The 46,671-nt window shown below is 40.1% G+C and carries 48 protein-coding genes (1 of these 48 only partly in view); 32 read left to right on the top strand and 16 right to left on the bottom strand.

Annotated features, from left to right (window positions below; genetic code table 11):
- Positions 1 to 189: 189 nt before the first annotated feature.
- On the bottom strand, positions 190 to 675 hold the full coding sequence (locus tag H9631_RS01405; protein ID WP_191809453.1) for a GNAT family N-acetyltransferase: 486 nt from the start codon (positions 673 to 675) through the stop codon (positions 190 to 192).
- A 563-nt stretch (positions 676 to 1,238) separates the two neighbouring features.
- On the opposite strand from H9631_RS01405, the gene H9631_RS01400 reads away from it, so the two are divergent.
- The 9 genes from H9631_RS01400 (at position 1,239) to H9631_RS01355 (ending at position 11,452) form a co-directional block, all read left to right on the top strand.
- Positions 1,239 to 1,382, top strand: coding sequence for a hypothetical protein (locus H9631_RS01400; RefSeq protein ID WP_191809452.1), 144 nt, complete (start codon positions 1,239 to 1,241; stop codon positions 1,380 to 1,382).
- Positions 1,383 to 2,276: 894 nt separating this feature from the next.
- On the top strand, positions 2,277 to 4,022 hold the full coding sequence (locus H9631_RS01395) for an ABC transporter ATP-binding protein (RefSeq protein ID WP_191809451.1): 1,746 nt from the start codon (positions 2,277 to 2,279) through the stop codon (positions 4,020 to 4,022).
- Complete coding sequence (locus H9631_RS01390; RefSeq protein WP_191809450.1) at positions 4,019 to 5,770, top strand: ABC transporter ATP-binding protein; 1,752 nt, start codon at positions 4,019 to 4,021, stop codon at positions 5,768 to 5,770. Before H9631_RS01395 ends, H9631_RS01390 begins: the two co-directional genes overlap by 4 nt.
- A 245-nt stretch (positions 5,771 to 6,015) precedes the next feature.
- A complete protein-coding gene (locus H9631_RS01385; RefSeq protein WP_191809449.1) occupies positions 6,016 to 6,333 on the top strand; it encodes a PadR family transcriptional regulator in 318 nt (105 codons plus the stop codon).
- A complete protein-coding gene (locus H9631_RS01380) occupies positions 6,333 to 6,866 on the top strand; it encodes a DUF2812 domain-containing protein (RefSeq protein ID WP_191809448.1) in 534 nt (177 codons plus the stop codon). Before H9631_RS01385 ends, H9631_RS01380 begins: the two co-directional genes overlap by 1 nt.
- Before the next feature lie 46 nt (positions 6,867 to 6,912).
- Entirely contained in the window at positions 6,913 to 7,845 is a 933-nt protein-coding gene (locus H9631_RS01375; RefSeq protein WP_191809447.1) for an ABC transporter ATP-binding protein, read from the top strand.
- Positions 7,838 to 9,064, top strand: coding sequence for an ABC transporter permease (locus H9631_RS01370; RefSeq protein ID WP_191809446.1), 1,227 nt, complete (start codon positions 7,838 to 7,840; stop codon positions 9,062 to 9,064). The genes H9631_RS01375 and H9631_RS01370 overlap by 8 nt, the downstream gene beginning before the upstream one ends.
- Before the next feature lie 631 nt (positions 9,065 to 9,695).
- Positions 9,696 to 10,613, top strand: a complete 918-nt coding sequence (locus H9631_RS01360) for an ABC transporter ATP-binding protein (protein ID WP_191809445.1) — start codon at positions 9,696 to 9,698, stop codon at positions 10,611 to 10,613.
- Positions 10,614 to 10,615: 2 nt separating this feature from the next.
- Positions 10,616 to 11,452, top strand: a complete 837-nt coding sequence (locus tag H9631_RS01355; RefSeq protein WP_191809444.1) for an ABC transporter permease — start codon at positions 10,616 to 10,618, stop codon at positions 11,450 to 11,452.
- A 233-nt stretch (positions 11,453 to 11,685) separates the two neighbouring features.
- Here H9631_RS01355 and H9631_RS01350 read toward each other — a convergent pair whose 3' ends face one another.
- The 7 genes from H9631_RS01350 to H9631_RS01320 form a co-directional block, all read right to left on the bottom strand.
- Positions 11,686 to 13,002: a nucleobase:cation symporter-2 family protein gene (locus H9631_RS01350; RefSeq protein WP_191809443.1), complete on the bottom strand. Its 1,317-nt coding sequence runs from the start codon at positions 13,000 to 13,002 to the stop codon at positions 11,686 to 11,688.
- A 560-nt stretch (positions 13,003 to 13,562) separates the two neighbouring features.
- Complete coding sequence (gene qoxD, locus H9631_RS01345; protein WP_191809442.1) at positions 13,563 to 13,853, bottom strand: cytochrome aa3 quinol oxidase subunit IV; 291 nt, start codon at positions 13,851 to 13,853, stop codon at positions 13,563 to 13,565.
- Position 13,854: 1 nt separating this feature from the next.
- On the bottom strand, positions 13,855 to 14,451 hold the full coding sequence (qoxC, locus tag H9631_RS01340) for a cytochrome aa3 quinol oxidase subunit III (protein WP_191809441.1): 597 nt from the start codon (positions 14,449 to 14,451) through the stop codon (positions 13,855 to 13,857).
- On the bottom strand, positions 14,448 to 16,391 hold the full coding sequence (qoxB, locus tag H9631_RS01335) for a cytochrome aa3 quinol oxidase subunit I (protein ID WP_191809440.1): 1,944 nt from the start codon (positions 16,389 to 16,391) through the stop codon (positions 14,448 to 14,450). Before qoxB ends, qoxC begins: the two co-directional genes overlap by 4 nt.
- A gap of 42 nt (positions 16,392 to 16,433) precedes the next feature.
- Positions 16,434 to 17,357 (bottom strand): cytochrome aa3 quinol oxidase subunit II, encoded by a 924-nt coding sequence (gene qoxA, locus H9631_RS01330; RefSeq protein WP_404801699.1) that lies wholly within the window; start codon positions 17,355 to 17,357, stop codon positions 16,434 to 16,436.
- 375 nt (positions 17,358 to 17,732) lie between these two features.
- Positions 17,733 to 18,620 carry a GNAT family N-acetyltransferase gene (locus H9631_RS01325; protein WP_191809439.1) on the bottom strand — a complete coding sequence of 296 codons (888 nt, stop codon included), beginning with the start codon at positions 18,618 to 18,620 and terminating at the stop codon, positions 17,733 to 17,735.
- Positions 18,621 to 18,666: 46 nt separating this feature from the next.
- A complete protein-coding gene (locus tag H9631_RS01320; protein WP_191809471.1) occupies positions 18,667 to 19,248 on the bottom strand; it encodes an LOG family protein in 582 nt (193 codons plus the stop codon).
- A 166-nt stretch (positions 19,249 to 19,414) separates the two neighbouring features.
- Here H9631_RS01320 and H9631_RS01315 point away from each other — a divergent pair, with 166 nt between their 5' ends.
- The 8 genes from H9631_RS01315 to H9631_RS01280 all read left to right on the top strand — a co-directional run bounded on the left by H9631_RS01315 (position 19,415) and on the right by H9631_RS01280 (position 25,839).
- On the top strand, positions 19,415 to 20,347 hold the full coding sequence (locus tag H9631_RS01315; protein WP_191809438.1) for a DMT family transporter: 933 nt from the start codon (positions 19,415 to 19,417) through the stop codon (positions 20,345 to 20,347).
- Between the two features lie 31 nt (positions 20,348 to 20,378).
- Positions 20,379 to 20,588: a hypothetical protein gene (locus H9631_RS01310; RefSeq protein WP_191809437.1), complete on the top strand. Its 210-nt coding sequence runs from the start codon at positions 20,379 to 20,381 to the stop codon at positions 20,586 to 20,588.
- A gap of 67 nt (positions 20,589 to 20,655) precedes the next feature.
- Positions 20,656 to 20,871 (top strand): hypothetical protein, encoded by a 216-nt coding sequence (locus H9631_RS01305; RefSeq protein ID WP_191809436.1) that lies wholly within the window; start codon positions 20,656 to 20,658, stop codon positions 20,869 to 20,871.
- Positions 20,872 to 20,889: 18 nt separating this feature from the next.
- Positions 20,890 to 21,558: an RluA family pseudouridine synthase gene (locus H9631_RS01300; RefSeq protein WP_191809435.1), complete on the top strand. Its 669-nt coding sequence runs from the start codon at positions 20,890 to 20,892 to the stop codon at positions 21,556 to 21,558.
- 378 nt (positions 21,559 to 21,936) lie between these two features.
- Entirely contained in the window at positions 21,937 to 23,271 is a 1,335-nt protein-coding gene (locus H9631_RS01295; RefSeq protein WP_191809434.1) for a c-type cytochrome, read from the top strand.
- Between the two features lies 1 nt (position 23,272).
- The gene (locus tag H9631_RS01290; RefSeq protein ID WP_191809433.1) at positions 23,273 to 24,340 is read left to right on the top strand and encodes a cytochrome c class I; all 1,068 of its coding nucleotides are present in this window, start codon (positions 23,273 to 23,275) and stop codon (positions 24,338 to 24,340) included.
- Positions 24,341 to 24,427: 87 nt separating this feature from the next.
- Positions 24,428 to 25,276, top strand: coding sequence for an SDR family oxidoreductase (locus H9631_RS01285; RefSeq protein ID WP_191809432.1), 849 nt, complete (start codon positions 24,428 to 24,430; stop codon positions 25,274 to 25,276).
- Positions 25,277 to 25,407: 131 nt separating this feature from the next.
- Positions 25,408 to 25,839, top strand: a complete 432-nt coding sequence (locus tag H9631_RS01280; protein WP_191809431.1) for an acyl-CoA thioesterase — start codon at positions 25,408 to 25,410, stop codon at positions 25,837 to 25,839.
- 198 nt (positions 25,840 to 26,037) lie between these two features.
- On the opposite strand, the gene H9631_RS01275 is transcribed toward H9631_RS01280, so the two are convergent.
- Positions 26,038 to 26,457 (bottom strand): hypothetical protein, encoded by a 420-nt coding sequence (locus H9631_RS01275; RefSeq protein ID WP_191809430.1) that lies wholly within the window; start codon positions 26,455 to 26,457, stop codon positions 26,038 to 26,040.
- Positions 26,458 to 26,672: 215 nt separating this feature from the next.
- Between H9631_RS01275 and H9631_RS01270 the strand changes: the two genes are divergently transcribed.
- Positions 26,673 to 27,743 (top strand): NCS2 family permease, encoded by a 1,071-nt coding sequence (locus H9631_RS01270; protein WP_191809429.1) that lies wholly within the window; start codon positions 26,673 to 26,675, stop codon positions 27,741 to 27,743.
- Between the two features lie 15 nt (positions 27,744 to 27,758).
- On the top strand, positions 27,759 to 28,310 hold the full coding sequence (locus H9631_RS01265; protein ID WP_191809428.1) for a phosphoribosyltransferase family protein: 552 nt from the start codon (positions 27,759 to 27,761) through the stop codon (positions 28,308 to 28,310).
- Positions 28,311 to 28,501: 191 nt separating this feature from the next.
- On the opposite strand, the gene H9631_RS01260 is transcribed toward H9631_RS01265, so the two are convergent.
- Positions 28,502 to 28,726: a hypothetical protein gene (locus H9631_RS01260; RefSeq protein ID WP_191809427.1), complete on the bottom strand. Its 225-nt coding sequence runs from the start codon at positions 28,724 to 28,726 to the stop codon at positions 28,502 to 28,504.
- 4 nt (positions 28,727 to 28,730) lie between these two features.
- Positions 28,731 to 29,051 (bottom strand): YbjQ family protein, encoded by a 321-nt coding sequence (locus H9631_RS01255; protein WP_120118876.1) that lies wholly within the window; start codon positions 29,049 to 29,051, stop codon positions 28,731 to 28,733.
- Positions 29,052 to 29,181: 130 nt separating this feature from the next.
- On the opposite strand from H9631_RS01255, the gene H9631_RS01250 reads away from it, so the two are divergent.
- Together H9631_RS01250 and H9631_RS01245 are read left to right on the top strand one after the other, a co-directional pair.
- Positions 29,182 to 31,386: a YhgE/Pip domain-containing protein gene (locus H9631_RS01250; RefSeq protein ID WP_191809426.1), complete on the top strand. Its 2,205-nt coding sequence runs from the start codon at positions 29,182 to 29,184 to the stop codon at positions 31,384 to 31,386.
- 142 nt (positions 31,387 to 31,528) lie between these two features.
- Positions 31,529 to 31,696 carry a hypothetical protein gene (locus H9631_RS01245; RefSeq protein WP_191809425.1) on the top strand — a complete coding sequence of 56 codons (168 nt, stop codon included), beginning with the start codon at positions 31,529 to 31,531 and terminating at the stop codon, positions 31,694 to 31,696.
- A 91-nt stretch (positions 31,697 to 31,787) separates the two neighbouring features.
- Here H9631_RS01245 and H9631_RS01240 read toward each other — a convergent pair whose 3' ends face one another.
- Positions 31,788 to 31,898, bottom strand: a complete 111-nt coding sequence (locus H9631_RS01240) for a YjcZ family sporulation protein (protein WP_160707056.1) — start codon at positions 31,896 to 31,898, stop codon at positions 31,788 to 31,790.
- Positions 31,899 to 32,507: 609 nt separating this feature from the next.
- On the opposite strand from H9631_RS01240, the gene H9631_RS01235 reads away from it, so the two are divergent.
- Entirely contained in the window at positions 32,508 to 33,308 is an 801-nt protein-coding gene (locus H9631_RS01235; RefSeq protein ID WP_191809424.1) for an ABC transporter ATP-binding protein, read from the top strand.
- A 39-nt stretch (positions 33,309 to 33,347) separates the two neighbouring features.
- On the opposite strand, the gene H9631_RS01230 is transcribed toward H9631_RS01235, so the two are convergent.
- Both H9631_RS01230 and H9631_RS01225 read right to left on the bottom strand, forming a co-directional pair.
- A complete protein-coding gene (locus H9631_RS01230) occupies positions 33,348 to 33,965 on the bottom strand; it encodes a YktB family protein (protein WP_191809423.1) in 618 nt (205 codons plus the stop codon).
- A 229-nt stretch (positions 33,966 to 34,194) separates the two neighbouring features.
- Positions 34,195 to 35,313, bottom strand: a complete 1,119-nt coding sequence (locus H9631_RS01225) for a M50 family metallopeptidase (RefSeq protein ID WP_191809422.1) — start codon at positions 35,311 to 35,313, stop codon at positions 34,195 to 34,197.
- Between the two features lie 233 nt (positions 35,314 to 35,546).
- Between H9631_RS01225 and ruvA the strand changes: the two genes are divergently transcribed.
- The 6 genes from ruvA (at position 35,547) to yajC (ending at position 40,059) form a co-directional block, all read left to right on the top strand.
- Positions 35,547 to 36,167, top strand: a complete 621-nt coding sequence (ruvA, locus tag H9631_RS01220; RefSeq protein WP_191809421.1) for a Holliday junction branch migration protein RuvA — start codon at positions 35,547 to 35,549, stop codon at positions 36,165 to 36,167.
- Positions 36,168 to 36,187: 20 nt separating this feature from the next.
- Entirely contained in the window at positions 36,188 to 37,189 is a 1,002-nt protein-coding gene (gene ruvB, locus H9631_RS01215) for a Holliday junction branch migration DNA helicase RuvB (protein ID WP_191809420.1), read from the top strand.
- Positions 37,186 to 37,392, top strand: coding sequence for a DUF2905 domain-containing protein (locus H9631_RS01210; RefSeq protein WP_191809419.1), 207 nt, complete (start codon positions 37,186 to 37,188; stop codon positions 37,390 to 37,392). The genes ruvB and H9631_RS01210 overlap by 4 nt, the downstream gene beginning before the upstream one ends.
- A gap of 3 nt (positions 37,393 to 37,395) precedes the next feature.
- The gene (gene queA / locus H9631_RS01205; protein WP_191809418.1) at positions 37,396 to 38,424 is read left to right on the top strand and encodes a tRNA preQ1(34) S-adenosylmethionine ribosyltransferase-isomerase QueA; all 1,029 of its coding nucleotides are present in this window, start codon (positions 37,396 to 37,398) and stop codon (positions 38,422 to 38,424) included.
- Positions 38,425 to 38,628: 204 nt separating this feature from the next.
- The gene (tgt, locus tag H9631_RS01200) at positions 38,629 to 39,768 is read left to right on the top strand and encodes a tRNA guanosine(34) transglycosylase Tgt (protein ID WP_191809417.1); all 1,140 of its coding nucleotides are present in this window, start codon (positions 38,629 to 38,631) and stop codon (positions 39,766 to 39,768) included.
- Positions 39,769 to 39,798: 30 nt separating this feature from the next.
- The gene (yajC, locus tag H9631_RS01195) at positions 39,799 to 40,059 is read left to right on the top strand and encodes a preprotein translocase subunit YajC (protein WP_191809416.1); all 261 of its coding nucleotides are present in this window, start codon (positions 39,799 to 39,801) and stop codon (positions 40,057 to 40,059) included.
- A 359-nt stretch (positions 40,060 to 40,418) separates the two neighbouring features.
- On the opposite strand, the gene H9631_RS01190 is transcribed toward yajC, so the two are convergent.
- Positions 40,419 to 40,817 carry a TIGR04086 family membrane protein gene (locus H9631_RS01190; RefSeq protein WP_191809415.1) on the bottom strand — a complete coding sequence of 133 codons (399 nt, stop codon included), beginning with the start codon at positions 40,815 to 40,817 and terminating at the stop codon, positions 40,419 to 40,421.
- Between the two features lie 151 nt (positions 40,818 to 40,968).
- On the opposite strand from H9631_RS01190, the gene H9631_RS01185 reads away from it, so the two are divergent.
- Positions 40,969 to 41,628: a DUF421 domain-containing protein gene (locus tag H9631_RS01185; RefSeq protein WP_191809414.1), complete on the top strand. Its 660-nt coding sequence runs from the start codon at positions 40,969 to 40,971 to the stop codon at positions 41,626 to 41,628.
- 75 nt (positions 41,629 to 41,703) lie between these two features.
- On the opposite strand, the gene spoVB is transcribed toward H9631_RS01185, so the two are convergent.
- Positions 41,704 to 43,248 carry a stage V sporulation protein B gene (gene spoVB / locus H9631_RS01180; protein WP_191809413.1) on the bottom strand — a complete coding sequence of 515 codons (1,545 nt, stop codon included), beginning with the start codon at positions 43,246 to 43,248 and terminating at the stop codon, positions 41,704 to 41,706.
- Between the two features lie 118 nt (positions 43,249 to 43,366).
- Between spoVB and H9631_RS01175 the strand changes: the two genes are divergently transcribed.
- The 3 genes from H9631_RS01175 to H9631_RS01165 form a co-directional block, all read left to right on the top strand.
- Entirely contained in the window at positions 43,367 to 43,684 is a 318-nt protein-coding gene (locus H9631_RS01175; RefSeq protein WP_191809412.1) for a post-transcriptional regulator, read from the top strand.
- A 73-nt stretch (positions 43,685 to 43,757) separates the two neighbouring features.
- Positions 43,758 to 46,025 (top strand): protein translocase subunit SecDF, encoded by a 2,268-nt coding sequence (gene secDF / locus H9631_RS01170; RefSeq protein ID WP_191809411.1) that lies wholly within the window; start codon positions 43,758 to 43,760, stop codon positions 46,023 to 46,025.
- Positions 46,026 to 46,531: 506 nt separating this feature from the next.
- Positions 46,532 to 46,671 carry the 5' portion of a hypothetical protein gene (locus H9631_RS01165; RefSeq protein WP_191809410.1) on the top strand. 139 nt of this gene lie beyond the right edge of the window, so the window shows 140 of its 279 coding nt (coding positions 1–140); its start codon is at positions 46,532 to 46,534; its stop codon lies beyond the right edge, outside the window.

Raw genomic sequence — 46,671 nt, 5'->3', positions numbered from 1 at the left:
TATTCCATAAAAGAAAAAACAGATAAAGCCCTTTTTAAAAAATAGGAATAGAGGGCTTACTTAAGTATTGCTTTCTAACGGAAATAATTTTCATACAAATGTATCGAGCGCAAATACGTTAAGGCGCAATTGATCAGTTTATGCATTTAAATTTGACCTCTCATCTAGTGAAGAATACAAATCAGGTTTTTACACCACCAAGACCATTCTGATCGTTTTTAAAATATGTCCATCAAAATCATCCTCAAATTCCGAGCAAGCTGTAAACCCTTTGGCTGTGTAAAAAGCCACCCCTCTTCGATTTTCCTTTTCAACATTCACAAATAGTTTTCTGATACCTTTTAGACTTTTAATTCCAGTTTCAAGTAAAGCTGTGCCTAGCCCTTTGCCTTGGTAAGAAGGGTCAATATAAATTGCTGCAAGTTCAGCTTCTCCATTTTTCTTTACAGCAGAAAAGTCAGCAAAGCCGGTAACGGTATGATCCATTGCTGAAATAAAAATGTTGGACCTTTCCAATCGTTTTCTCATCATCTCATCACTGTATGCTATATCTAGAAAGCTCTCCTGGATTTTCAACGGGATAATCTCTTCGTATGCGTTATTCCAGCTTATTCTTGCGACATGTTGGACTTGAGAAATGTCATCAGGCAACATTTTTCGTATAAGATATTTCAAAATAATCCCTTCCTTTTGTTTCGGTTACTATACCATCGATAATCGAATGATAGAAACGATATATGATATTATAAGTGGAAAGAGTGGTGGCTGGTATTTGATAGGGGAGTGGTTGAGATTCATGTATGAGCGTTTGGCAGATAAACTGAAGACAACTTTCCGCTTTAAAATGGTTTCCTGATCGAAGGGCGGAAGAGGAATTGTGATTCAGTTTACCACCGGCATATCGCTGGTAGGGAATCCATTACGGAAATGCCCGATTGAATGGTGGGTATTTTTTATCAATCGCTTTCCCAGAACACAGAGAATGTGACAACACAGACATTCTGTATATACATAGATTAAATAATCCAATTTCCTCACAGACTTGACTTGTTTCATTCCGGATAGTGATGGGCTTTATTTTTTGATACGTCTTCAATCGCGGCTTGAACATCCATAGTCCCGTTTATCTTGTGCTATTCCTCTTAAGAAGAATAACCCCCCTTCATGTTATTTTTTTTTAAAAAAAACTTTATTATGATACTTCGTTCTTATATAAAATGTGAGGAGTGATTCAAATCATGGAACTGATCATAGGAGCGGCGGTCGTTTTAATTGTATTTTGTTCTTCGAGTATCATCGAAAGGAGAATAAAGAAAATCGAGAAACAAAATGAACGTATGATTGAAATTCTTGAAGAGATCAAGAAAAATGATAAGAGATGACATACCTATTAAGTAGATTTAAAAACGCGATCAGTATTTGAATACATTATTTAGAGCTTTGATCACAGAACTAGTCGCAAACACTGAGCATGGACCGATTAAGGAAGAAGCTGACCAACAAAATGGTATTGTCACGTAATTTCTAGCTGATTCGGAAATGGTTTTTGCTGCAGAATAGATGAACGAATTATTGGGACGATAACGTGGAAGAAAACAAATCAGCACATCTTTGAAAATATAGAAATGGTGCCAAATGTATATGAGATTGCCAGTGTTTATATACATCCTCATATCAACGTCAGTGAATAGAAAAAGCGTTGTTTAACCATGCCTGAAAAAGGGATACAAGAAATTTACTTGGATGCTGAATTTTCAAACTCACAGCTGTTTTGGGAGCATTTATTAGAAAAGTCCTCATGGAAATTAAGAGATTATTGGGGAAAGACGAACATCGTCTCATCTGGGTAGAAAGTATCTAAAATCTAAAAAATTGGAAGTAAAGGGCTTCTAATTGTTGACAATTATTTGAAAAGGATGATAATATTCAAGAACACTGAATACTTTTGCAGTAAAATAATTTCTATTCAAGATTTTCCAAGGAGGTATGGATAATGAGAACTCATACAGTAAACAATCCGTTAAATTTTATACATTATCCAAACCTATTCACTGAATAATTTTACAACTAAGTAAAAGGGATGGATGAAACTTCTATACCCATTTTAAGGTGCATACTCTTTTAGGGTATGCATTTTTTGTGCTTGGTAATTTCTTGAAAAAATAACAAAAAGGAGTAGATGATTATGAGCAAAAACAAAAAAAGGATGTCAAGGAAAGAAAAAATACTTGAGAGCGGGTAGTCATATTTAAAACCCATGAAAGAAGGTTTAATTCATGTTTGATGTTTTGGGAAAGTTAGGGTGGTTTTTCGGACGTTATTGGATGCAATATACTATAGCGATTGCTTTGCTCATTAGTGCGAGCGCATTGGAAGTGGTACCCCCATATTTGCTGGGCAGTATGATTGACATTTTAACTACCGGTGCAATGACGAAAAGCATATTGGCACAATATATGCTGATTTTCGGTGTAATCATTGTCGGAGGCTATTTATTGAACTTTGTTTGGCAGTATCGCTTATTTGAAGGGGCGATCAATCTGGAAAAGATAATGCGTCGTAGATTGATGCTTCAATTTTTGAAAATGACGCCGACTTTTTATGAAAAAAATCGTACCGGTGACTTGATGGCACGTGCCACAAACGATTTGAATGCTGTTTCCTTAACGGCTGGATTCGGCATTTTGACTCTTATTGATTCCACTATATATCTAGGTGCGATAGTTTGTGCCATGGGCTTTATGATCTCATGGAAATTGACTTTATTTGCGATGCTGCCTGTTCCAATTATGGCGGTATTGATTCAATATTATGGAAGGCTTGTACATGAACGGTATGTGAAGGCGCAGGATGCATTTGGTGAATTGAATGACAATGTTTTAGAATCAGTAGCAGGAGTTCGGGTGGTTCGGGCGTACGTTCAGGAAAAGAAGGATGAAGCTAAGTTTGCTGAAATGAGTGAAAAGGTATATGAAAAAAATATTCAGACTGCCAGAATCAATGCTCTTTTTGGACCGATCACCAAATTAGGTACGGGAATCAGCTATGTTATTGCGCTGGGTTATGGAGCATTTTTGGTATCCACCGAGGCAATGACAGTCGGGCAGCTTGTCACCTTTAATGTTTATTTAGGACTTGCCGTATGGCCAATTTTTGCAATTGGTGAATTAATTAACGTGATGCAGCAGGGGAATGCGTCACTTGATCGGGTTCAGGAAATGCTTGATTATCAAGCGGACGTACAGAATGAAGCGAACCTTAAAGTGGTAAAGAATCCAAATATGATTGGGTTTCATGATTTGGAGTTTCAATATCCAACAAGCCAGGCGAAAAATTTGCAGAAGATCTCTTTATCTCTAGCGAGAGGAGAGACTCTTGGTATTGTTGGAAAAACGGGTTCTGGGAAAACGACTTTCTTAAGACAACTGTTGCGGGAATACCCCCTTGATAAAGGCCGATTGACGATTGATGGAATAGAAATAACCTCACAATCTAAGGAACAAGTTCTGGATTGGATCGGTTATGTACCTCAGGACCACGTCCTTTTTTCGCGAACCATTCGGGAGAATATCCTTTTCGGAAAAGAAGATGCTACCGAGGCCGATATTAGAAAAGCTGTTCGCCTTGCCTTCTTTGAAAAAGATTTGGAAAATCTTCCAATGGGGCTGGAAACACTTGTAGGAGAAAAAGGTGTCTCTTTATCGGGTGGTCAAAAACAGCGCGTATCCATTGCGCGTGCACTTATCAAAGACCCAGAAATACTAGTATTGGATGATTCACTATCGGCTGTTGATGCCAATACCGAGGCGAATATTATAAAGAATATTCAACATGAAAGAAAAGGAAAAACGACGATCATTACGACGCATCGTTTATCAAGTGTTCAACATGCGAATCAAATTATCGTACTAGATGAAGGACGGATAATCGAGCGGGGAACACATGAAGAGCTTATTCAGCAAAACGGCTGGTATAAAGAACAATTTGACCGCCAGCAGTTGGAAGGAGGGAGCTCATCATGAGTACAAGTAAGCGTTTGGTAAGGTATGCCTTGTATGTTAAACAGCCTATTTTCCTTGGGTTACTTCTCCTGACCGGGGCTGTGATAGCTGAGCTTACAGGTCCGTTTATTGCCAAGCATATTATCGACGAACATATGACGTTAGGACAGATTCAAGTGGAGCCAATTGCCTGGCTGCTCTGTATCTATTTAATTTTAGCGATCATTACTGCTGTGTTGCGCTATTTTATGTTTATTTACTTGCAAATAGGTGCAAACCGTGTTGTACAAAAGCTGAGACAAGATGTATTTGCGCATATCCAAACTTTGCCTATCCAATATTTTGATCATCTCCCCGCGGGAAAAATTGTTGCACGTATCACAAATGATACGGAGGCAGTCAGAAATCTTTACGTCCAGGTCCTTTCCAACTTTGCAACAAGTGTTATTTCAATCGGTGGTGTGTACGTCGCGCTGTTTATTTTAAATTGGAAAATGGCAATGATTGCGTTGGCCCTAGTACCTGGTGTCTATCTTTGGATGATTTTATATAGACGGTATGCATCGGAATATAACAAGGTGATTCGTACAAAAATCGCAGATCTTAATGCCATGATAAACGAGTCGATCCAGGGCATGTCCATTATACAAGCCTTCCGTCGTGAAAAGCAGATGACAAAAGAGTTTGATGCAATGAATGAAGAGCATTATGCTTATCAGCGAAAATTATTGTTTCTGGATTCTGCGACCTCCTTTAACTTAGTAGATGCAATCCGCCTGATTATGTTTGCGATTTTCATTCTCTACTTTAGCACGAGATCCATGACAACAGGAGCATTTGTAACTGCTGGGACCTTGTATGCATTTGTAGATTATTTAACGAAGTTATTCAACCCGATTACGAATATCGTCAATCAGTTTTCCCAGCTTGAGCGTTCCCTTGTTGCTGGAAACCGGGTGTTCGAAGTATTGGATTTGGATGGAGAAAAAGTATCAACGAAAGCAATCCCTAAATATAAGGGAAATGTTGTCTTCAAAGATGTCTTTTTCGCTTATAAAAATGACGAATATGTGTTGAAAAACATATCTTTTACAGCTAAGCAAGGAGAAACTGTCGCGCTTGTTGGACATACGGGCTCCGGAAAAAGCTCTATCATGAATCTATTGTTTCGATTCTATGATCCGCAAAAAGGAAAAATTCACATTGATGGAGTAGACATAACATCGATGCCTAGGCAAACGATTCGTCAGCATATGGGGATTGTGTTACAGGATCCATATTTGTTTACGGGTACCGTTCTGTCAAACATAAGCTTAAATGAACCGCAAATTACACGAGCAAAGGCCGAAGCAGCATTGCAAGCGGTGGGTGCAGAACATGTACTTGGAAATTTGGAGAAAGGTATTGATGAGCCTGTTGTCGAGAAAGGCAGTACACTTTCTTCTGGTCAGCGACAGCTCATTTCATTTGCAAGAGCACTTGCTTTTGATCCAGCAATATTGATTTTGGATGAGGCGACTTCCAACATAGATACTGAAACAGAGGAAATCATTCAACATGCAATGAACGTCTTGAAGAAAGGACGAACGACGTTCATTATTGCGCATCGACTCTCCACTATAAAAAATGCGGATCGGATTCTTGTTTTAGACCGTGGAATCATACAAGAACAGGGAGCACATGATGAATTATTGAAGCTAAACGGTATTTACGCCAAAATGTATCAGATGCAGGCTAAATCACTTGAAAAAAAAGTGAGTGCGCAATAGAGACGAAGGGGCAAGGAAATGGATGGCCTTGCCCCTTCTATTTTTATCTATCTTTTAAAAAGAGAGATGGGAGTAATGGCGCCTTATACCTTCAAAAAATTTTTTCGCTTAATAATCAACAAAATGAAAGTGAATGACAACAAATTACATTTAAAAGATTGCAAACTTTGCATTGACCAGTATATCACTTTCTGATATATTGTTTTTTAGATATATCAGAAAGTGATATAGGGGGAGGGCAAGGATTGAAGTCCATTAAGCAACTTACAGACTCTGTATTTTATATTATGGCTGCATTTACCGAACCAAGGCATGGATATGCAGTGATGAGTTTAGTGGAAGAAACCACAAAGGGTTCATTTGTTATTGGCCCTGCTTCTCTTTATACGATTATTAAGAAACTATTAAAAGAAGAACTTATCGTGCTGCAGGATGACTCAGATTCGCGTAGAAAAATATATATATTAACCCAAAAAGGCCGCGAGGTGTTACATAGAGATATCTTACGCCGAAAAGCCATGATTGAATTGGCGGAAAAAGGTCTAGATAGGGGGATTCAGTAATGGCAAGTACAAAATATATGATGTCGAACGGTCTTGCGTTTTTTGAAGAGAAAGATATGGATAAGTTGCGACAAAAAGCATTAAAGGGCTGGCATTTGAAAAGGTTCCGCTGTGCAGGTTATGAATTAGAAAAAGGTGAATGTGAAGACGTAATTTTCAACATTGATTATCGTACATTGCAGCCAAATGAAGAAAAGGAGTATTTTGAAATGTTTTCGTATGCAGGTTGGACACATGTTTGTTCTAGCCATGATATGCATATTTTTAAAGCAAAGAAAGGAACAGTTCCGATATACAGTGATGTAGAATCTTCTAGAGATAAAATGGTACGCTTGGCAAAATCACTTAGAATAGCAGTGGCATTTTTTGTTGGATTGACAGTCATTTCATGGCTAATGATGGCATTGACTTCGGGATTAGTTCAAAATATCAGCAGCTGGGCATTTCTTATTACATTTGTATTTACAATACCAGCAATCATGACATATACGGCAACTTATTATCATAAGTGGAAACAAGGAATAGAAAAATAAATTATTTATTTAAATTTCAAGAATGATGAAGAGGTGAAAAGGTGCGATGGAAACAATTTTGTCGGTCGAAGAACTAGGAAAGTCTTTCAAGCAAACTCAAATAATCCAGAACATCTCCTTTAACGTAAAAAAAGGGGAGATCATGGCTATTCTTGGTCCGAATGGAGCGGGAAAGTCAACGACCATCAGAAACATAATGGGAATTATGTATCCAGACGAAGGGACCATAAACTTTCATAATCATGCAGCCGGTGAAATACCTCGTGATAAAATTGGCTATTTGCCGGAGGAACGCGGGTTATATAAAAATGTCAAAGTGATGGATATGATTTTATATTTAGCGGAACTAAAGGATTACCCGATTAAAAAGGCAAAGAAGCGAGCACTTGAGTATTTAGCCAAACTCGGGCTTGAAGGGAAAGAAAAAGTCTCTGTTGAAGAATTATCTAAAGGGATGGGGCAGAAGGTACAATTTATTGGATCGATTATTCATGAACCGGAATTATTGATTTTAGATGAACCGTTTTCAGGTCTTGACCCAGTTAGTCAGGAAGTTTTTAAAAATGAAATTAAAGATCTAGCGAATAAGGGAACGGCGATATTATTATCTTCCCATCAAATGAATATGGTCGAGGAAGTATGTGATCGCTTGTTTATGATCCATCGTGGTCAAAAAGTTATTTATGGTACGTTGGAGGATGTCAAAAATCAATATGCCAATTTTAAATGTACCATTCGTGGTAAAAATGACATTTCAGTGTTGGAGGGGCTTACTCAAGTAAATCGTGTTGAGCAAAAAGGGGATGTCTCCGTGGTTTATTTAACTCAGGATGTGGTTTTGCCATATTGGCTCAGACAGTTACCTGAGACATTGGATATTCAGGAGCTTTCTATTGATCGGATATCACTCCATGAAATTTTTATCGATGTAGCGACGGATAAACATATCGAGAACGAAGGGGGTGTTGTTAATGCGTAATAGTTTAAAAGTGGCAAAATGGGAGATTAAAAGAAATATGATGAATAAATCGTTCATTATTTCTCTGTTAATCACTCCCGTTCTGTTCATGTTCTTCTTTTTCGTTCCTCAATTATTTAGTGGTGGGGAAGATTCCAAAGATATTGACGTTTTTATTTCAGATGAGTTAGGGGTTTTGGATGAAGTAAAGGCCATTATTGAGTCGCAGGATTTAAACTGGAAGTTACATTCAACAGATACAAGAGAGTCTGAGATGAAGAAACAAGTTGCCGATACTGACAAAACAGTGTATATTCCACTTTCAGAAAAAACGTTGGATCAAGGGACCATTCAAATATATATGAGTGAAGATGTCGGAGAAGATTTTATAAATGAAGCATACGTACTTGAAGCTCCTATACGGAATCTGCAAATTGATAGACTCGAATTATCAGAGGAACAGAAAAATATGATTGCGAAAGGCATCGCGGTTAAGCAAGCGGAATTTGATAATCCTGTTGAAAATAAAGAAGCCGTTCCGGCCGAAGCTGATTCGCTTAAAAGAGTGATTCCAGGGGCGTTTGCAGGAATCGTATTGTTTTCGATTGTCATGACTGGCATGATGATTTTCACATCTGCTTCACAGGAAAAGAAAGAGAAAGTAGCAGAAATCATCTTGTCTTCCGTAACTCCTGGTGAATTAATGCAAGGAAAGATCATCGGATATTTCGTATTAGGTATTACCCAAGTTGTCGTGTGGCTTGCAGTTGGATTGCCTTTAGTAGCCTGGAAGCTTGAGCTGCCGTTGATGGAGTACTTATTGGTTCCAGAAACAATGTTGTTATTAGTGTTGGCTGTTTCCGGATACCTATTGTTTTCCGCAATCTTCGTTGCAATTGGTGCGACGGTAGAGGACATGACAGCGACTAGTAATTTCCAAGGTATGGTCATGATGCTTCCATTTTTACCACTTATTTTTATTGGGCCTATTATAGCAGATCCAAGCGGAGTTATTGCTAAAATTGGCTCGTTTTTCCCGATTACATCACCCGCTGTTTGGATCATCCGCCTCTCTATGTTGGATGAATGGCCTTGGGTTGAAATTGTCATCGCGTTAGTCATTCTTTTTGCAACGATTTGGCTGATGATGAAAGCAGCAGGAAAAGTGTTTAAAATTGGAATTCTCATGTATGGAAAAAATGCCACAGTGAAAGAAATTTGGAAATGGCTGTGGGCATAGGATGATAAAAGAAGAACCGCCATTTGTTGTTTGCGTATGAATGGCGGTTTTTGCTATGGCGACAGAGTACGGCTGCTTTTTATCCAAGAATGCTTGAACCTGATTTTCACCTACCTGTTCGAAATTTACCAGAAGTCGTGTTTTTATAAAAATGAGTATTGACTTTCCAATTTATCTCATGTTAACTTCATTATAGACCGTCAGTCGGTCTTTTGTGAGGGCATTTTCATTTGCGAGAATACCAAAGACATAGCTGGATCTATTTTCACAAAAGGTTATTCGTCAACCACTATTAGTGACATTCTCCAGGTATTTTTCAATGGGAAATCATGCAAAAGGCCACGGCATTAACTCACATCATTAAGGCCACTTGGGTACTGGAAAAGACAGCTTTGCCTACATCCTTGGAATGTATGACAACCAAAAGGAGAGAAAACCAAATGAATCATTCGGAAATGATTGCCAAAGTATCAAAGAAATCAGGTGTTAATGCCGAGGATTATCAAAAAGTATTGGATGCATTTGAAGATGTTTTAGGAAATGAATGATCAAGTTCAAAAGATATAGGCAACGCTTTTGATAAAGTTTATAACGTATTGGGATTTCTAAAAAACAAATGAAGGTGATATGGATGGAGAATATGATTGTCGTCAAAGACTTTGTGAAAAAATATGGGAATTATACAGCGGTTGACCATGTTTCATTTGAAGTGGAAAGCGGCAGCATTTTCGCTTTTTTGGGGCCAAACGGAGCCGGAAAAAGCACAACCATCAATACACTTTGCACAATTTTTGAAAAGACTTCTGGGGATCTTCTAATAGATGGGAAAGATGTCAGCGGTCAAAAGGATGCTGTTAGAAGTACGATCGGTGTTGTCTTTCAGGAGTGTACGCTTGACCCAAAAATGACAGTTGAAGAGAATTTGAAAATGCATTGCCATTTTTACGATTTGCCAAAATCACAGATTTCTGATCGGATTGATCTTGCCTTGAAAATTGTCGATCTGTTAGATTGGAAAAAGGAAATGGTTAACAGTTTGTCGGGTGGCATGAAAAGACGCGTAGAAATTGCGAGAAGTCTTCTTCATTTTCCGAAAGTATTGTTTTTAGATGAGCCAACCGCAGGGCTTGATCCACAAACTAGAGCGAAGATTTGGGAATACATCATCAAGCTCCAAAAGGAAAAGAAGATAACAATCTTTTTGACAACTCATTATATGGATGAGGCAGAAATTTGCCAAAAAGTGGCGGTAATGGACAATGGTAAAATTATTGCTCTTGATACTCCGGATGCATTGAAGCGGCAGTATATAAAAGACAAAGCTCACATAGAAAGCGCTGATCCACAAGCACTGGAAACAGTGTTGAAACAGCAGCAATTGACTTTTAAAAGAAAGGAAAATCACTTTACTGTTGAATTTGATGAGCTTACGAATCTTTTAATGACTTTGAGGGCCCATCAGCCCTTTATCACAGATTTGGAGATTAAGAAAGGAACATTAAACGATGTATTTTTAGAGATTACAGGAAGGGATATAAGGGGGAATTAGCGATGCGTATTGTTTTGGCGTTATGGTTAAGAAATGTGAAATTGTTTTTCAGGAATCGCACGCAACTGGTATTGATTCTGATCATGCCATTTTTCTATTTGTATTTGCTAAGTACCATTTTCAAAAGTGCTTTCATCAGCAATCCGGTTCATTATGTTTTGGCAGGAATCGTGATCATCGTTGTTTTTCAAACATCATTGAATATTGCCACGTCCACGATTGAAGATATTGTTTCAGGCTATATGAAAGAAGTGCTTGTCAGCCCGGTAAAAAGAATTCAGATCGCTGCCGGTCAAATATTGTCTTCCACAACTGTCGCCGCAATTCAAGGATTTTTAATACTCATCGTCGGTTATTTTATTGGCCTGAAATATAACTCCATTTTAACTCCCATCGCGGTCGTTGCTTCTATGATATTTGTAGGGTTCGTATTTTCTTCCTTCGGTTTACTTTTAGCTGCATTAGTGAAAAATTCCCAGACGTTTCAAATAGTCACAATGGCTGTTACAACACCTATCACTTTTTTATGCGGAGTCTATGTGCCGCTTAGCTTGCTCCCCAACGCTCTTCAATATATCGCTCTATTAAATCCGATGACGTATGCAGCTGCATTTTTCAGAACATTGACTTTGGAAAAGATGTCATTGACAACGGATGAACTGATTGGGGAACAGCTTGCGTTTAAATTCAGCGGCTTTGTTATCACTCCTCAAATCAGCTTTCTCATTGTACTTTCGTTCGGAATCTTGTGTTTTATGCTTTCTAGTGTAGTTTTTACAAAAATTGATTTTTCAAAAATGAACCGTTCAGGGGTCCAAAAGGACATATTCCAACAGTAGCTCTTGATAAGAAAATAGAGGAAACAAGAACCATCCGCATTTTAGTTTAACTTTGTCTCTCCATTTAGTGGGGGTTCGAACCACAGCTGAATAAAGTTAAAGCCTCCGGCGGATGCCACAGATTTTCAGAGGAAATGTATTAAGCAAAGCTCTATACAATCTGGGCGTAAATATGCCAAGGCCATTTGATAGAAATGTCGACAATGACATGCTCATCATTGCCGACATTTTATTTAAGCAATATCAGATGTATGATCCAGTTTAATGTCCCTTCCATCACCTTTACTAACACCATTTAATATAAGGTTTAACAAGACAGCGGCGAATCCGCCTGTCACAATCCCGTTTTCAAAAAGGATCCGAATATTTTGCGGTACATTCGCAAATACATCGGGAGCAATGGATACGCCTAAGCCAAGACCAACCGATAATGCAATGACGAGTTGATTTTCTGTTCTTCGGAAGTCAACAGATGAAAGTTGACGGATTCCGGAAGCCATGACCATTCCAAACATGGCAATCATTGCTCCTCCAAGTACAGGATTTGGAATAATCAGAGTCAGGGCTGCTACTTTTGGCAAAAGGCCAAGAATGACTAGAATACAGCCAGATGCTACAACTACTCTTCTTTGTTTGACCCCTGTTAAAGCAATGAGACCGACATTTTGTGAAAATGTCGTATAAGGAAAAGCTTGAAAAATACCGCCAATTATTTGTGCAAGTCCTTCTGCACGCAATCCTTTCTTTATATCATCTCCAGTTAACTTTTTATCAATTACTTCTGCCAGAGCAAAATAGACTCCTGTTGCTTCCATCATACTGACAATTCCAACTAGAACCATGCTGAGGATCGCACTTAAATGGAATTCCGGGGGACCGAAACGAAACGGAGTGACCATATGGAACCAAGAAGCTTCACCAACACTTGAAAAGTCAACAAGTCCCATAAAAGCGGCGACGATGGTACCGATAACTAAAGATGCTAAAATTGAAATAGCTCTCATGAAACCTTGGAAGAAGCGGTTTAGCAAGACGATGACTACGAGTGTAAGCCCGGCTAATAATAAATTTGTCAGGCTTCCGTAATCGGATGAATCGGGTTGTCCAGTAATGTTGCCCATTGCAGCGCCTATCAGGGAGGTGCCGATTATGATAACTACTGTGCCTGTTACTACTGGAGGAAAAAAAGGGATGATCTTGTCCATAAATTGAGCTAAAAAAATTACAATGGCACCCGCGGCAATAATCGCACCGAAAATAGCTGGAACACCTTGCATTGTACCAATGGCAATCATAGGTCCAACTGCCTGAAAGGCAACTCCCATTACGATTGGCATTCGGATGCCGAAAAATTTATTTCCGATCACCTGCAAGAATGTCGCTAGTCCGCATGTGAATAAATCAATGGAGATTAAATAGGCAACTTCTGCTTCGTTTAAACCAATTGCAGGACCGACGATCAATGGGACCACGACTGCCCCGCCATACATGGCAAGAACATGCTGCATGCCAAATGTTCCCAGCTTCCAGAAACCTAATTGCTTATTCATTTGAATATTCCTCCTTTGGTATTGTGATTGAGACATTACAATAGGGTGGAGAGCCTCGCAAATAAAGATTGGGCAGGTAGACCTGGGGGTAGTAATCTTTTTCCTGAGATGCTTTTGGTTTCAATTTGTTCCATCACCTCTTCAAGTTCGATACTTTGAATTTGTTGCGATTGTTTTGGAAATGAAAAAAGCCGCAATTAAAAAAGAGGCGACACGCATCTTTTTAATTGCGGCTTCCTTAACCTCGGTCAACAAGGTTTAATGAAGGGCAATAACTGCTTCGGAACCTTATTGATTTAACAATAAAGTCTCCGATTTTCAGTCATTCATTCGATTGCTTTTATTAAAATGATAGAATTTCTTTAATATGTCACATTTATGTAAGCGCTTTATAAAAACTATCATACATGAATAATTTAGAAAAGACAATATTTTTAGAATATTCTAAAAAAATTTTGGTGGATTCTGACATTCAGGGGAGCTCAATTTTTTTTAGTAAAAGTAATCTCGTCATTCGGAGAAGAATGTAAAAAGCCCGGACAATGCCGGGCTAGTACTGCTTAAATCATATTGTAACCCCAAAGCATGGCGAACAAAGTTCCAAAAATCGTCACGACTCCAACAAATAGCGCATAACCGATATTTGTGTAAAGTGTTTTGCTGTCGCCGTTTTCCTTCACATGCATGAACAGGAATAGCTGAAGGCTTGCCTGTATCAATGCGGTTATAACAAGTATAGCCATTCCGGCTTTGAAGGGGATATCAAATAAGACAACAACCAGGGCAACAAGTGAAAGGATGAGTGAGAAGACGAATCCCATCACATGCGGCAAGGGAAATAATCGCTTCATCTTACATCATTCCTTTCAAGTAGACGAAGCTGAAGATGAAGATCCAGACAACGTCAAGAAAATGCCAATAGAGTGAGAAAATAAATGATTTGTTGGCTGTTTCAGGTGTAAATCCCTGCTTTTTTACCTGGATTAAAATGGCTATTCCCCATAGCAAGCCGAATGTAACGTGAGCACCATGCGTTCCCAGTAGAGTAAAGAGACTGGAAAGGAAGGCGCTTGTTTGCATTGTTGCACCTTCGTGCACGTACGTGACAAACTCGGTGATCTCCACTCCAAGGAATACAAGACCTAACAATAATGTGATCGAAAAGAATATCAACATCGCTTTTTTTAAGCCGAGCCGCATGGCATGAATACCGAGTCCAATTGTAAAGCTGCTCGATAACAGGACAATCGTTTCTACCATGACTGGTGTTAATTCGAAAATATGGCTGCCGCTGGGGCCGTTTCCTACATTGTTTTGCAAGGTGAAATAGACGGCGAACAGTGTAGAGAACAAGACGATTTCTGCTCCAAGAAAAACCCAAAAACCGATAACCTTCAATTGATTTTCTTCTGTACTGTATTCAAGAGGTACTGAGTGATCGATCTTCACATTGATTCACCTCGCGTCGTGTTTTCAGTCTTTTCGATTTCTTCAACTGATATATAATAGCCGTGATCACGTTCGAATGAGCGATAGGCCATAATGCCAAGCAGGACAATTCCTGAAATGATTGCCGGGACCCACCAGCTGAACACCATAAAGAATCCAAGGAAAAAGAAGATCACGCCCATAATGAATGGCTGTCCATTATTGCTTGGCATGTGGATCGGCTCAAATGCTCCTTCTGCTAATGAGCGCTTTTCTTTTTTGGCAAACCAAAATTCATCCAATCTATGAATCTCAGGGACTTTTGCAAAATTATAAACTGGAACTGGACTATGTGTGCTCCATTCCAAAGATCTGGCATCCCAAGGGTCACCTGTTTCATCTCTTGGACTATGGCGGACACTGTAGTAAATGTTATAAACAAGCAGGATAAATCCGATTGCCAGACCGCACGCGCCGATAGCGGACAGCATATTCAGTGGTCCAAAGCCGGTGCTAGCAGAATAGGTATACATTCTTCTTGTCATTCCGTTCAATCCCAGTATAAAGAGAGGGAAGAACGTAACATTAAAGCTGATTGCAATAAACCAGAAAGCAAGCTTTCCAATCCTTTCATTCAAACGGAATCCGAACACTTTCGGGAACCAGTAATGGTATCCTGCAATTACCGCGAACACAGTACCCGGAATCAAAACGTAATGGAAATGGGCTACAAGAAACATCGTGTTGTGGTATTGATAGTCAGCACTTGCCATAGCTAGCATAACTCCGGTGACACCGCCGATTGTAAAGATCGGAATGAAGGCGAGTGCATACAGCATTGGTGTCGTAAAGCTGATTTTTCCTTTTCGCAGTGTAAAGAGCCAGTTGAATATTTTTACCCCGGTCGGCACTGCAATGGCCATCGTTGTGATGGAGAATACGCTATTAACCATGACTCCGTGACCCATCGTATAGAAATGGTGAACCCATACGAGAAAAGAAAGAACGGAGATGGCAATCATACTGAATACCATAGATTTGTATCCATATAGATTTTTACGAGCAAAGGTAGAAATGACTTCGCTGTAAATACCAAACGCAGGCAAAATGACAATATATACTTCAGGATGTCCCCAAACCCAGAATAGGTTAGCCCAAAGCATGTCCATTCCGCCATTTTGCATAGCAAAAAATTGAGTTCCGAATTGACGGTCAAGCATCATTAATGCAAGTGCAACGGTCAAGACAGGGAATGCAAAAACGACGATGACATTTGTGATTAAAATAGACCAGCTAAACATTGGCATTTTCATCAATGTCATGCCTGGTGCACGCATTTTAATAATGGTGACAATAAAGTTGATTCCTGTCATTAAAGTACCGATACCGGAAATTTGGAGCGCTAAGGAATAATAGTTGTTTCCAACAGTTGGGCTGAACTCAAGGCTGGAAAGAGGGAAATACGCTGTCCAACCAGCGTCAGGAGATCCCCCGATAATAAAAGAAATATTGAACAGCATGGCTCCGGCAAAGAAGAGCCAAAAGCTGACTGCATTCAAGCGCGGGAAAGCAACGTCGCGGGCTCCGATTTGAAGCGGAACGACAACGTTCATCAATCCGATTACAAATGGCATCGCCATAAACAGGATCATAATGACCCCATGTGTTGTGAATATTTCATTGTAATGCTGTGCATCTAGAAGGCCGTTTTCAGGGATGGCCGTCTGGGCTCTCATTAATAGGGCATCAACCCCTCCGCGGAAAAGCATCAATAAAGCAGAAATAATATACATGACGCCGATTTTTTTATGATCGACGGTGGTCAGCCACTCCCGCCAAAGGTATCCCCACTTTTTAAAATAGGTGAGAGCAACGGGAATTGCGATGGAAACAAGTGCGATGGCTACCATTGAAGCGTAGATCATCGGTTCGCCAGTAACGAAAAATTCATCCCATTTCATTATTTTTTCCCCTTTCAAGATTGGGTTTCATGGCTGAGGTTCTTATGATTCATGTGCAGCATGTCCATGTTGCATATGATCATGTACATCTGAAGAGTCCGTTTTCTTTTCAGCATCGTTATGATGGTGGCCTGCATTTTTCCCCTCAGGTGCTGGTCTGAAATCCAGATGTGTTGACTTATAGGTTTTTCTCCCCACATGTGGTGTTTCTAACAGATTATCAAATTCTTTTTCTGTCAATTTTGGTGCAGTATCTTTCACATCGCTAATCCAGTCTTGATACTCTTTTTTAGTCATTGCCTGAGCTTCAAATTCCATATGAGCAAATCCTTCACCGCTGAAGTTTGAGTTTTTTCCCACATATGAACCTGGAGTTTCTGCAACGAGATGAACTCTTGTCACCATATCGCTCATCGCATATTTTTGACCTGCAAGCTGAGGAATCCAAAAGCTTGTAATTGGACCGTATGAATATAGGCGAAATTCAACTGGTCTATTTACCGGAAGATTCACATAGTTTACCGTTTCGATTTGTTCTTCAGGATAGCTGAAATGCCATTTCCAGTTAGATGATGATGCATATATAACCAGTGGCTTATCATCAGCGTAAGCCTTCGGTGCTTTCTCAACATCCCCCGTTGTACGGACAGTAACAACAGACAGTACGATTACAATGATAATTGGAATGACTGTCCAAGTGATTTCAAGCCATTTGCTGCCTTCTTCGTGGGGAGGCTCATAGTCCTCGTCCAGTTTGGATGAACGATATTTTAAAAGCATATAAGAATACAAAATATAGACGACTAATAAAATACCAACCATCATGAAGATCGAGAATAGGATGGTGTCAGATAAGGTTTTCGCTTGCGGACCTTTCGGATCAAAAATCATTAATGAATTTTCACACCCCGAAAGGACGGAAGAAATAAAGACGGTAAGTGACATAAGCAACCATTTAGTCTTCACAGAATACTCCCCTCATTTCATTCGGAATTGCTTGGAATTGTATTGGAGAATAGTAATAAACTTCAAATTTTTGTAAAACTCTTCAAGAAAATCCCACGCGAAAAAATAATATTCCTATCGACTAAAAAAGACAATAATTATAACTTTGTTGTCACAAAAGGTTCTTAGTATTGTATTTTTTGTGACGGTAATTTTGGGGAATATTGGAATCATATCCAAATAGTTATACATTTGTTATACTGAAATATCTAATTTGATGAAAAATTGAAAGTAGAAGAAAAAATAAATTACTGGTAGGGGGCAGTAAAAGAAGTGTATTGCTTGGGAAAGACAAAAAGAAACTGCCCTCGTCTTCACCAGGCAGTTTCTTTATAGTTAGCAGGATGTCATTTCTTTCTTCATCCACACTTGTTTTAGTGGAACTTTGTGTTCCGTAAATTCTTGTTTAAATCCGGCTTTTTCTAAAATGTTTATGAGGAGCTGATTCTTTTCTGGCAGATTATAAGTTGATATAATGCGTGACTCTGCTTGTAGCAAATAATCTATTAAATACTGTAAAAGGTCCGGTTTGTTTGGTCTTCTTTCATCTGCGGCACATTGATAAAGAATGATGTTACCATTCTTTTTTTGAAACAAGGCGTACGCCACGGCCTTCTCATTTTTATCTTTCATAACAATTGATTCACCATTGCGGATGAAATTGCATTGGGTCTTCCATGGGGCATCATGCTGATAGAACGATAGTTCACGAATTTCATGCGCGAGTCCGTGATGGATTGAATAGCCTGGCATCGCTGACATACTAACTGAGTTTTCCTCCTCAGATTTTGTGTTCTTCAAAAATACCAATTCATCTGAAGTTTGGTATCCAAAACTTTCATATAGGCGAATGGCGTGCTCATTGACAGTGAAAGCTTCTAAGCTTGCAGTATCGACATTCTCCTGTCTGTATAGCGCGACTGTCGATTTCATTAATTTTTTTGCAATCCCTTTGCCCCGGAAAGAAATGGACACTGCTGTACCTCCGTTCCAGGCCAGCCTTCTTTCGTTCAATTCATTGATTCCATTTAAAATAATTCCAGCGGGAAGGCCATTATAATAAGCGATAAAAGAAAAATCGGGCGAGAGCTCGTCCCACCCTAATCTGAAAGTGAATTGGCTGACGGTCATTTGCATGTTTACATAATAATCAACAAATCCTTGATTCCAGACATCGCAGGCATCTCTAATGGGAATGTCACTCAATTTTTTAATTTTTAACATCATCAATACCCCTGAATGTGTATTTTCAAAAAACAAGAACGGATATTTATGTGCGGTCTTCTGTCAAATATGTTTTTACATTTGGCGGCTCATAGGAATCAAATTGGTCCAGTAAATTGGCGATTTCTACATCAACCAGCGCCATGTCCCGGAACTTTTCGTCCAAAAATTTTTCTTTTAGCATGTGCTGGTATAGGGTGATGAGAGGGTCATAATATTGATTGATGTTTAATATGCCGCATGGTTTTTGATGGAGTCCGAGCTGTGACCATGTATAAATTTCAAAGAATTCTTCGAGTGTTCCGGGGCCTCCTGGGAGAGCGATGAATCCATTCGCAAGGTCAGCCATCTTTGCTTTTCTTTCATGCATGGAATCAACAATGATAAGCTCAGAGAGGCGGGGATGGACAATTTCTTTTCTTTTTAAAAACTCAGGCATAACGCCGATGGCCTGTCCGCCATTTTCAAGCACTGAGTCTGCAACAGCCCCCATAATACCAACACTGGCTGCTCCATAAACAAGGGTTATATTTCGTTTGGCCAATTCTTTTCCAACAGCTTTGGCTCCTTCTATATATGCGTCGGAAGCACCGGGTCTAGATCCGCAAAAGACTGCAACTGATTTTATCAATAGATAAAGCCTCCTTTTAATGGAATTATATAAAATAACCAATATTTTGTTAAACTTAAGGTATTCTTATATCTATAAATTTATTCAAAAGCTTTGATGGACATGACGATATTCATTTGGTATGACTGAACTGTTTTGTTGGTCAGTAATGGGGAGTGAAATAATGCAACAGGAGAACAAACAAACGACCAGTATATATTTTTTATTATTATTAGTTCCTTTATTTTGGGGTGGAGCTTTCGGTGCGGCTAAGCATATCATCACAGAAGTACCGCCGATTACAACCGCCGCATTTCGCTTTGGACTGGCAGGCCTATTTTTATTTGCAATAGCTTGGTTCAGGTCAGAATGGAACAGTAAAAAAATAAAGGAGCAATGGCTGGCCCTGCTTTTGATGGCATTGACAGGGATTTTTGGATATAATGTTTTTTTCTTTATGGGGCTGGAGTACACATCTGCCGTGAATGGATCATTAATCGTTGCTACGACACCCGTTTTTGTTACGCTCGGTGCTGTTCTGTTTTTGGGGGAAACATGGAGTGTCCGTTTAGGGTGTGGGCTTATTATATCATTAACAGGGGTCTTCCTTGTCATTATTAATGGGTCTTTTCAAACATTAAAGGAATTACAATTTAATGCGGGAGATTTGCTGTTTATTGCTGCTCTTTTTTGTTGGGTCATCCATGGTTTGATTGGAAAAGTCGTCTTGGCAAAAGTCTCTCCTTTTTTGACAACAACCGTAACAACGATTGTTGGCTCCATTTTTCTTGTATTGCTCTCTTTATTGGAAAAAGGATGGGGGAAGGTTTTTAGCATGTCATACCAAGCATGGGGTGAGATGGCATTCATGGTTTTTTGTGCCTCTATTGTTGGCTTCTTCTTATGGAATAAAGGGATTCAGAAAATCGGAGCCAGTAAAGCAAGTATGTATATGAATCTTGTACCAATAAATGCTGCGTGGATCGCCTTTTTCCTCTACGATGCCTCCATCGGCTGGCAGCAAATCGTTGGAATGCTGATGGTCATATTTGGAGTCTATGTGTCCACAGCGAATCAACATAGGAGAAAGAAAATAAGAATAAAAAAAGCAATATGAGGGCGGAGTAGATCTTATAGATCAATTACTAATGAAATTTAGAGCATTTGTTCAAAGGAAAAAGACGGAAAAGCTTACAGTTGTACCAATTGAATACGAAGACGATACATATCAGCTTCTTGTTGCGGGAAGCGGGGAAGAGGCTGGAAAGATCGTTATTGATGAAAACGGACTGTTAAAGAGATTTGTGGAATTCGGTGAGAAAAGGTTATTTATGGTCAAGTCAAAAGAAGAGAATTAGAATAGTTGAGAGATTTCTTAACGAGATTTTTCCGGCTCCTGTTCAGAAACTCCACCTGTCATATATAATGGATGCTGATGATTTTTACATAGTCGATTATGTACAAAAAGATGATAAATTAGGTCTTTCTTTTTCTATAGGTGAAAATAGAATTGTTTTGGATATGACAAATGAATTGGGGAATGTAAAGGTAGTTCAACCGGAGGAACTTTTTAGCTTGCAGAAACGCTTGAGCCTAGGATTGTTGATTCTTCAGACTTGGAAGAATTCAAATAAGCATTGAAAGGATTTTGTTGTGCAAATGAAGATTCAAATTTTGTATGAGGACAATCATCTGCTCGTGGTAGAAAAACCAGTAAATCTACCGGTGCAGGAGGATAATAGTGGTGATAAGGATTTGCTTTCGGCGTTAAAAGAAGATATTAAGATTCGCTATCAAAAGCCAGGAAATGTATTTCTCGGACTCGTACATCGTCTGGACCGACCGGTGGGAGGTGTGATGGTTTTTGCAAAAACCTCTAAAGCAGCTTCCAGATTGTCTGATGCAATCAGGAGGCAAAAATTCGAAAGGACATATCTTGCTGTTGTGAGGGGGATTCCACAGAAAGAAGCCCGGCTCGAGCATTACTTATATAAAGATCAGCGAAATAATATTGTTAAGGTGGTTCCTGCTACTCATAAGCAGGGAAAAAAGTCGATTTTGGAATATAGAGTTCTAGCCAGCTCTGAAAACCTCAGTCTGTTGTCTGTAAGACTGCTTACAGGGCGCTCCCACCAAATACGGGTACAGCTTTCAACTATTGGTCATCCTTTGTATGGGGATCAAAAATACGGACAGAATGTTAATCGTCCTGGACAGCAAATAGCACTGTGGGCGAATACGCTTGAATTTGAGCACCCAACGAAAAAAGATACGGTCAGATTCGAATCAAAGCCACCAAAAGAGTATCCTTGGGAATTGTGGCAATGATTAAAGTAAATGTAAGATGTTAACTTGATTCAATAGAAGTCTCCGACTTTTGTAAGTGGTGAGATACAAGCATATCGGTATCCCATTCAGCGGGGGCAACCCCGGCTGAATAAAGTTAAAGCCTCCGGCGGATGTCACAGATTTTCAGCAAATGTATCGAGCATAAACTTGATACAATCTGGGTTCAAACATGCCAAGGAGCATTTGATCTGATGCTGTCTACGGAGCATACTGCTCCATAGGCGGCATTTCTTTTTCGCTGATCATGTTATTCACACTTACATCAAAGAATAGCCCAATAACAGTCAATCCAATTTAACAGATACCACACAATGCTCTCTTATGATGAAATGGAGAACATCAAAGGGAGGGACCTGCATGAACTTTCCAGTTGTAGAGTTCCCGTGGCTGGGAAATGGAACTGTCATTGCCATCATCGCTATTATTCATGTCATTATTAGTCATGGAGTGGCTATAGGGATCACAACGCTTATGGTAACTGCGGAATATCGTGCAATACAAACAAATAACGAGCCATTAAGGAATTTGGCAAGAAAGCTTAGTAAATGGGTATTGATCTTAACTACAACAATTGGAGCCATTACAGGTGTTGGAATTTGGTTTTCAACGACAGTGATTCAGCCTGACTCTATCGGCTCATTGCTGAGGATCTTTTTTTGGGCGTGGTTTGTTGAATGGCTTGTCTTTGTTACTGAAGTTGTGCTGCTCATTATTTACTATTACACATGGGATAAGTGGGAAGGTGCTAAAAGGATTATCCATAACCGAATCGGTGTTGCACTGGCAATATTCTCATGGATCACTGCTGCCATCATTACAGGTATTTTATCAGCAAAACTTACACCAGGCAGATGGACGGAAACCTTATCTTTTTGGAATGCTTTCTTTAATCCTACCTATTTGCCGTCTTTAGCTTTCAGGACATTTCTTGCTGTAATGCTGGCGGTTGCACTTCTATCTTTTCCAATAAAGATTTTTGTCAAGAACAAGTCGCTTCAAGAAGATGTATTCAAGGTTTTGGGCTTTTGGACAGCCATTTGTTTGCCAGGAATATTAATCAGTGGACTTTGGTATTTACAGAGCATTCCCTCGGAAGCATATGACATGATTGTCTGGTCAACAGGAATGACTGATCAAGTGTTTAAGGTTATGAACCTTTTGGGACTATTTGCTTTTGTAATTTTTGCCTTCTGGATGGTCATGAAGCCGAAGAAGCTGCCGCTTATTTTATCCATCGCCATATTTGGCACCTCAATGGCATTTATCGCAGAATTTGAAGCAGTACGCGAGTCAGTTCGAAAACCATATATTATTTATGACTATATGTATGCCAACGGTGTTTTGGCAAAAAATGAGGAACTGTATAAAAAAGAAGGGTATCTTAAGCATTCTACTTTTTCAACAGTCACAGAGATAACGGAGGATAATCGGGCTGAGGCTGGGATGGAGCTATATAGGGGGCAATGCATGTCTTGCCATACAGTGGACGGTTGGAGAGAGAAGCGGGCATTTAAACAAAGGCTTGACGGATGGGATGAAGAAAGCATTGCCTCGTATATCCAAACTCTCCATGAAACAAGACCATTTATGCCGCCATTCGTAGGTACTGAAGATGAATTGGATGCATTGGCACATTATTTGGCTGAAGTAACTAAAAAAGAAGCGGCATCCACAGCATTGGAGGGAAAATGATATGTTGCAATTATTCTCCATCATACCGAAGGATATAGAACTAGTTATTCCAGGAAACATTGGTTTTTTCGAAGTGTTAATTGTAGTAAGCTTTCTGATGCACATTTTGTTTGTCAACATTACGGTGGGCTCTTCAACCCTTGCAGTATATCAAGAAGTAAAAGGAATATGGAAAAAAGAGAAGGTATTTGATGAGTTTGCTTTTCAATTGGCGAATCATACATCTATCCTAAAAAGTATTGCCGTCGTATTAGGAGTAGCGCCTCTTTTACTTATCAGTGTCATCTATACGCAATATTTCTACCCCTCAACGCTGTTGATTGGTAAGGCTTGGCTCTCACTTCTTATTATTTTAATTGTCGCTTTCTTGATTCTGTATATGTATAAATTCCTATGGAGAAAAATGGACAAAGGTGGAAAGAAAACTCTGCATGTTTTGTTAGGAGCAAGCGGGAGCCTGCTATTGCTATTTGTTCCATTGATTTTCATTGTGAATGTTGTATCTATGCTATACCCGGAAATGTGGGCAGGGTCAAAAGGATTTTTTCATGGATTATTCTATTATCCTCAAATCTGGCAGCGGTATTTTCATTTTATTTTGTCTAGTTTTGCAGTTACGGGAATTTACCTCTATTTTTGGAATAACAGACTGCAGAAAAAACTGAAAAACCAATCCATGGAAATAAATGAAAGACAGGAAAAGTTCATAGTCTATGCACATGGGAAAAGGTTGGGTCTGCAAGTCGCGATTTGGACAACCTTACTGCAGCTTATTTTCGGCACCCTCCTATTAATTAGTTTTGAACGGCCAATTATGATGCTGTATATGGGAGAGGATCTTCTACTAACAACACTGTTACTAGTTTCGATTCTTTTGACCTTGGTCTTGGTCTTTTTCCTCTATCAATTGCAGCGGCATGATGTAAAACGATATCTCATGCTTTCATTGACGACCTTTCTTGTTGTGCTATGCTTGATGGGTTGGATGCGTCATGAGTTAAGAGAAACCTACTTGCAGCCGTATATTGACGAGAATCCACGAACTGCAAATGACATTGAGAGCAACTAACCACTTTTAGACAGAAGGGGAATTTCCCCTTCTTTTTTCATTTATAATGATAGGGGAGGTTCAAATAAGTTAAGCGAGGGAATAGAAATGAACAGTCAAACAGTATTGATCACTGGTGCATCCAGTGGTTTTGGACTGCTAACCGCAATTGAATTGGCAAAGCAAGGCTTCTTTGTCATTGCAACAATGAGACATATGGAAAAGTCAGCCTATATTAAACAACTGAGCAAGGAGGGTCAGGTAGAAGAAAGACTGGAATATTTACAGCTAGATGTAGCAAGCACAAAATCTGTAGAGAATTTCTCGCGGTTATTGCAGGACCTTCCTCCAATTGATATTTTAATAAACAATGCTGGCTTTGCGCTTGGCGGCTTTTGCGAAGAAGTCAGTTTGATAGAATATAAAGAACAATTTGAAACGAATTTCTTTGGAGTGATTTCTGTTACGCAAGCTGTTCTTCCGTATATGAGACAACGCAAAAAAGGGAAAATCATTAATATGAGCAGTATTTCGGGGAAAGTAGGATTTCCGGGACTATCTCCATATGTTGCTTCAAAAAATGCTTTAGAAGGCTGGAGTGAATGTTTGCGGCTAGAATTAAAGCCACTTGGAATAGATGTTGCTTTAATTGAACCGGGGTCGTTTAAAACTTCGATTTGGTCAACTGGTAAGAAAATAGCCGAGAAATCCAAAGCTGATGATTCTCCTTATGGCCAATATATGAATGCCATAGAAAGCGAACTGGAACAAGGGCAAAACAAACTAGGAGATCCTGAAGAAGTTGTCCGGCTGGTAGTAGAATTATGCAAGAAAAAAGATATAAGAAAACTCCGCTATCCTATCGGCAGTGGGATGAAAACAACATTGTTTCTAAAAAATATATTACCTTGGACAGTTTGGGAAAAAGTGTTTTTTAAGAAATTAAAAATAAAATAATGCTATTTTGAGATTCAACTCGAATGATGATTGAGTAGTAACGGTCAATTCTGGGTTGTTTATTATTGGATCGTATAATAATATGAATGAATGTTGGAAAAGGTAAATATTAGAAAAAAAGAGGAGATTATATGGAGAAAGTCATTTCGTCAAACGTTTCAAGAACTATTCAGACAAAGCTTGTATTGCCGCCAGATACAAATCATTTAGGCACTATCTTTGGTGGAACTGTTTTATCCTACATAGATGAAATTGCTGTGATTGCGGCGATGAAGCATTCGAAGAAAACTGTTGTGACTGCCGCAATAGATACTGTTAACTTTGTATCCTCTGCGAAAAGTGGTGATATTCTATCATTGGAGGCGTTTGTTCTGTCCACAGGCAACACATCCATGAAAGTGTATGTCAAAGTCGAAAGTAAAGATCTGGAAACTGATCAGAAAAAACTTACAACGACCTCTACAGTTACTTTAGTTGCACTTGATGCAAATGAAAAGCCTACCCCAGTGCCGAAAGTAAGCTTGGAATCCGACTGGGAAAAGGAACTGCTGTTAAAGCTCTAAAAAAGCATTTGAAATAGATCAGTCGAAGAAAACGAGTTTATTCGTTTTTCTCCGGCTGATTTTGTGCTTTCAGTGACCTTCGCAATCGTGCTTGTTTTTAGATGGGGCATAAGAAGGGCACCTTTCCCATCGTGCTCATTTGAATGGAGTAAAATAAAGAACGGGCATACTAAACCCGTCCTCTGTCTGGACGCTTTTTTAAAGTACCTCATTGAAGATTAGTTGATCGTTTGTCAAATCAATTATTTTCAGACGTTTGTCATGTTTTATGTAAATACTTTTAAATTTTTTATTATTGGTTTGATCTCCCAAAAAAATCACTCTTTTATTTGGATTGTCAGTTTGAACAATCTGTTCAAACTCATCGCTTCCAATTTCTTCGAAAACGACCGGAAGCTCCATATAATTATTTTCATTTTCAACAGCAGAGTTATCATCAGATTCTTTATCTGATAATTCAGTACTATTATCCTCGGTTTGTTGTTGCTTGTTTTCCGGTTCTACTGATTGTACGGCTTCACTTTCTTCAGCGTTCGTCGCATCCTTTGCCGGATCATTCTTTTCGGTACATCCTGCTAATAAAAGGACACTTAAACCTAAGATGAGTAAGTTTTTCATAATACAACACTCCAATCTAGCCGAAAAAATTTTTGAGCACCGAACTATTATAGTTGCACTTTTTTAATAAAGCCAAAATAAAGGCTTATATTGGACGAAAAAAAAATATTGGAAATTTTATCAAAGGGCTTGAAAAAAATGTCGAAACCGTACAATGTTTATTGTTATTGTATTAACGTTCGTATTTTATCTTGAATAAAGGAATGGAGTGTATTATGGATATTTTCAAAGACATATTGGCAGCATTAAGTGTAGTACTGAATGGACTTCCACAGGGGCTCCTAGCATTAACCTTCGGTTTTGCTTCGGTACCAACAGCTCTTGCATTTATAATAGGTGCAGGAGGAAATGCAATCATGGGCTCTGTTCCGGTTATTTCCTATCAGGCGGAAACAATCACGCTGGCTGGAACAATGGGTAAAAACATGCGTGAACGGCTTTCTATGATCTTTTTTGGTGCCTTGATTATGGTGCCGATCGGCTTATTCGGGTTATTGGAGAAGATTGTTGACTGGATTGGACCTGTCATCACAAGCGGGATGATGGCGGGTGTTGGTATTATGTTAACTAAAGTGGCCTGGGATATGGCGAAAAACAATCAGCTGATTGGGATTACGTCTTTTGCCAGTGCTCTGATTGTATATATGGCAACAAAGGATCTTGTTTATACGATAACCGTTTCAGTTATTCTTTCAAGCATCGTCTATTATTTTCTTACAAAAAACAATAAAGCTGAGTTGAAAAAACCGGAGAAGGAAAGACTTGTCCGTCAAAAATTAGTTCTTAATCCAATGGTAATCCGCGGAGCGTTGGCAATGGTATGTTTGAACATAGGGGCAAATATCGCTTTTGGTAAAATAAATGGTGAAATTGCGCAAACCAATGTCAATGTTGATGTACTGACTGTGATCAGCAGCTTGGCAGACATGGTATCGTCATTTTTTGGCGGCGCACCGGTTGAGGTAGTCATTTCAGCAACTGCTAGTGCTCCACATCCTGTTTGGTCAGGTGTTCTGATGATGGTGATTATGGCTGTTATTTTATTTGCCGGGCTACTTCCTAAAATCGGGCGATTTGTACCAAGTGCTTCTATAGCAGGATTTTTATTTGTCTTAGGTGCCATTGTTACATTGCCTGGAAATGCTACTGCTGCATTTTCTACTGGCGAGGCGGCTTCTGGTCTTGTCGGTGGAATCACAATGGTTGTCACGGCGATTACCGATCCATTTCTTGGCATGCTGGCAGGATTAATTATACAATTTTTAATAGGACTATTTGGTTTTTAAGGAGATGGTTAAAAAATGGAGACTTATACATTAACGATTGGGGATATAAAAAGGGAGTTGCCGATAGTTGCTGTATCGGATGAACTGAGTATTGCAAGCTTCGTTATTTTGGGAGATACAGAGCTGGTCTCATACACTGCACCAATTCTCGCAAGTAAATTGCCAGAAGTAGATGTTTTGGTTACAGCAGAAGCGAAGGGAATCCCACTTATATATGAATTGTCAAAGCAGCTTGGCATGAAGCAGTATGTTGTTGCACGAAAAAGCATCAAACCTTATATGGAAGCCCCTCTGATCAACGAAGTGGAGTCCATTACTACTCAGAAAAAACAGATACTATGCTTGGACAGTGACGATGTTCAGCAGATCAAAGGAAAAAGGGTGGCTATTATCGATGATGTAATCAGCACAGGGCAGTCCGTACGTGGATTGGAAGAGCTGGTTGTTCAGGCAGGCGGTACAGTTGCTGCAAAAGCTGCTATTTTAGCTGAAGGAAATGCAGCGGGAAGAGAAGACATCATCTACTTGGAAAAATTACCGCTATTCAGAAACAAGGCTTTAAAATAATGTAAGGAAAAGGCGTCAGCTGAACAATTTGCTCAGAGGCGCCTTTTTTATTTGAAAAGCTGGGAGTCTACAGTATTACCAAGCAACAGGAGGGTGGCGTCTTGAGTCTGCTGACGTCACAAAGGTCCCCTAGGCAGTATGATCACTGAGCTAAGGAACCTCTTTATCCAAATTTGCTTTTTGCTGAATCGCTATTCTTCTTTGTAAAATCGCTCACCGGTTTCAGGGTTATAGTAAACGGTCAATTTTTTATTTGTTGTGGGGTCGATGGAGATTTCATTCGTCCGCTCGAAACCATCCGGGACTTTACGCCCGTGTTTCTTTTTAAAGCGTTTGTCCCATATGAACCATGAAATGATGATTAAAAAAATGAATATTAATATCTGGAGCCCATAAAAGCTGATGATCCACTTCAACTAATTAGACCTCTTCCACAATTACCGCTGTTCCATACGCGATGATTTCACTCATATTTTGCCCGATTTCCCCTGAATCGAATCGCATCATTGTTACTGCGTTGGCTCCCATCGCTCTTGCATTTTCCACCATCCGGTCAATGGCTTGTTTCCTGGCATCCTCAAGCATTTCCGTATATTGGCTGATTTCTCCTCCCAACAACCCCTTGAAAGATGCTACAATATCCTTTCCAACTCCTCTGGCCCTTACTGTGATTCCGAACACTGGGCCTTTTGTTTCAACGATTTTGTGATTGGCAATATTTTCAGTTGTTACGATAAGCATATTTTCTCGCATCCTCTCGATATGATATATTATCTTTGTTACGGATGAAAAACATTTAGGTTTCAAATAATTTTATGCAGTTAATTGGTCAGAATATTAACCAACATCATCCAAATAGAAAGGGTATCTTATGAATCGAATTTTTACGAGAGATCTTAAGAACATCAGTACAAATTGGGCGGCTGTCATTATTATTGGCGGTCTTATCTTTCTTCCCTCCTTATATGCATGGTTGAATATTGCGGCGATGTGGAATCCTTATTCCCATACCGATCAAATCCCTGTGGGCCTTGTTAATGAAGATAAAGGGGCGGTCGTAAGAGATCAGTCTATTGATGCCGGAAAAGAACTGGTGAATGAGCTGAAAGGAAACAAAGACCTGGACTGGCATTTTACCAATCGAAAAAAAGCGATGGAGGAATTGCGAAATGGGGATTATTTTGCTGTTATCATCGTTCCAGAGAATTTCTCCGAGAGCTTGGGTACTGTCATTTCGGATCATCCTAAAAAAGCGAAGATAGAATACTATGTCAATGAAAAAATGAACTCTATCTCCCCGAAAATCACTCAAAAAGGGGCATCCATGATTGTCGAACAAGTTAGCAGCAAATTCGTTGGTACTGTGAATGGAGTTATTTTTGAATTGTTTAATGAAATTGGGATTGAATTGCAGAAAGACTTGCCAGACATCAAACAATTTGAACAATACGTGTTCACTTTGGAAGAAGACCTTCCGGAAATTAATAAATTAATCAACGACTCACTGAAAGATGCTTCTTCCGCAGGAGAAATGATTAATAAAGCGCAGGGAATGATACCTGAAGCAAGGCAATTAACAAGTGACGGCCTAGATACAATTAATAAAACATCCGCTTTTTTATCAGATGCAGAAAAAAGGCTTCAGGAAATGGCGCCAAAAATTAATGCAGATATACAAAAGGTTCAAAAAGTCACTGCAGATATCAAAGATTTTCTTGGCAAGGTTCAAGGACAGGAGATTGATTTAAGTAAAGGCGACCAAATCAACGATCAGCTTCAGTCACAGCTGACGGAGGCAATAGGGACTCTTGGTACGATACAGTCTGCTTTGAGCGAGGCAAAAAAACTGAACAGCACCCAACAAAATCAAGATGTTGACCAAAATGAAGGTGAAAGCCAGAATAATATGCCTCAAATTGATCAAACCCAAATTGATTTGGCGATTGAAAAGACAGCTCAATTAAAAAATGACCTTCAGCAGGTCCAGACTAAAGCCGCTGAAATTAACGCGGTGCTTGAAGAGAAGAAGAAGGAATTTAATGAAACGATGGGGAGTCTTCAACAGCTGGCTGGAGATACTTCTGTGAAAATTGATGCTTTTGCAAAAGAATATAAAGAAAACATTGAACCAACTGTTATGAACGAAATTTCAAAGGCAATGAGAACTTTATCCGGTGCAAGAGAGATGCTGACGGAAATCCAGACTTCACTGCCTGAGGTTGAAAAAATATTGCAGAGGACGGATAAAAATCTAGGCAAAGGAACGGATGCTCTTGAATACGCGCATGGGGAATTTCCTTATGTAAATGAGAAGGTTCGTGAGCTTGCAGATAAAATCAGGAAATTACAAGGCGAAACGAATCTTAATGAGATCATACAACTGCTTTTGAATGATCCAAATGCAGAAAGAAGTTTCTTTGAAGAACCTGTGCAATTAAATGAAAACAAGGTTTTTCCTATTAAAAACTATGGAACGGGAATGACCCCATTTTATACTGTTTTATCAATATGGGTTGGAGCGCTTCTTTTAATATCGCTATTGTCAACTGATTTGAAAAAACATGAAGATTTTACTGGTAAACAAATATACTTTGGCAGGCTCTTCTCTTTTTGGAGCATAGGGCTTTTACAGACGTTGATTGTGGTATGTGGAGACTTGCTCGTTCTTGGGGTTCCTGTCCGTCATCCTTTTTGGATGATTCTGTTCGGTCTTTTTATCAGCCTTGTGTTTGTGGGAATCGTGTACACACTTGTGTCGGTCTTCGGGAATATTGGAAAGGCATTGGCGATTGTGATGCTTGTTTTGCAAATTGCCGGTTCAGGCGGAACGTATCCTGTCGTCTTGTTACCGGAATTCTTCCAAATCATCAGTCCGTTATTGCCGTTTACCTATGCGGTTGACCTGATGAGAGAAGCAACTGGAGGCATCGTTTGGCAATCGGTTATAAGGGATTTAATCGTCTTGGCTTTGTTCGGGCTGGCAGCCATATTGTTTGGAACATTCCTTAAAGAACCAGTCAACAGAAAAACGAGGGCTTTCCTCGACAAATCAAAAGAGGTTGACATTCTTCATTAAAAGGGGTCTGACCCCCGGTGCGTTAAAGTGCTAAAGTGGGGTCTGACCCCATTGTTAAGAAATGGTTGTTTTTTATGAAGTGAATCGGAAAACCTATAGATGCTCAAGTGAGCAAAAAAATTAAGTGGGCGGGTGACATAAGATGCGAAACAAAAAAGTTCAAATCTTGCCTATTATTGCTTCTGTTGGAATCGGAGCGGCTGCTTACAGTATGATGACAGGAAGGGGCGGGCAGCTCTCAAATATGATTCCGCAACTGTCTACCATGGGACAGGACAGAGGAAGAAATCAAACCCGTTCAATGGGATAAATGTCAGAAGCCAAGAAACGTCTTGCACATTCGTTTCTTGGCTTCAAAAATGTCCTGCCAGGACAAAATATCTGTTGTTTTTGTGTGCCGATTAGTACCCTCCATAACCACCGTAAAAAGTTCCAACAATGATTAAGAGGATAAATAGTACGACAATTAAAGCAAAGCCTGAACCATAGCCTCCTCCTGCAAAGCCCCCCATAGATAGCACCCCCTTACCTTTAGCCTTCATTATAGAATATGGGAATTCCTAACTCTGGTTAAGACAAGTAACCCGTTATGATAAAAAATATACGAATAAACTATGATGGTCCTTTAAAATTTCGGAAGATACAAAGTCAGCGACAATGATATACGTGAAAAAGGGCAACTGGTGATTTTCCAAAATTTAAAATCTGGTCATTTCCTATATTCATCACACTAGTGAGAGCAATTCTCAGGCCGATCGCATGTCCTCGTTTTTTTAGATCACTCTTTCCATAAGATTAATAAGGAAAAAATCCCCAAATAAATCAATGAAGATTTCGCTTCTTACTTGCATAAAATAGCCGGTAAAGGGGGATTACTCAATGGACAAAAAACAGGAATTCTTGATTATTTTTATAACATGTATCTTATTGGTTTTCACTTTGTATATATTTAGAGGATTCATCCCCATGGTGAGCAACAGCAATGACATAGGTATGATCGATATTAAAAAAATAAAATTTAGCCATATATAAAGATACCGTGGTATTAATTCATTTACACTTGTATCAAACTCTGCTACTGTAAAAATAACTTTTTATTCTGTAAAGTGGGGATGACAGGTATGGACACGATTTTATCTCTTGAAGGAGTTTCTTGGAAAAGAGAAGGAAGAGAAATCCTAAGCGGCATTGATTGGAGAATGCAGAAAGGGGAGCATTGGGGCATTCTTGGGCTGAATGGATCGGGTAAAACCTCTATTCTAAATATCATATCGGGCTACCAATTTCCTTCGGAAGGAAATGTAACGGTGCTTGATCATCAATTCGGAAAATCGTATTTGCCGGATCTTCGCAAGGAGATTGGCTTTGTCAGTAGTTCGTTAAACCGGTTTTCTCACATTATTGAGTACGAATCGATTGAAGAGATCATTGTAAGCGGAAAATTTGCTTCATTTGGCATTTATGAGGAGGTAGAAAAAGCTGATTGGGAAAAGGCAGATGAACTAATCAAAAGGTTCAGATTGGGACATTTGAAAGGGAAACCTTATCAGCTGCTGTCACAGGGAGAGAGAAGAAGGGTGCTAATAGCGCGCTCTTTAATGAATGATCCCAAATTATTGATATTGGACGAGCCATGTACAGGGTTGGATATTTTATCAAGAGAGCAAGTTCTGGCCTTGACGAAAGAAATTGACAGAAGCAACTGCAGCATCATTTATGTCACTCATCATATTGAGGAGTTAGTCGAGGGAATTACACATGTATTGCTGCTTAGTGATGGGAAAATAGTGGCGGCTGGACCGAAGGCAGAAGTATTAAAAGATACATTATTATCTGAGACGTTTCATCTTCCGGTTAATGTACGCTGGGAAGAGAACAGGCCGTGGCTTTCAGTCGCCCAAATTGCAAAAGTCAATATGTAAAAAAAACGAAAAGCCGGCTGCGTGTCCGGCTTTTCGTTTTTAAGCATAACCTAGCTTATAGATAGGGATAAGTGTTTCAAAAGTATCCCTTGCCAATGAAATGAATTTGTCACCATCTTGGACTATCGGATCATCAGCCGCGATATGCCTTCCGATGAGAAATTCCGCTTTTTTTACATCGCGGAAACGTTCAAGTGTCTTTTTTAGATCTATTTCTTTGAGTGTAACAGCATCCTTTTTCATATGATCCATGGAGATAACAAAATCGCCAGGGACTTTCTCCTGGATTTCAGCCATATGGTTCAGGAATTTTTCGGCAATCTCACTCTTGCCAGGCAGCTCATATATATAAGCAAGCCAGAGAAAAGCATGGTCATCAAAAAGCCCAACTTGAAAGTGAGGGTGCTTCTTATATCCCCGTTTGTTATTTGCAATGGCCAGCCAAGTGTCTTGAGGTGGATTCACTGTTCTTCTGGCATGCTTAGCAATATGTAAAAACATTTCAGTTCCAATCATAGAACTTAAATCAGAAGTTAAAGCTTCTCCAATCATTTTAAACTTCGGCTGAATTCTACTTTGGATGGCTGCCATTCTTTCATCCAGGCCGTCAATGTGAAAGGTCTGAAAGTCATTTTCTGTAAAACCGTCAAACTGCATTCGATAACCCCTCTTTCATTAGATATTGTATAGTTTACCAAATTTTTCACTATGTATAATATATTTGCGTTTAAAATAAAAAACGAGTGTTTTGTCAGGGGCATGATCAAGAGTGTTGACTGTCATTTTTGATCGGGGCAATTAAACTTCTGTTGCTATTCATCAGCCTGCTTGATGAGAGGCTTGTCCTAAAAAAGCAAACGGGACAACCCTAGTAAAATCATTAAACTTACAACTTTGAAGCTCGTATCTCTTCAATTCGCTTCTTTTCATAATGTCCTTCTAAATAAAGTGAATGCCATTTGCCAAGAATTTTTTCCACCACATCTAGTTCCTTCATCATTGTATTGCGATTATTATCAAGATACGCTGTATAGGCATCCCTAAAATGCCGGGTGACTTTCTCGGTGGTGCCAATCACGGCCAACTTTTCACGAATCCCAGGTTCTTCTTTTAAATTATCGGACTGATGAAGAATATGGATCATGGCAATATCCGCCATATCCTGAAGGGGATCCACCTTCTGACTGCGTGTTCGGAATGCTACTATCCGTCCAATTGCTTCGGCATTTGCGGCTTTTTCCATCATCAAGTAATGGGAAGCCAGCGAATAGAAAAGAGCTCCGGCAATGGGATGATCCGAATGATTTCGGACAGCTTCCTCAGCAGCTTGAACCGTTTCAGGCCGCCAATCCGTTCCTTCAGGATCTTCCTGCATCATTCGATAACTTAATAAGACGAGCTCCTTTCCAGGTTGCTTCCCTGAGAGCATTGCGAGCAGGCGCCCATCTGTCTGCATGCCATTGTTCTCTGTTGGAATCAGGTTAATGGAGCCAAATAGCAGGTTAATCATACCGAATGTAAGCAAGATTCCTGATGGCAGCTTTGTATAGACAAGGAGGATGGCGATAACTGCAGTGAGTAAGTTCACTAATGGACCACCGAGAATGTAAAGCTTCAATTTTGGAATTAAATCCTTATCTGTAAGTCTATCAGGAAAACGAAGCATCGCCCGCCCCATATACCCTAATGCAGGCATTTGGAATAAAATTAACGTCCTGTCCCCAGAACGGACATAGACAAATGGACCGATACTTATGTTCATAAAAACCATGCCGGCCGCTTTTCCGGCGACTGCATGGCCGCATTCATGGATAATAAGGGCAATGAATATACTCACAAACATGGCCGCGCTGATTACCAACATGTTTTTTGCATCAATGACAACATCATATTTGTATAAGTATGGGAGGAAGACCGGCCAGAGTCCGATTCCAATAGTCAGACCTAAAACTAGCTGTTTCCAGTTTCTTTTTTTCGGATTCGTTGAAGGTTCTTCCTGTTTCATGTCTGCTAGACTCCTCCTTTTTATTAAATCAATCCACGACCCTGATTCCATATATACGGCTTGAAGTACTTCCAGGTTTCATCTACTAATTATATTCATGGATGGATTCGGATAAAGTTGGCTTTTTAAAAAACTTTGATGTTAAATAGGTTAAGAACATATGTTGTTTTTTGTATAATGATAAATGAATTATATGTTACAATGATGGTTAGTATGAAAGAGGAGAGAAACCATTGTACGAATACATCAAAGGGACTGTAGAACATATTGGTCCTGAATATATTGTGATAGAAAATAATGGAATCGGCTATCAGATTTTGACGCCGAATCCTTTCCTTTTTTCAGTGAAAAAAGGTGTGGAGACCGTCATCTATACATATCAGCATGTGCGGGAGGATATTCTTGCACTTTATGGCTTTGGAACGAATACTGAAAGGGAGATGTTCAAGAAGCTAATCAGTGTTTCCGGAATTGGTCCTAAAGGTGCCTTGGCCATCTTGGCATTCGGGGAGCCAGAACAAGTTATTCAAGCAATTGAAATGGAAGATGAGAAGTTTTTGACCAAGTTTCCCGGAGTGGGTAAGAAAACGGCCAGACAGATGATTCTTGATTTGAAAGGGAAACTGCATGATGTGCTGCCGGAAGGAATGCTGGAAGCTGCCGCAGATGTTAGCCAGAAAGCAGAGGGGGCGGTTTCAGACGGTTTGGTTGAACTGGATGAAGCGATGCTTGCACTTGCAGCATTAGGATACTCTGACCGGGAGTTGAAAAAAGTACGTCCTAAACTGGCAAAGGATGTTCTGACTACAGATCAATATATTAAAAGTGCACTTCAAATGCTTCTGAAACAATAACATGGAAGGAGTGATCATGGATGGAGGAAAGGGTGCTTTCTGGAGAAGCGTCTATGAATGAGGTATCTTTTGAACAAAGTCTCCGTCCGCAGTCGCTTTCCCAGTATATCGGCCAGGACAAGGTGAAAAGTAATCTGTCCATCTTTATTGAAGCGGCAAAAATGAGAAAAGAAGCACTTGACCATGTGTTGCTGTATGGTCCGCCAGGTCTTGGAAAAACAACGCTGGCAGTGGTAATTGCCAACGAAATGGGCGTGAATGTAAGAACTACGTCCGGTCCTGCAATTGAGCGGCCGGGGGATCTCGCAGCTATCCTAACTTCACTTGAACCTGGTGAGGTTCTGTTTATAGATGAAATTCACCGATTGCCGCGTGCAATTGAAGAGGTTTTGTATCCGGCAATGGAGGACTATTGCCTGGATATTGTGATTGGAAAAGGGCCGGAAGCACGGTCTGTCAGGCTTGACTTACCCCCATTTACCTTAGTCGGTGCGACCACTCGCGCTGGAGCTGTTTCTGCTCCTTTGCGCGATCGTTTCGGAGTGTTAAGCCGATTAGAATATTATAATGATAAACAGCTCACCGACATTGTTGTCAGGACTGCTGAAATACTAGACACCCAGATTGAATGGGACGGAGCTGTTGAGATTGCGAGGCGTTCAAGGGGAACGCCCCGAATAGCCAATCGTCTCCTCAGGAGAGTGCGTGACTTTGCACAGGTACGTGCAAATGGTATCATTACACTTCAATTGGCTGATCAAGCACTTGAGCTGCTCCAGGTAGACAAGCTTGGACTTGATCACATTGATCATAAGCTTCTGAGAGGGATTATTGAGAAGTTCAGGGGCGGTCCTGTTGGAATTGATACAATTGCTGCTAGTATAGGGGAGGAATCGACCACGATTGAAGATGTTTATGAACCCTATCTTCTTCAAATCGGATTCTTGCAGCGGACTCCGAGGGGACGGATGGTAACGCAGCAAGTATATGAACATTTCAAATTGGAGGTGCCGCATCCTTGAATGGGATGGCGAAGCTTTTAATGATTGCCGGTGCAGTGATTTTTATTGCTGGGTTTTTAATACATTTTCTTAATCTTGGAAGGCTTCCCGGCGATATTGTAATCAAGAAAGGGAATGCAACTTTCTTTTTCCCTGTTATGACATCTATCATCATCAGCATCATTTTATCGGCAATCTTTTTTCTAGTTGGGAGGCTTAAATGAATTTTGAAAGTAGACATGTTTGATTTCAACCTGCCTGAGGCGTTGATTGCGCAGACACCGCTGGAAGATCGATCCTCAAGTAGGTTGATGGTATTAAATAAACAAACGGGTGAGGTAAGACACGAAACTTTTAGCAATCTGATCGATTATTTGAATCCTGGGGACTGCCTTGTTTTGAACGATACAAAGGTGCTGCCTGCCCGTCTGTTTGGAATAAAAACGGACACAGGAGCAAAAGTTGAAGTGCTTTTGCTTAAACAAATAAATGAAGATCGTTGGGAGACACTTGTCAAGCCGGCAAAGCGGGTTAAAAAGGGAACTGAAATCTCTTTTGGTGATGGCCGACTGAAAGCAGTTTGCACAGGAACCGAGGATCATGGTGGCAGGCAGTTTGAGTTTCAATATGAAGGTATCTTTTATGAAATTTTGGATTCGCTTGGGAAGATGCCGCTTCCTCCATACATAAAAGAACAGCTTGAAGATCAAGACAGATACCAGACAGTATACGCTCGGGAAAGGGGATCAGCTGCTGCTCCGACGGCCGGTCTCCATTTTACAAATGAAATTCTTGAATCTTTGAAAGTAAAAGGGGTTCATGTGGCATTTATTACCCTTCATGTAGGACTCGGAACATTTAGGCCTGTGAGTGTAGATAGTGTTGAAGATCATGACATGCATGTTGAGTTTTACCGCATGTCGGAGGAAACGGCTGCCCTTTTGAACCAAGTAAAAAAGGACGGTGGCAGAATTATTTCAGTAGGAACTACTTCTACGAGGACACTTGAAACGATCGCAAGGGCTAACGGAGGGGCATTTTTAGCTGGGAACGGCTGGACTGATATTTTCATTTACCCGGGATATGAATTCCAGGCCATTGACGGGCTAGTTACGAATTTTCATTTGCCGATGTCTACACTGATCATGCTTGTCAGTGCATTAGCTGGACGTGAATACATCTTGCATGCATACGAAACGGCTGTTCAAGAGAAGTACAGATTTTTCAGTTTCGGGGATGCTATGTTGATTATTTAACCTCATTTAGCAGAAGTCTCCGACTTCTGTAAGTGGTGAGATGAAAGCTTTTAGTATTCCATTCAGCGGGGTTCAAACCCGGCTGAAATAAAGTTAGAGCCTTCGGCGGCTGCCACAGATTTTACCGAGCTGTGCTAGAAAAAATTTGGGCGCAAATACGCCAAGGCGCATTTGATTAAGATAAAGAGGAAAGGGGGATGCTCATTGTCAGCAATTACATATGAGTTAATTAAGACATGCAAACAGACAGGTGCCAGGCTGGGAATGGTTCATACTCCACATGGATCGTATGAGACACCTATGTTTATGCCGGTTGGTACGCTAGCAACTGTCAAAACGATGAGCCCCGAAGAATTAAAAGAAATGGGAGCGGGGATTATCCTCAGCAATACCTATCATTTATGGCTGCGTCCTGGAGAAGATATTGTTGAAGAGGCTGGAGGGCTTCACAAATTTATGAACTGGGATCAGGGAATTCTTACCGATTCAGGCGGATTTCAGGTTTTCAGTTTAAGTGAATTTAGACAGATTGAAGAAGAAGGAGTGCATTTCAGAAACCATCTGAATGGAGATAAATTATTTCTATCACCTGAAAAGGCAATGTCCATTCAAAATTCCTTAGGGGCTGACATCATGATGGCATTTGATGAATGTCCACCATATCCGGCATCTCAAGAGTATATGAAAAACTCAGTGGAACGGACATCCCGTTGGGCTGAAAGATGCCTTGCCGCCCACAAGCGTCCCGAAGACCAAGGGCTTTTTGGAATTGTTCAGGGTGGTGAATATGAACACCTACGCAAACAGAGCGCAAGGGATCTCGTTTCACTTGATTTTCCGGGTTATGCGATTGGCGGTTTGTCTGTAGGTGAACCAAAAGATGTAATGAACCGGGTACTGGAATACACAACACCACTTTTACCGTCTAACAAACCTCGTTATTTGATGGGAGTGGGTTCTCCAGATTCTCTTGTTGATGGCGCGATAAGAGGAGTAGACATGTTTGATTGCGTCCTTCCAACACGCATTGCGAGAAATGGTACTTTAATGACAAGTAAAGGACGTCTCGTTGTGAAAAATGCAGCTTATGCAAGAGATTTTGGGCCGTTGGATGAAAATTGTGATTGTTATGCCTGCCGAAATTATTCGCGTGCCTACGTTCGCCATTTAATAAAATGCAATGAAACTTCCGGAATTAGGCTTACGACTTACCATAATTTATATTTTCTGTTAAAATTGATGAAGCAAGTCAGAGATGCAATCAAAGAAGATCGTCTCGGTGACTTCAGGAAAGAATTTTTTGAGCGCTATGGATTCAATCGTCCTGACGCAAAAAATTTCTAAATAAATGCAATCGAGAAAGGAGGAAAAACTTTGGGTACACTCGCCAATTTAACACCGTTCCTATTAATGATCGTCTTGTTTTATTTTCTGCTAATCAGACCGAACCAAAAGCGGCAAAAAGCAGTCCAAACGATGCAGAGTAATTTGCAAAAAGGGGACAAGATCGTCACAATCGGAGGCCTTCATGGTACGATTGATGCTATTGATGAAGGGACAATCGTCATTCTTTGCGGTGATGGAAGCAGACTTACATATGATCGCAATGCAATAAGGGAAGTTGTTCAATCTTAATACATAAAAAAGAAGCGCATTCGTTTGACGCTTCTTTTTTATATTGAAAATACTAAAGTTTACTACGACTTGCAGGCCCAATTAAGCTGGTGCGCCGCTCACACGGACACAAGAATGGCTAGCGTTAGCGAAGTGGCTAGTGCTATTGACGTAAGGATTTGGCCGGGTATTTTTTAAGCACAACTTCACCTTTTTCAGTGTTCGTCTAACTTTGTATCAATAAGCGACTATTCAATACGTTTCCCTTTATCTCGTCAGGCTTCGTTTAGTCTGTACATTGCTAAACGAGCGCTACCTTTTTCCAATGGTGAGGTATTTTTGAGCGTGTTTTCTTATGCTTATCAGGATAGTTGTTTTCTTCAATGATGCTGTTGTTGCGTTGGACCACCCGCGATATTCACCCCAAGTACGCCCCCCATCATGGCAGTCAATGTATAACATGTGTAGTAAACGAGCTGTTCCAATGTGAAAAGGGAACCATGGCCTAAATATTGATATGACAAAATGATCAAGCTGTATAAAAGACCTGTTGCTCCGCCCAGTACCCATCCTTTTTGCCTGCCTTTGCCACCACAAATGAAGCCTCCGGCAAATACACTGAAAAAGGAGATGATCGTGATAAGTAAACGGATAGATTTTTCTTGAGTATTGGTGAAAGATAAAATGAATGAGAAAACTAAACTCGTAATTGCGGCGAGAAGGAATATTGTAATGACCCCATATAAGACGGATACCCCGAAATTCTTTGCTTCGATCATCTTTCACTCCTTTCTTTAAACATTTGGGCTAAAAATACGCCTGTCCTTCTACAACATATTCACGAATTCCGTTATTAGAAGCCTTTTTCCTCATGTTTATCAAATTGTTGTTCATACTAAGTCATGAGTTTTGAACAGGAGGGAAATATTTGTGAATGATTTTTGGATTATTATTTTCCGGACCATTCTTCTCTATGGAGTTATACTTGTTATTTTCCGTCTGATGGGAAAAAGGGAAATCGGGGAACTTAGCGTTCTGGACCTTGTAGTTTTCATTATGATCGGGGAAATGGCAGTGATTGCTATTGAACAGCATAAAGATCCTATTTTGCATACAATTGTTCCAATGGCTGTGTTGCTGCTCATTCAGGTAGGAATGGCGTACGTATCCTTAAAAAACAGGAAATTTCGTAGTCTAATCGATGGAAAATCTTCTGTAATCATCGACAAAGGAAAGATCAATGAAAAGGAAATGAAAAAACATCGATATAATTTTGATGATTTGCTCATGCAGCTACGACAGAAGGATATTAGCAACATTTCAGATGTGGAGTTTGCAATTTTGGAAACATCGGGTGAACTGTCTGTATTTAAAAAAGGAAACAAAAAGAAGGCAGGTTCCGTCACAGTACCTCTTGTGGTTGATGGTGAAATCCAGCAGGATGGACTGAAAGAATCAAATAAAAGCGAACAATGGCTTAGACGAGAACTGGAGAACAGGGGACACAAAGAAATCGAAAACATCTCATTTTGCAGCTTCCAAGACGGAAAATTTTATGTGGATTACATCGATAAACAGAATAAAAACTAAAGGAGTCACTAAAGGGGTCAGACCCCCACCGCGTTAATGTGTTACCACTTTAATGGGATGGGGGTCTGACCCCTCTCATTTTATCAGATTTCCGATGACAGGGATTTTGGTCATGTCGCTTTTGTTCACGAGTTTAAGGCCGAATAACAAAGCGAGGTAAATTATTGTTGTGAAGATGATTCCTACAGAGAGCTCTATAAAGTTTGAATCGAAAAACAATGAGTCATATATTATTTTTCCGCTCCAGCCCGCCAGTATGGCTGCAACAAAAAATTTAAAGTATTCTTTAATATACACAGTAAATTGGACTTTTCTTAAAACAGTGGCATAGTGGAGTGCTGTGATCAATAAAGTTCCTGCTGCAATTCCAAGTGCGGCCCCAGTAATCCCGATGTGTGGTTGGGAGGCCAGTATAAAGATAACCCCAAGCTTGACAGCATTTCCAATGAGACTGTTGATCATGGCGGCCCTAGCAAGGTCAAGAGCCTGCAAAATGGCTTGAAGAGGGCCTTGATAATAATGAAAGATGAAGAATGGTGCCATCAGCTTAATAAAATAAGCCCCATTTTCCGATCCGTATATGAGCTTCATCAATGGCTCAGCGAATGTAAACAAAACGATGACAGACAACCCACCGGAAAGCAGCGCGAAGCGAAGTGCTTGTTGCAGTCTGTGTTCCACCAGCTTATGGTTACGGACAGCATTTGCCTCACTTATAGCCGGTACAAGGGAGGTTGCAAGGGAAAAGGTGATAAAGGAAGGCAGAGTCAGTAAGGGCAGGGCATATCCGGTCAAAAGTCCATACTGTTTCGTAGCAATCCCAGCAGCTACTCCTGCCAATAAAAGACTTTGCGATACGATAATCGGCTCAAAAAACCACGACAAAGATCCAATCATTCTGCTGCCTGTAGTAGGCAATGCCACATTCATCAATTCCTTGAACGTCGCTTTTCCACCTTTTAAAGCATCTAAAAAGTTTCTTCTAACGGGGAATCTTTTCTTCACTTTAAACATTGCAAACAAGTATAAAAGCGAAGCAAGCTCTCCTATCACTGATGCAACCATTGCTGCTGCCGCCGCATATTCTATTCCCATTGGAAGAAAGGTCTTCGTTAGTACGGCTATTAGTGTGATGCGCACTGCCTGCTCCAAGACTTGGGATATAGCAGATGGCTTCATATTTTGCTTACCTTGGAAATAGCCTCTGATAACTGAAGAAATGGCTATGATCGGTATGATTGGTGCAATGGCTGTGAGTGGATAATAAATTCTCGGATCAGTAAAAAGTGTTTTGGAAAGCAATGGGCCAAGCAAAATAAGCGCAGGTGTAAAGAGAAGCGAGAGTGTACCTGTTACCGTCAACGAAACGACAAGTATCTTTTTTACTTTCCGCTGATCTCCTTTGATATCTGCTTCAGCCACGGCTTTGGAAATGGCCACTGGCAGGCCAAGTTGCGTAATGGTCACTACAAGGACCAGCGTCGGATAAGCCATCATGTACAAGCCTACCCCTTCTTCACCAATCAGACGTGCAATGACGATTCTATTGATAAAACCTAGCAGTCTTGTGACGAGGCCTGCAGCCATTAATATCATTGTGCCCTTCAAAAACTTTGACATCTATTTCCCTGCCTTCTCAAATTTGCTCAATTCGATTACAATTATGTATATGCACAGTGTTGGACAAAGCATGACAAGTTCAGGCTTTGTACTGGAAAAATGAAGGGCGGGTATGCGGATGTCAGAATCTAAGCATGAATACGACGGCTACTTCCATAGGCTCAAACCTGCATTATTGAGTAAAGCGGAGGAGTTCGTCATTCTTGGGTATGAGGATATTTCCATTGAGGATTTATGGAGGTTTTTAACTGAAAAAGCTTGGAAGAAGCCCAAAGAAGGGATAAGGGTCCATGAATTGGTTTCCGATGTCCTCTCCTTAAAGGCAGGGGATTTTATGAACTTTGCGACTGTGGAAGCATTTCGCTCACAAGTAGATTCATTAGAGGATCTCGAAAATGAAGGTATTCAACAATTATTGAAAACAGATGAAGATTGACACTCCTTTTTATCTGTTTCATAATCAAAACAGATAAAGAAGATGCTTGTCATCCGAGGAGGACTTATATTTAATGGTAAAAAGAAGCCGGATCATAGCCTTTTTCCTCATATTAATTTTTATTGCTGGAATTATGGGCTCGACAACAAACAATATTATAAACAATATAAAGCTCGGTCTTGATTTGCAGGGCGGTTTTGAAGTTTTATATGATGTAAAACCGGCAAAAGAAGGACAAAAAATAACTAGGGACACTTTGGTACATACGACGGATGCGCTTAATCGAAGGGTTAACGTACTCGGTGTAAGCGAACCGAATATCCAGATTGAAGGCTCAAACAGAATTAGGGTTCAACTTGCGGGGGTTGAAGATCAGAATCAGGCGAGGGAGATTCTTGGAACCCAGGCTACACTTACTTTCAGGGATGTCAATGACAATGTGATGCTGGATGGAACGGATCTTGTTGAAGGAGCGGCCAAACAAAGCTTTTCATCAGATACAAACCAGCCTATTGTCCTCGTCAAATTAAAGGATAAAAAGAAATTCAAAGAAGTGACAGAAAAGATTGTCAGCATGAAGCCTAACAATCAACTCGCCATTTGGATGGATTTCGAAGAGGGCGTTGACTCTTACAAAAAGGCAGCTGCGGGCGATAGCACAAAACTACTTTCTGCACCAAATGTCAACCAAGTATTTAATCAGACTGATGTTTCCATTGAAGGGAATTTTACACCTGAAGAGGCAGAGAACTTGGCTAACCTGCTCAATGCCGGTGCCCTGCCTGTTAAACTGACTGAAGTATATTCAACTTCAGTAGGGGCTAAATTTGGTGAGCAGGCCATGGATAAAACTGTCACAGCAGGAATCATTGGGATCGCGATTATATTCTTGTTTATGATCTTTTATTACCGTTTCCCAGGATTCATTGCGACAATCACTTTGTCTATCTACATTTATTTAATTTTACTCATCTTTACACTAATGAACGGGGTTCTTACTTTACCGGGTATCGCTGCCTTGATTTTGGGTGTAGGGATGGCGGTTGATGCCAACATCCTTACATACGAAAGGCTGAAGGAAGAGATCAAGCTTGGGCGGTCGCTGCGCTCAGCCTTCCAAGCAGGTAACAAGTCTTCATTTGTTGCCATTCTTGATGCCAATATAACAACCTTGTTGGCTGGAGCGGTTCTTTTTTACTTTGGTACAAGCTCTGTCAAAGGGTTTGCAACGATGCTCATATTAAGTATATTGATGAGCTTCATCACAGCGGTTTATGGATCGAGATTTCTTTTGGGTCTATGGATCAACAGTCGCTTCTTCAAGGAAAAGCCGGGATGGTTTGGCATTAAGAAGTCGGAAATCCATGACCTGTCGGAAAATATTGCTGCACATGAATTGAAAACTCCATTTGACAGGTTTGACTTTGTAAAAAACAGGAAGAAGTTTTATGCTTTTTCTGTTATTCTGCTTATGGCTGGGGCAATCGTTCTTGGCATGTTCAGATTGAATCTTGGAATTGATTTTTCAAGCGGAACTCGTGTCGAAATCGATGCGGGTAAGACTTTAACAACCGAAGAACTGAACGGGGAGTTGGATGCAGCAGGAGTGCCATCCGATGATATTGTCCTTTCCGGAACCGATCAGGAAATCGGTGTAGCTCGTTATAAAGGGGCTATGTCTAAAAATGAGATTGCTAAGCTGAAGGATCATTTTGAAGAAAAATATGGAGCAGAACCTAATGTCAGTACCGTGTCATCTACAGTAGGTAAAGAGCTGGCTAGAAACGCCTTATTTGCTCTGGCAGTAGCGGCATTGGGCATCGTCATTTATGTATCATTCCGATTTGAATATAGGATGGGACTTTCTGCTATCCTTGGCCTTGTCCATGATGCCTTTTTCATTGTAGCGTTTTTCAGTCTGACGAGGCTTGAGGTAGACCTCACATTTATTGCGGCCGTCTTGACAATTGTCGGTTATTCCATCAATGACACAATTGTCACATTTGACCGGATTCGTGAAAATATGAGAGCGAAAAAACGACTGAAAACGAAAGAGGATATTGCTGAGATCGTCAACAAGGGACTGCGCCAGACATTAACTCGATCCATCAATACCGTATTGACCGTCATCGTGACTGTAGTGGCGCTGTTGATTTTCGGCAGTGAGTCGATTCAGAATTTCTCTCTTGCGCTATTGGTCGGCCTGTTGGCAGGAACCTATTCATCCATCTTCATTTCGGCCCAGCTTTGGTATGATTTAAAGGTAAAAGAATTGGAGAAAAATGGTCCTATCAATACAGTAAAACAAAAGAAAAAGTGGTCGGATGAACCACAAGTATAGAAAAAGTAAAAGCCAAAAAAGCCGCGAATTGCGGCTTTTTTGCTTGGGATGAGAAGGGGAGTAAAATGAGACTTCCACCCGAGAACGGGCAAGCTGACTACGCCAGTGAGATTCCTGAATGACTAAGCGTTCCGAGTCTATTTTCTGTTTTGAACAGCCTTCAGGATTGGAGTATCCCATCACCCCTTATCCGGTGCATATAGCAGAAATGGCTACACTACTGTTACTATAGCGTATAGCTGAATCATCCTTCACATCTTTGGAAGCACCAAGTTCAATAGCAATTTTTGCCGTGGTGTTTTCCATTATCGTCATGGCATGGAAGGATTATTCCATTATAAATTTATCGCTTAGGAAAAACTCAATAGCGAAGCACTGATCGTAGATGCCTATGAACACCGTTCTGATGTTTGCTCATCTATCGCAGCACTAATTGGAATTGGTGCATCGAATATTAGCTGGCTTGTGCGAATAGGGGCTATATATAATAAATTGGATCATGGATGATGATCAGACAGAGAGTTACGAAAAAATCGTCTTTTCTGTTCCAAAAATTCGGCGGGTTGATGAGCTTTTACTCCCGACAGAATGGGTATTACTTAAGTCACCGTCGATCCGGAAATGCAGTGGCGGAAGGACATCGGGT

Origin of the sequence: Bacillus norwichensis (genome assembly GCF_014836955.1) — a bacterium.
Taxonomy (GTDB): domain Bacteria; phylum Bacillota; class Bacilli; order Bacillales; family Bacillaceae_C; genus Siminovitchia; species Siminovitchia norwichensis.
Note: the sequence above shows the minus strand (reverse complement) of the source record. Positions and strands in the feature narration are given on the sequence as shown.

Bases quoted from the DNA above. Each gene is read 5' to 3' on its own strand.
- H9631_RS01400 (WP_191809452.1), top strand. From the start codon at position 1,239: ATGGAACTGATCATAGGAGCGGCGGTCGTTTTAATTGTATTTTGTTCT.
- H9631_RS01395 (WP_191809451.1), top strand. From the start codon at position 2,277: ATGTTTGATGTTTTGGGAAAGTTAGGGTGGTTTTTCGGACGTTATTGG.
- H9631_RS01390 (WP_191809450.1), top strand. From the start codon at position 4,019: ATGAGTACAAGTAAGCGTTTGGTAAGGTATGCCTTGTATGTTAAACAG.
- H9631_RS01380 (WP_191809448.1), top strand. From the start codon at position 6,333: ATGGCAAGTACAAAATATATGATGTCGAACGGTCTTGCGTTTTTTGAA.
- H9631_RS01375 (WP_191809447.1), top strand. From the start codon at position 6,913: ATGGAAACAATTTTGTCGGTCGAAGAACTAGGAAAGTCTTTCAAGCAA.
- H9631_RS01370 (WP_191809446.1), top strand. From the start codon at position 7,838: ATGCGTAATAGTTTAAAAGTGGCAAAATGGGAGATTAAAAGAAATATG.
- H9631_RS01360 (WP_191809445.1), top strand. From the start codon at position 9,696: ATGGAGAATATGATTGTCGTCAAAGACTTTGTGAAAAAATATGGGAAT.
- H9631_RS01355 (WP_191809444.1), top strand. From the start codon at position 10,616: ATGCGTATTGTTTTGGCGTTATGGTTAAGAAATGTGAAATTGTTTTTC.
- H9631_RS01350 (WP_191809443.1), bottom strand. From the start codon at position 13,002: ATGAATAAGCAATTAGGTTTCTGGAAGCTGGGAACATTTGGCATGCAG.
- qoxD (WP_191809442.1), bottom strand. From the start codon at position 13,853: ATGAAGCGATTATTTCCCTTGCCGCATGTGATGGGATTCGTCTTCTCA.
- qoxB (WP_191809440.1), bottom strand. From the start codon at position 16,391: ATGAAATGGGATGAATTTTTCGTTACTGGCGAACCGATGATCTACGCT.
- H9631_RS01325 (WP_191809439.1), bottom strand. From the start codon at position 18,620: ATGTTAAAAATTAAAAAATTGAGTGACATTCCCATTAGAGATGCCTGC.
- H9631_RS01315 (WP_191809438.1), top strand. From the start codon at position 19,415: ATGCAACAGGAGAACAAACAAACGACCAGTATATATTTTTTATTATTA.
- H9631_RS01310 (WP_191809437.1), top strand. From the start codon at position 20,379: ATGAAATTTAGAGCATTTGTTCAAAGGAAAAAGACGGAAAAGCTTACA.
- H9631_RS01305 (WP_191809436.1), top strand. From the start codon at position 20,656: ATGGATGCTGATGATTTTTACATAGTCGATTATGTACAAAAAGATGAT.
- H9631_RS01300 (WP_191809435.1), top strand. From the start codon at position 20,890: ATGAAGATTCAAATTTTGTATGAGGACAATCATCTGCTCGTGGTAGAA.
- H9631_RS01295 (WP_191809434.1), top strand. From the start codon at position 21,937: ATGAACTTTCCAGTTGTAGAGTTCCCGTGGCTGGGAAATGGAACTGTC.
- H9631_RS01290 (WP_191809433.1), top strand. From the start codon at position 23,273: ATGTTGCAATTATTCTCCATCATACCGAAGGATATAGAACTAGTTATT.
- H9631_RS01285 (WP_191809432.1), top strand. From the start codon at position 24,428: ATGAACAGTCAAACAGTATTGATCACTGGTGCATCCAGTGGTTTTGGA.
- H9631_RS01280 (WP_191809431.1), top strand. From the start codon at position 25,408: ATGGAGAAAGTCATTTCGTCAAACGTTTCAAGAACTATTCAGACAAAG.
- H9631_RS01275 (WP_191809430.1), bottom strand. From the start codon at position 26,457: ATGAAAAACTTACTCATCTTAGGTTTAAGTGTCCTTTTATTAGCAGGA.
- H9631_RS01270 (WP_191809429.1), top strand. From the start codon at position 26,673: ATGGATATTTTCAAAGACATATTGGCAGCATTAAGTGTAGTACTGAAT.
- H9631_RS01265 (WP_191809428.1), top strand. From the start codon at position 27,759: ATGGAGACTTATACATTAACGATTGGGGATATAAAAAGGGAGTTGCCG.
- H9631_RS01255 (WP_120118876.1), bottom strand. From the start codon at position 29,051: ATGCTTATCGTAACAACTGAAAATATTGCCAATCACAAAATCGTTGAA.
- H9631_RS01250 (WP_191809426.1), top strand. From the start codon at position 29,182: ATGAATCGAATTTTTACGAGAGATCTTAAGAACATCAGTACAAATTGG.
- H9631_RS01245 (WP_191809425.1), top strand. From the start codon at position 31,529: ATGCGAAACAAAAAAGTTCAAATCTTGCCTATTATTGCTTCTGTTGGA.
- H9631_RS01240 (WP_160707056.1), bottom strand. From the start codon at position 31,898: ATGGGGGGCTTTGCAGGAGGAGGCTATGGTTCAGGCTTTGCTTTAATT.
- H9631_RS01235 (WP_191809424.1), top strand. From the start codon at position 32,508: ATGGACACGATTTTATCTCTTGAAGGAGTTTCTTGGAAAAGAGAAGGA.
- H9631_RS01230 (WP_191809423.1), bottom strand. From the start codon at position 33,965: ATGCAGTTTGACGGTTTTACAGAAAATGACTTTCAGACCTTTCACATT.
- H9631_RS01225 (WP_191809422.1), bottom strand. From the start codon at position 35,313: ATGAAACAGGAAGAACCTTCAACGAATCCGAAAAAAAGAAACTGGAAA.
- ruvB (WP_191809420.1), top strand. From the start codon at position 36,188: ATGGAGGAAAGGGTGCTTTCTGGAGAAGCGTCTATGAATGAGGTATCT.
- H9631_RS01190 (WP_191809415.1), bottom strand. From the start codon at position 40,817: ATGATCGAAGCAAAGAATTTCGGGGTATCCGTCTTATATGGGGTCATT.
- spoVB (WP_191809413.1), bottom strand. From the start codon at position 43,248: ATGTCAAAGTTTTTGAAGGGCACAATGATATTAATGGCTGCAGGCCTC.
- H9631_RS01175 (WP_191809412.1), top strand. From the start codon at position 43,367: ATGTCAGAATCTAAGCATGAATACGACGGCTACTTCCATAGGCTCAAA.
- secDF (WP_191809411.1), top strand. From the start codon at position 43,758: ATGGTAAAAAGAAGCCGGATCATAGCCTTTTTCCTCATATTAATTTTT.